Source organism: Pseudomonas corni (assembly GCF_057128765.1).
The window spans coordinates 73,482-130,804 of record NZ_JBSKHW010000011.1; the positions used below are offsets into that span (position 1 = coordinate 73,482).

Consider the following 57,323-nt stretch of genomic DNA (forward strand, 5'->3'; position numbering starts at 1 on the left):
TTCTGCCCGGAGGGCGTAGGAGCCTTGCTTGCAGGCGATCTGGCGCGCAGCGGCAGCAAACCCTGTGAATGCGGTAAGCCTGACACAACGGGGCCGCCTGGTTTCGTGACTGCTCTGTAGGAGCGAATTCATTCGCGAGACGTTGATGCATGCGACGCATCTATGGCGTCAGGTGGATTTCTCGCGAACAAGTTCGCTCTTGCAGTTCGACCGCAGTGGGCGGGCTTCTTACATCGAACAATCAGATTTCACAAACGGCCCGGCTATTCGGGTCCAGCCTTTGCCGGGGCTGGTCTGGGCGCAGAAGGTTTTGTCCTTGCCTTGCCAGATCCAGTAATGCGCTGGCGCGGCCATGGCCGATGCCGCGCAGGCGCAAAGAAGGAGGGTGAGGGCTATGCGCGAAGACATGTCGTTTTTCCGTTCACTAAATGGTGTGTGTCGAGCTTGCTGCAAGGATCGCTCCGGTTGTGCAGTTTTTTTGGCGTCCGTCCTGGCGTTTCCCCAACAAAGCGGCGGTCTGCCGTCGCGGTGGATCCTGCCCGCCTGAATTCGCAGCCTCCCGCCCCCGGAACCATTGGAAAATCAGGGCTTTGTATCACTTCTGAAAAACTGGATCGATTATTGCTATGTCCTGTTTAGAACAGCTACAGGCGGCAAGCGTCTGTCGGAGGAGGAAGACTGTGGACAAGTTGCTTTACGTCGCCATGAGCGGTGCATCCGAAAACGCCATCGCGCAAAAGGCCCACGCCAACAACCTGGCGAACGTCTCGACTAACGGCTTTCAGCGTGACCTCGAACAGGCACGCTCCATGCCGGTATACGGCGAAGTCATGCCCTCGCGCGCCTATGCCATGAGCGAGCGCCCCGGCACCGATTTCAGCGCTGGCACCATGATCGATACCGGTCGTGATCTGGACGTCGCCGTCAAGGGCGATGGCTGGATGGCCGTGCAGACCCCAGACGGTGGCGAAGCGTACACCCGCACTTCCAGCATGAACATCGACGCGCTCGGCGTGTTGCGTGATGGCAATGGATTGCCGGTCATGGGCAACAGCGGGCCGATTGCCGTGCCGCCACAGCAACAGATCGAAATCGGCGCCGACGGCACAATCAGCGTTCGCTCCCTGGGTGAAAGTCCTCAGGTAATGGCTGAAATCGACCGCATCAAGCTGGTCCGCCCTGACATGGCAAACATGGAAAAGGGCCCCGATGGCCTGATGCACACCAAGGATGGCAAGGCTGCGACGGTGGACGCGAACGTGCAGGTCGAGTCCGGGTTCCTCCAATCGAGCAACGTCAATGCGGTCGCGGAAATGACTTCAGTGCTGGCGCTTTCTCGTCAATTTGAATTGCACATCAAGATGATGAAGACCGCTGAGCAAGATGACGAGTCGATGGCTCGCGTCTTGCAAATGGGCTAATGACTGACAGCTTGCGCCGATAAACAGGCGCTCGAGGAGATTTAGAATGCTTCCGGCACTTTATGTGGCTAAAACCGGCCTGGCCGCTCAGGACACCAACCTGACGACCATTTCGAACAACCTGGCTAACGTTTCGACCACGGGTTTCAAAAGTGATCGGGCGGAGTTCCAGGACCTGCTCTATCAGATCAAGCGTCAGCCAGGCGCCCAGTCCACTCAGGACAGCGAGCTGCCAACCGGCCTGCAATTGGGTACCGGTGTACGCATCGTCGGCACGCAGAAAAACTTCACCGCTGGCAGCCTGCAAGTGACCAACCAGCCGCTGGATATGGCGGTCAACGGTCGTGGCTTTTTCCAGATTCGTCAGCCCGACGGGACTCTGGCCTACACCCGTGACGGTACGTTTCACCTGGACAGCAACGGCCAGATCGTGACCTCCAATGGTTACGCGCTGGAGCCGGCCATTGTCGTGCCGCAGGATTCCCAGACTTTCACCGTCGGCGAAGACGGCACCGTGTCGATCACTACCTCGACTAATGCCGCCACGCCGCAAGTGATCGGCAACGTACAGACCGCTGACTTCATCAACCCGGCGGGCCTGCAATCCCAAGGCGGCAACCTGTATCTGGAAACCGCTTCCAGCGGCGCGCCGCAAGTGGGTACTCCTGGCCTGAACGGGCTCGGCGTGGTCAAGCAGAACACCCTGGAAAACTCCAACGTCAGCACTGTTGAAGAGCTGGTGAACATGATCACCACTCAGCGTGCCTACGAGATGAACTCCAAAGTGATCTCGACCGCCGACTCGATGCTGCAGTACGTGACGCAGAACCTGTAACCCCCGATGCACCCTGACCCAATTGTCGAAACTGATGGGGCGCCTGATTCGCGCCTGCTCCACCGCGAGGTTTTAAGTGTCATGAAACGGCTTCCTGTTCTGCGGCTTTGTGTGTTGGTAGCGTCAGTCTCCGGACTGTCGGTATTGGCTGGCTGCGTTGCGCCAACGGCCAAGCCCAATGACCCTTATTACGCGCCGGTGTTGCCGCGCACGCCGTTGCCTTCGGCGGCCAACAACGGCTCCATCTATCAAGCGGGCTTCGAGCAGAACCTGTACGGCGACCGCAAGGCTTATCGGGTCGGCGACATCATCACCATCACCCTTTCCGAGCGCATGGCAGCGAGCAAAGCCGCCAGCTCCGGGATCAGCAAGACCAGCAAAACCAGCGTCGGCCTGACCTCGCTGTTTGGCGCAGGCGTAAGCACCAATAACCCGGTGGGCGGGGGAAGTCTGAGCCTGGACGCCGGCTATGGCGGCGACCGCGCGACCAAGGGCTCCGGCACCGCAGCGCAGAGCAACACCCTGACCGGTTCGGTGACCGTGACCGTGGCCGATGTGCTGCCCAACGGCATTTTGTCGGTGCGCGGCGAGAAGTGGATGACGCTCAACACCGGTGACGAGCTGGTGCGCATTGCAGGCCTGATTCGCGCCGATGACATCGCCACCGACAACACCGTTTCGTCCACCCGTGTGGCCGACGCGCGCATTACTTATTCCGGTACAGGCGCGTTTGCCGATTCCAGCCAGCCAGGGTGGTTCGACCGATTCTTCCTCAGCCCGTTGTTCCCTTTCTGATCGCGGGATGGCCATGACCAATTTCAAGCAACTGATAGCGGCAGCCTTGCTGATGACCTCAGCCTTCGGCGCTCACGCTGAACGTCTGAAAGACATCGCCAGCATCTCGGGCGTGCGGACCAACCAATTGATCGGCTACGGCCTGGTGGTGGGGCTCAACGGTACGGGCGACCAGACCACCCAGACCCCGTTCACCCTGCAGACCTTCAACAACATGCTTTCGCAGTTCGGCATCAAGGTGCCTGCGGGCTCGGGCACCGTGCAGTTGAAGAACGTCGCGGCGGTGGCGGTGTACGCTGATTTGCCAGCGTTCTCCAAGCCCGGTCAGCAGATCGACATCACGGTTTCGTCCATCGGTAACTCCAAGAGCCTGCGCGGCGGGGCGTTGCTGATGACGCCGATGAAAGGTATCGACGGCAACGTCTACGCCGTGGCTCAGGGCAACCTGGTGGTTGGTGGTTTTGACGCGGAAGGGCGTGACGGTTCGAAGATCACGGTCAACGTGCCGTCATCGGGTCGTATCCCCGGCGGTGCTTCGGTGGAGCGTTCTGTACCGAGCGGTTTCAATCAGGGCAACTCGCTGACGCTGAACCTCAACCGTTCGGATTTCACCACCGCCAAACGCGTAGTCGACAAGATCAACGACATGCTCGGCCCTGGCGTTGCTCAGGCACTGGACGGCGGCTCTGTGCGCGTGACTGCGCCACTGGACCCAAGCCAGCGCGTCGACTACCTGTCGGTACTGGAAAACCTTGAAATCGACCCGGGCCAGACCTCGGCCAAAGTCATCATCAACTCACGTACCGGCACCATCGTCATCGGCCAGAACGTGAAAGTGTCGCCTGCCGCCGTGACTCACGGCAGCCTGACCGTGACCATCACTGAAGACCCGATTGTCAGCCAGCCGGGCGCGTTTTCCAACGGCCAGACCGCTGTGGTTCCGCGTTCGAAAATCAACGCTCAGCAAGAGTTGCACCCGATGTTCAAGTTCGGCCCAGGCACCACGCTGGACGAGATTGTGCGTGCAGTTAACCAGGTCGGCGCAGCACCGGGTGACTTGATGGCGATTCTTGAAGCCTTGAAGCAGGCCGGCGCGTTGCAAGCCGACCTGATTGTGATTTAAGGACGACTGATGAACATTCCGAGCGGCGTGTCTGGCGGTACCACGGCCTCCGGTGATTCGGGGGCGTATACCGACCTCAATCGCCTGACTGCTCTGAAGACCGGCGACCGCGACAGCGATGCCAACCTGAAAAAGGTCGCTCAGGAATTCGAGTCGCTGTTTGTCAGCCAAATGCTCAAGGCCATGCGCTCGGCCAACGAAGTCCTGGCCAAAGACAACCCGATGAACACCGCCGCCACGCGGCAGTATCAGGACATGTACGACCAGCAGTTGTCTGTCAGCATGTCCCGCGAAGGCGGCGGTATCGGCCTGCAGGACGTGCTGATGCGTCAGCTGTCGAAAAACAAGACCGGCGTCGTGCCCGCTGCTTCCGCTATCGACGAGGCAAAGAAGGCCGCCGCCGCCAAAACCGACGGCGCTGTCGCGCAGACCGGCCTGGCCACAAAAATTGCCCAGCGTCCGTTGTGGGCAACGCGCTCTGTGGCGACTGCTGCCACGACGTCTGCCGATGGCGTCTCGCCGCACAACGACGTGGCCGCACTCAACTCCCGTCGTCTGGCTCTGCCGAGCAAACTGGCCGACCGGATCATGGCCGGTATCGTGCCAAATACCGCAGCCGGCGCTCAGGATGCAGCCGCCAGCGCCACGACCCTGAAAAACCGCATCGCGATTTCCAATGCCGTCACCGCGTCAAAAAGCGCTGGCAGCCAAGGCAACGGCGACTGGACCCTGGGCCCGGAATATTCAGCTCCAGCCCATCCTTACATGCGCAACATGGCGCAACCGCCACTGGCGCCAGGCAAGAGTGCTTTCACCAGCCACGACCAGTTCGTCGCGACCATGCTGCCGCTGGCCAAGGAAGCCGCCGCGCGTATCGGCGTCGACCCGAGCGTGCTGGTGGCGCAGGCGGCGCTGGAAACCGGCTGGGGCAAATCGATCATGCGTCAACAAGATGGCAGCAGCAGCTACAACCTGTTCGGCATCAAGGCGCAGGGCGGTTGGAAGGGGCCTGAAGCGCGGGCGATCACCAGCGAGTTTCGCGACGGGCAGATGGTCAAGGAAACGGCGGACTTCCGTTCCTACGACTCGTACGCCAGCAGCTTCCATGACCTGGTGAGCTTCCTGCAGAACAACAACCGCTATCAAGCGACGCTCAAATCGGCCGATAACCCTGAACAGTTTGTGAAAGAGCTGCAGAAGGCCGGCTATGCGACTGATCCGGAATACGCCAGCAAGATTTCACAGATAGCGAAACAGATGAAGAGTGACCAGACCTACGCAGCCGTATCGGGCTCTTCCACGACTTTATAAGGCTTAACCATGTCACTGATCTCAATTGGACTTTCAGGTCTGTACGCCAGCAGCGCGGCGATGACCACGATTGGTAACAACACGGCCAACGTTGATACCCAGGGTTATTCGCGCCAGCAGGTGATGACTGTCGCCAGTGCACAGCAAAATACCGGAGTCGGCTTTGTCGGCACCGGCACCACGCTGTCCGACGTGCGCCGGGTCTACAACAGTTACCTTGATAGCCAATTGCAGACCAGTACAGCGCTCAGCTCAGATGCCACTGCCTACCTGGGGCAGGCCAGCAAACTGGACTCGATGCTGTCGGACAGCTCGACCGGTGTCAGCACCGTGCTCACCAACTTTTTCACCAGCCTGCAGGCCGTTGGCAAAGACGGGACTTCCGTGGCGGCACGCACGACGTTTCTGAAATCGGCGCAGTCGTTGTCTGCCCAGTTCAACTCGATCTCGGCGCAGATGCAGAGTCAGAACTCAAGCATCAACAGCCAGCTCACGTCGCTCACCGGTCAGGTCAATTCCCTGGCGTCGACCATTGCTAACCTCAACGGCCAGATCACCACGGCCCGTGGTGGTGGCAGTGAGCCGAACTCGTTACTTGATGCGCGTAACGAAGCGGTGCGTCAGCTCAACGATCTGGTCGGCGCAAAGGTGGTGGAAACCAATGGCGCCTACGATGTCTCGATCGGTTCCGGTCAGCCGCTGGTTGTCGGTAACACGGCCAACAGCATCTCGGCCGCGCCCAGCGACAGCGACCCTAGTCAATATGCGATCAAGATCAACTCGGCGCAGGGCAGTTCAGACATCACTACGGTGGTCACCGGCGGTTCCGTCGGTGGCCTGCTGCGTTATCGCAGTGAAGTATTGCAACCTGCGGTCAACGAACTGGGGCGCCTGGCGCTGGTGGTTTCTGATCAGGTCAACAGTCAGCTCAATCAGGGCATCGACAGCAACGGCGATTTTGGCGCCAACCTGTTCAACAGCATCAACGACCCGGCACTGACCAGCCAGCGCAGCATAGGCGCTGCGGGTAACAGCGCTGGCTCCGGCAATCTGGATGTGACCATTGCCAACACCGGCGCCCTGACCACTAACGACTACAAAGTGACGTTCACCAGCGACACCGGTTACAGCGTCAAACGCTTGCCGGATGGCAAGGACATGGGCGCCTTCGATCTGGGAACAACGCCTCCTCCGGTGATCGACGGGTTTTCCCTGAAGCTCGACGGCAACGCAGTGGCCGCTGGCGATAGTTTCAAGGTATCGCCGACCCGGACCGGTGCCTCGGGCATCACCACGGTCATGACTGACACCAAGACCATCGCCGCCGCCTCACCGTTGACCGGCAGCGTTGGCACCAAAGAAGGCACCGGCCAGTTCGGCCAGCCGACGCTGACCACGGTTTCGAATATCTACAACACCACGGCCACGGCTGATTTGCGCACGGCGCTTAATAGCTCGATGCCGGTCAGGTTGGTGATGGGCGACGTCACCAATGGCGCGCAGAGTTACAAGCTGGTCGATGCCTCGGGTAAGGCCGTCAATGATGCGTCGGGCAACGCGATCACCGGCAATATCGTGCCGGGTCAAAGCAACGATCTGAGTTTTGAAGTGGGCTACACCGACTCCACGGGTGCAGCGCAGTCCTACAAGTTCGGCATGACCCTGTCCGGTTCGCCAGCTTCGGCCGATACCTACAACATCGACCTGACCGGCGCAGGATCTTCGGACAACCGCAATGCCAACGCCGCGCTGGCTCTGCAGACCAAACAAACCGTAGACACCGCTGCCGCCAACGGCACGGGCATGAGCCTGAGCGACTCCAACAAGAACCTGATTCAAACCGTTGGTGCCCAGGCCGCCCAGGCCAAGAACGACACCACCGCCACCACCGCCGTGCTGACCCAGGCCAAGGCCGCTCGCGACAGTGTGTCCGGCGTATCGATGGACGAAGAAGCCGCCAACCTGGTCAAGTATCAGCAGTACTACACGGCCTCGTCGCAGATCATCAAAGCGGCTCAAGCCATTTTCAGCACGCTGATCAACAGTCTTTAAGGAGTCGTAATCCATGCGTATTTCAACTGCTCAGTTTTACGAAACCAGTGCGTCCAATTACCAGCGCACGTACGCCAACGTCGTCAAGACCGGCGATGAAGTGTCCAGTCAGGTCAAACTCAACACTGCCGGCGATGATCCAATCGGCGCAGCCCGTGTCCTTGAGCTTCAACAGCAAGGCTCGATGCTGCTGCAGTACAAATCCAATATCGAGAACATCAACACCAACGTCGTCCAGACCGAGACCGCACTGACCGCCATCACCTCGGCTATTCAGCGCGCTCAGGAGTTGGTGCTGGGTGCTGGCAATGCGACGTTCACTGACAAGGACCGCCAGGCTAACGCCCAAGAGCTGCAACAGTTGCAGGATCAGGTACTCGGCCTGATGAACAGCCAGGACGCCGACGGCAATTACATCTTCTCGGGCTCGAAATCCACGACGCCGCCTTACGCGATCAATCCCGATGGCAGCTACAGCTATCAGGGCGATCAGAGCCTGAATCAGCTCGATATCGGCAACGGTATTTCCATGGCCAGCAACACCACGGGTTGGGATGCATTCGAGAAAGCGATCAACACCACGCGCACGTCAACGACGCTGACCTCGCCTGCGGTCAATGACAACGTCATTTCCCTGTCCGGCGGTACGGTGAAGTCCGACGCGACCTACAACGCTAAGTTCTCCAGCGGCGAGCCTTACAGCATTACTTTCCAGAGCAGCACGCAGTACAAGATCCTTGATGCCAGCGGCAACGATGTCACGGCTGAAGCGAGCGGCGCTGGCAAATTTAACTCCACCAATGCTGCGACCCAGGCGATCAACTTCCGCGGGCTGGAGCTGAGCCTCAACGTCAACCTGACCGATGCCCAATACGGGGATGCGGGTCAGGCTGATACTGCGGTCGCAGGCCACACATTTACGCTTGGCGTAACCCCCAGCTCGATCAGTACCGCGCGCATGCCCGGGAACACGTCGACCAGTGTCATCACCAGCTCATCGGTGACCGACCAGACCAAATTCAACGAAAACTTTCCGGCAGGCGGCGCGATCCTCAAGTTCACCAGCGCCACTGATTTCGATCTGTACGCGGCGCCCTATGACGCGGCGACCAGTAAACCCGTGTCGAGCGGTACAGTGTCGGGCAGTACCGCAACGGCAGCGGGCGTGACCTTCAACCTCAGCGGCGCACCGGCTGCGGGTGACCAGTTCACGGCCAATTCGTCGACGCAGCAGAGCCAGAACATCCTCAACACCCTGTCTTCGGTCATCACTGCGTTGAACACGCCGGTGACCGATGACGTTGCCAAGCAGAAGCTTCAGGCGGTTTTGACTTCTGCCGTCGGCAACCTCGCCAGCGCGTCGGACGTGATTGGCACCGCGATCGGTGACGGGGGCGCTCGAACCACAACAGCTATCTCTCAAGGGACTACGAATCAGGTGCTGATCGACAACGGCACCACGGAAGCGGGCACCATCACCGCTTCTGATCCGGTCGATGCCATCGCTAGGCTGACGCTGCAAAAAACCATGCTCCAGGCCTCCCAGCTGGTGTTCACCCAGCTGTCTGCGTTGAACCTGTTCAGCAAGTTGTAAGTGCCTGATTGGCAGGCTGCATCAGGGGCGTCCTGACGCAGCCATTTAAACGTCAATCGTTTTTGGTGTTCTGGACTCCGGTGCGGGACGTACCGAACGCCAGTGAGTCTGCTCGTGAATTCAACGCCTCTGGTCAGCATCGTTATTCCTGTTTCCGGCCCGCGCTTTCTGCAGGCGGCTCTCGAAAGTGCATTACTGCAAACCTATCCCAATATTGAAGTCATCGTCTGTGACGACTCACCCACAGAAGAAGCCGGCGATATCGTCCGGGCCTGCGCGCAGCAATCCGCTATTTCCTTACGTTACCTGTTCAATCCCAAGCCCGCAGGGTTCACGGCAAGCCTGGTCAACTGTCTGGCCCAAACCCGTGGCGATTTCATCAAAGTGCTGTGCGACGACGATCTGATCTTTGCCGGTTGCGTCGCGTCTCAGGCTGCGGTTCTACGCGACTGTCCAGAAGTCACAGTGGTAATCGGGCAACGTCGTTTCTATGACGCCCACGATGTGCAGTTGCCCGATCGTCTCGAAAATACTGCGTTAGCACCGGTGAGTGCGCACCTGCGGGGAGATGATGTTCTATCCGCCTTGCGAACCTGTTCCGTGAATGTACTGGGCGGGCTGAGTGGCGCGCTGATGCGCAGAGTGCAGGTGGTTGACGCGCTGAAAGCTTTGGCCCACGACAGTGTTGGTTATCTGGCATTGCTTGATCTGGCGCTCTATGTCCAATTGCTCAAGCAAGGCGACTTGGCCGTGCTCAATCAAGTGCTGAGTGTTGAGCGATTGCACCCTCAACGCTTGAGTGCGCAGCCACGGGTAAAACAACTGGCTGCCCAGGAGCGCCAACGTTTATCCCAGGCTTTGAAGGGTGGGCGGGGAGAGCAGTCTCAGGCTCCAGGCTGGGTCCGTTATCGTCCACTGGATGAACAAATGCCCTTGCCGGTCTGGAAGGAATTCAACCTGGGTCGCATGTTGAGCAGCCAGCTTGCTGCACAACAATTCTCTGTCGGCGTCACAAGCGAGAGTTTTGCTCAGGTCTACGAGCAGTGGCTGGCCTGTCGGCACATAACAGATTTGGATCGCGTCTCACTGCCCCAAACGCTGGCTCAGTGGCCATCGCGGCCAACCATTCTAGTGGTCGTTGTTGATGAGCGTGCTCAGCCTGATCTGCTGAAAATCACCCTTGAGAGTCTAGCCAAGCAGCTTTATGCGCCTCGGTTGACGGTAGTCCTGGGGCAAGGCGCCCATCTTCCGGCGGCCGACGATACCCTCGTTCATCTGGCCATCGAGCCTGATTGGCTCAGTCAGCTGAATCAGGTGATTGCGCAGAGTAACGAGTTCGACTGGTTCTATCTGCTGCGCGCAGGTGATCGTCTGACCGAGTCGGCCCTGTTGCTCCTCGCTGATCGCATCAGTCATTGCGAAGACGTGCGGTGCATTTACAGCGACGAGGGCGCGTTGCATGGCGGGCAGTCCGCTGAGCCTATTTTCAAGCCGGACTTCAATCTGGACCTGATGCGCAGCTATCCCTACGTGGGCAGGGCGCTGGCGTTCGAGCGTGCAGGTTTTGTGCTTGCCGAGGGCCTGGATGCAGGGTTTGGCGAGCTGGCTCCGCACGATCTGCTCTGGCGTATCGTGGAGAGTGATGGCTTCTCGGCGATAGAACACGTGAGCGAAGTATTGCTGGAATCAACCTTGAGCTATGGGCAGTGGCTTACCCTGGACTCGGTCGTCGAGCAGAACGCCAGGGTGCTGGCGGCGCATCTGGACCGGATGGGCGTAGATCACCGGCTTGTTGCAGCGCCAGGGCAACTGATCAACGAAATCGAATACCGGCATGACGCTCAGCCACTGGTGTCCATACTGGTGACTCACAAGGACCAGATAGCGGCGTTGCAGCGCTGCATGGACAGCGTGCTGGAAAAAACTGTCTATCCCCATTATGAGTTGGTGATTGTCGATCAAGGCAGCGTCGATCCAACAGCCATTAGTTGGCTGCAGGGCATGCAGGCGCTGGGTTTTGACAAGATCCGGATTTGCCACTGCCCGGATGAGTACAGCGCCGCCGCATCCGCGCGCAATTATGCCGCCAGCCAGGCGCGTGGTGAGTATGTGCTGATGCTCAGTCCCTTTGCAGTGATCACCCAAAGCGATTGGCTCGACGTGCTTGTCAGCCAGGCCATGAGGCCTGAAGTCGGAGTGGTTGGCGCAAAGATCTTTGAACCGCAGGGGACAATCGTTCATGCGGGTTTGATTTTGGGCCTTAACGGGCCGGTCGGCAGCCTCTTTGCCGGTGCTCCGATGCATAGCAGCGGGTACATGGGGCGCCTGCACAGTGTTCAAAACCCAAGTGCGATGGGGCCCGACTGCCTGATGGTCCGGCGACGGATCTTTGAAGAAATCGACGGTCTGGATCAGAACTTCATCGACGCTGAATTAGCGGCCGCCGACCTCTGCCTGCGTGTACGTAATCACGGCTACATGATTGTCTGGACCCCTCGGGCCGTGCTGGCATTGGGCGAGGCATCCGGTCAGTCCGCAGAGTCCCAGCTCAAGGCGCCGGTCAGTGCTGATATACGCCTGTTCTATCAGCGCTGGCTGAGCGTGATTGCCAATGACCCGGCCTATAACGTCAATCTGCAGTTGAAAGGCGCCTCCTTTGCGCTGGACCCAGGTACAACCAGACCCTGGAGGCCAATCGTCGATCCGCGCTTGCCTCGGGTATTGGCAGTACCGGTGAACACGACAGGGGCCGGGCACTATCGCGTGGCCCAACCGTTCAAGGCGCTGGAGTCCGCAGCCCTGGCGGTCGGGCATCTTGAATACGGTTCGCTTTCGTTGACCGACATTGCGCGTGCAGCGCCAGATGTCATCGTCATTCAGGGGTGCTACACCCGCAACGCCGTCCTTGAACTGGAGTCAATGGTGTCGTGTATCAAGGCGCGGTTTGTTTATGAAATCGACGACTACGTGCCCTCGCTTCCTGCGCTCAACATGCATGGCAAGGAATTGCCGGCCGATGTGGAGGAGCTGGTGCGAAAGGGTGCGTCGCTGTGCGACACAATGGTGGTGTCCACATCGCCGCTCGCCGAGGCGCTGAGCTCCATGCACTCCGACATTCGTGTGGTGCCGAACATGCTGGCGCCGCACTTGTGGCGCGACGTGAAGAGCCGTCGTGGCACGTCGAAAAAACCGCGCGTGGGCTGGGGTGGTGGAACCAGTCACACAGGCGATTTGCTGGTGCTGGCTCAAGTGATTCCAGCGTTGGCCAGCGAGGTGGACTGGATATTCTTCGGCATGTGCCCGGAGGATCTTTTGCCATACGTCCACGAGTTTCACCCACCAGTGAGCATGCAAGCCTATCCTGCGAAACTGGCGAGCCTGAATCTGGACCTGGCGTTGGCTCCGCTGGAGTTTCATGTATTCAACGACTGCAAGAGTAATTTGCGTTTGCTGGAGTACGGCGCCTGCGCATACCCGGTGATCTGCACCGATACCAAGGCCTACGAGGGCGATCTACCCTGTACCCGGGTAATCGGTAATTCGCCCGAGGAGTGGTTGCAGGCCATCCGGATGCATCTGGATGATCCCCAAACGAGTTATCGAATGGGCGATGCGCTGCGCGATGCGGTCATGGGACGGTATCTCCTGGAAGGCGACCATCTCAAACAATGGGTTCATGGCTGGCTGGACGCGTAAACGTGAGACAGTCATTGCTGCGCACAATGTTGCTGCTCAAGTGGCAGTAAAGAAAAAAGGGGTAGCGGTATGTTCGACGGCAAATCAGTTTTCATCTCAGGCGCTACCGGCTCGTTCGGGCGGATGTTCATTCGCCACTTGCTTGAGCGTTATCAGCCCAAGCGCGTGGTGGTGTTCTCCCGCGACGAGCTTAAGCAGTACGAGATGCAGCAGGAATTCAATGCGCCGTGCATGCGCTATTTTCTGGGTGATGTGCGCGACGCCGAGCGCTTGCATCAGGGCATGCGCGGGATCGATTACGTCGTGCATGCTGCGGCCCTCAAACATGTGCCGGCTGCTGAGTACAACCCCACGGAATTCATTCGCACCAACGTCAACGGCGCAGAGAACATCATTGCTGCAGCGCTTGCCAACGGCGTGAAAAAAGTCATCGCCCTGTCCACCGACAAAGCCGCGAGCCCCATCAACCTGTACGGCGCCACCAAGCTGCTGTCGGACAAGTTGTTCGTGGCAGCCAACAACATTGCCGGCGAAGAGCAGACCCGTTTCGCTGTGGTGCGTTACGGCAATGTGGCGGGCTCGCGTGGCTCGATCGTGCCGTTCTTCAACAAGCTGATCGCCAGCGGGGCCAAGGAGTTGCCGATCACTGATGCGCGCATGACGCGCTTCTGGATCACCCTGGATCACGGCGTGGATTTCGTGATGCAGAGCTTTGCCCGTATGCACGGCGGTGAAGTGTTCGTGCCCAAGATTCCCTCGGTGCGCATTGTCGATCTGGCGCAGGCCATGGCCGCTGGACTGCCGCACAAGCTGGTGGGTATTCGCCCCGGCGAAAAACTGCATGAGCTGATGGTGCCGCAGGACGATGCACGCATGACCCTGGAATTCGACGATCACTACACCATCGTGCCTTCGATCCGCTTCAATAACGTCGACGCTGATTTCAGTCTCGACGCCACCGGCGCCAAAGGTCGTGCAGTGGCAGATGATTTTGAATACCGCTCCGACACCAACCCGGATTTCCTCTCCGTCCGCCAGATAGGCGAACTGCACGCTGATATCACGCCATGATTCCCTATGGCCGTCAGAGCCTGGATCAGGCTGACATTGATGCGGTGGTTCGGGTGCTGGAATCCGACTGGCTGACCCAGGGCCCGACCATCGAGCGTTTCGAAACGGCCATGGCTGCACGCTGCGAAGCGGGCTTTGGCGTGGCGGTGTGCAACGCCACGGCGGCGCTGCACATCGCCTGTCTGGCGCTGGACCTGGGCCTGGGTGACGCACTCTGGACCAGCCCCAACACCTTTTTGGCATCGGCCAATTGCGCACGTTATTGCGGCGCCAATGTGGACTTTGTCGACATCGATCCAAACACCTGGAATCTGGACGTGGTCGCGCTCAGGCACAAGCTCGAACGCGCCGAGCAGACCGGGACATTGCCCAAAGTGTTGGTGGCGGTGGCGTTCTCGGGGCAAAGCTGCGACATGCGCGCCATTGCCGGTTTGGCCGAACGCTATGGCTTTGCGGTCATTGAAGACGCATCCCATGCGGTGGGCGCCTCCTATGCCGGGCGACCGGTGGGCTGCGGCGCGTTCGCCGCGATGACAGTATTCAGTTTCCATCCGGTAAAAATCATCACCAGCGGCGAGGGTGGCCTGGTGCTGACCAATCGCCCTGAGCTGGCCGAGCGTTTGCGCTCGTTGCGCAGCCACGGCATGACCCGCGATCCGGCGCAGATGAGGCAGGCAAGCCATGGCCCTTGGTACTACGAGCAGGTTGAGCTGGGTTTCAATTACCGAATCACCGACATCCAGGCCGCGTTGGGCCTTTCGCAGCTGGACAAGCTTGATGGCTTTTTGGCCCGCCGTCGTGAACTGGCTGCGAGGTATCACGCGCTGCTGGCGGACCTGCCACTGACGTTGCCGACGGCACAGGCTGACGCCCACTCGGCGTGGCATTTGTATGTGGTGCGCGTGCAGACCGAGCGTGTGAGCTTGAGTCATCGTCAGGTGTTTGAAGCCTTGCGCGCGGCCGGAATCGGCGTAAACGTGCATTACATTCCGGTTCATCTTCAGCCCTATTACCGCGCTCTGGGCTTTAAGGCGGGGGATTTTCCCGAGGCTGAGGCGTATTACGGCCAGGCGATAAGCCTGCCGATGTACCCGGCAATGACCGATCAGCAGCAGGATGAAGTGATTGAACAGTTGAAGCGGCTGTTGTTGTCCGATGCAGCAGAGGAGGCGTGATGCGTGAACTGACTGAGCAAGAGCAATTCTGGCAGGGCGACTTCGGTGACGACTACGCCGAGCGCAATCAGGGCAACGCGCTGGTTGCGGCCAACGTCGCGATGTTCGCCAAGGCGCTGGCCCGCGTGCAACCACTCAAGAGCCTGTTGGAGCTGGGTACCAACACCGGTAACAACTTGCTGGCGCTCAGTGGTTTGCTGCCGGGCTGTGAATTGCACGGCGTGGAGATCAACGCCAAGGCCCATGCGCAGGCACTGGCCTTGGGAGTTGCCCAGATCTGGCAGGGCTCGTTGTTCGATTTTCCGCGCCAACGCACGTTCGACCTGACCCTGAGCAAAGGGGTTCTGATTCATCTGGCGCCCGAGCTGTTGGCGGAGGCCTACGCGCAGCTGTATCACCTGAGCAACCGCTATATCCTGATTGCCGAGTATTACAACCCGTCCCCGGTCGAGGTGCTGTATCGCGGCAACACCGGCAAGCTGTTCAAGCGTGATTTCGCCGGTGAAATGCTTGAGCGCTACAGCGATTTGCAGCTGCTCGATTACGGTTTTGTCTATCGCCGTGACCCGCAATTCCCGGTCGACGACATCACCTGGTTCCTGCTGGAAAAACGCCCGTGAACGCTGTAGCGATCATTCCCGCGCGCGGCGGCAGTCAGCGCATCGCCCGCAAGAATCTAAAGCTGTTCAACGGCCTGCCGATCGTCGTCTGGTCGATCCGCGCAGCGCTGGCCAGCGGGCTGTTCGACCGCGTGGTGGTCAGCACTGATGATGACGAGATTGCCCAGGTTGCCCGCGAGCATGGCGCGCAGGTGCCCTTCATGCGCCCGGTCGAACTGGCGGATGCGTTTACCGGGACTGCCGCGGTTATCGAGCACGCCATCGGTGCGCTGGATCAGTCGTTCGATTTGGTTTGCTGCATATATGCCACGGCGCCTCTTCTCCAAACGCGGTTTTTGCGTCAGGGATTCGAGGCGCTGAACGCTGCGCCGCAGGCCTCTTATGCGTTCTCGGTGTGCAGCTTTGGCTTCCCGGTGCAGCGCGCTTTGCTGATCAATGACGCAGGCACGCTGGCCCCTATGCACCCCGAATACCGCAACGTGCGTTCCCAGGATTTGCCAGCGGCGTATCAGGACGCCGGGCAGTTCTATTGGGGCCGTAGCGAGGCCTGGTTGCGCGGTGATGTGATTTTTTCTGCGCTGAGTCTGCCGGTGATCGTGCCTCGGCATCTGGTGCAAGACATCGACACCGAAGAGGACTGGCTGCGTGCTGAGTATATGTACGCCGCCCTCAAGGCGGGTGGGGAGCTGCAGCCGTGAGGGTCTTGATACGCGCCGACGCCTCGATCTCCATCGGCAGCGGGCACATCGCGCGCTGCATGACCCTGGCCGAGGTGTTGCGCAAGGACGGCGCCGAGGTGGTCTTCGCGTGTCGGCAATTGCCGGGGCATTTGCTGCAGCGGCTTGAAGATCAGGGCTTCGTCGCCCACTCGTTACCGGGGATTTATCAACAAGCCTCGGTTCAGGATCACGAACCTGCCGTCGACATTGAAGCGCCATTGGCGTGGCAAGCGGACATTGACGCGTTGGCGGCTGTGCTGGGCGCACAGGCCCGGTTCGACTGGCTGATCGTCGACCATTACGGCCTCGATGCGCGCTGGGAAAGCGCCGCACGACAATTTGCCGATCACCTCCTGGCGATTGACGATCTGGCAAATAGGCCGCACGCCGTGGACCTGCTTCTGGACCAAAACTTCTCCGCGCAGGCGGTCGATCAGGCCTATGCGCCGTGGATCGGTGCCGAGTGCAAGGCAATGCTCGGACCGCGCTTTGCCTTGTTGCGCGAACAGTTTCACTGCGCGCCGATCGAGATTCGCCCGCAGGTCAAACGAGTTGTGGTCAATTTCGGCGGATTCGACGCCGCGCGGCAGGTTCACAACGCCATGCTTGCGCTCGTCGGCTTCCCTGAGCTTGAAGTCGACTTCGTGGCTGGCCTGCACAATCCGGATTGGGACGCGATGAGCAGGCTTGTCGCCGACCGACCTCACTGGCGCCTGCATGCATTGGTGAGTGATTTTTTCGGATTGCTGCAACAGGCGGACCTGTTCATTGGCGCCGGTGGCGGCACCACATGGGAACGCGCGGCGCTGGGTGTGCCGACGATCTGTATCTCGGTGGCCAACAATCAGGCGCTCAACGCGCAATTGCTGGCCCAGGCCGGGGGGCATCTTTACCTGGGGCCCCATCCATCATTGGATCGTCAACAGCTGACCGACGCCATTGCGGTGATGTGCGCCAACCGCGCGCTGCGACACAGTTTCGCCGTGCGCTCGCGCGCGTTGGTCGATGGGCTGGGGGCAAAGCGGGTCGCTGCCGCGTTACTGGCCCCCGTGCTGGCATTGCGTTTGGCCACAGCGCAGGACGTGCGCCTGTTATTCGAAGGCCGTAATGCCGACTCGGTGCGACGTAGGGCTTTCAACAGTGAGCCGATCGATTGGGACAGCCATGTGCGTTGGTTCGAGCGAAGCCTGGCCGATGATCAGCGTCTGCTGTTGATTGCACACACCGCCCAAGGGCCGATTGGCGTGCTGCGTTACGACCTGCGGGGTGAGCACGCTGAGGTGTCTGTTTATCTGATGCAGGGCCAGGCAGGACTTGGTTGGGGCAGGGCGTTATTAGGCAGTGGCGATCGGTTCGTGCGAGGGCACTGGCCGAACGTGCGCATTATCGAAGCGCGAGTCATGGCCGATAACGAAGTGTCTCTCCGGCTCTTTCAAAAGGCCGGTTACGTACAGGCCGAATGTTATTTTCAGCGAGTGATCAGAGATGAGTAGTTTCAAGATTGGTTCACGCTCGGTAGGCGAGAACTCGCCGCCGTTCGTTATTGCCGAGATGAGTGGCAACCACAACCAGTCGCTGGATCAGGCGTTGCGCATCGTCGATGCTGCCGCCGAAGCCGGTGCTCATGCGCTTAAACTGCAAACCTATACCGCTGACACCATGACGCTGGATATCGCCGAGGGCGAGTTTTTCATCCAGGACGCGGACAGTCTTTGGGCGGGCTCATCTCTGTATTCGTTGTATGAGAAAGCCCACACGCCTTGGGAGTGGCATGCACCTATTTTTGAGCGTGCCAAGTCGCTGGGCATGCTGGCGTTCTCCACGCCGTTCGATGAAACCGCAGTGGATTTCCTCGAAAGTCTCGACGTACCGGCGTACAAGATCGCCAGCTTCGAGAACACCGATATTCCGTTGATCCGCCGGGTGGCTGCCACGGGCAAGCCCATGATCATATCCACCGGCATGGCCAGCATCGCCGAGCTGGACGACAGCGTGCGCGCTGCCCGTGAAGCCGGCTGCCAGGATCTGGTGCTGCTTAAGTGCACCAGCACCTATCCGGCTTCGCCCCTCAATAGCCACATCCGCACCATCGCCCACTTGCGCGATCTGTTTGGCTGCCAGGTCGGCCTGTCCGATCACACCATGGGCGTGGGTGTGTCTGTCGCAGCCGTGGCGATGGGCGCCACGATCATCGAAAAACACTTCACCCTCGACAGGGCTGACGGTGGAGTTGATTCAAGCTTTTCCCTTGAGCCGGCCGAACTCGCAAGCCTTGTGATCGAGACCGAGCGTGCCTGGCAAGCAATGGGTCGTGTGCAGTATGGCGCCACTCAAGCCGAACAAAAGTCACTGGTGTTTCGCCGCTCGCTGTACGTGGTCAGGGACATTGCAGAGGGCGAGATGCTCACTGTCCATAACGTGCGCGCTATCCGCCCAGGGTTGGGCCTGGCGCCCAAACACATTGATGCGGTGCTGGGTCGCACGGCGCGGCAGGCGATCAGGCGCGGGACGGCGTTGAGTTGGGATGCCGTGCTTTAAGTGCTAGTCCAGAAGGGCAGAGGCAAGCACTGCTGATCTGGACGTCAGCACAGGGATTGATTTGAGCTCAAAGAAACAGAGTCCGGTGCCGTCGGAGTAGTACACGGCGTCTTGCTTTTGCAGCGCCAGATCGGTGCCGGGCACGGAAAAACGGTCAGTTGCCGGTTCATAATTACGCGCAGTCGTCCTGCCGCCCGGCGGGATGATGACGAAGCCCACCGTAGGGTTCAGCGGGTTACTGACGTTTTTAATCGCGATTTGCTCGATGAGCCTGCCGCCGAGCGCTTCAACCGTCTGCGCCATGTGTTTTATGTACCCGAGCCGGTCCATGCGTTGCTTGCCTTCATCACTGTTGAGCTCATAACACGGCTCGAAGAGGATGAGGGTGTGCGCCGTCACCCTGAAGAGCTCCGACAGCAACGGGGTCAGTGCTCCACCGTTCGGTTCTAGGGCGTGGCTTGAGATCGTCACGCTGATGGATTTGTCTTGAAGGGGGATTTCCGAGATGTCCGCCACGAACGGTACGAGCGCGTCGTAGCCAGCGCCCATCATTTCCCGTGCGAAGCCCAGTCCTTTGTAAATCCTCGACCAGCTGATGTCGAAGGCAAAAATATGCGTGGGCTTGAGGGCCAATTGCGCGGTGAGCAGACTCAGCGTGGTGATTTCGCCGGTACCGACGTCGAGCAGCGAATAGCCTTCTTGTACGTGACGATCAATGACCTCGGCCATTTCCGCTACGTAGGCCAACAGTTGCGTCTGGTTGTTGCGGGCATGGTCGATGTAGGTGCCGGCTTGCAAGTCGTAGGCGATTTCGATGATTTGCGGGTTATTGGCGTCCAGGCCCTTTTGGTCGCGCAGCACCTGCGTGACATTCCGGCCTTCGGCGTATGCCTTGCGTGCTGCCAAGAGGTCGAAATATTTAACGTCGGTGTCGTTCATTGTGCGTCCCTGAAACCGGTTAATTACGTGCTGGTATCGTGTCACTTCGTCACACTGCCCAGCAAGCCGGATACCGTGGCGCCAGCGACTCAGCACTTCACACCAGCGTGACATCTTCATGTCAATTGCCTGTCGTGAGCGCAATCGAGCCTTGCGCAGCGTCTACCGCTCAGCTAAAAGCTTGTAAAACTTTTGGTGACCTATGAGTCATAACGCGCATCTTCACTGTATCGTGCAGTTGGGTGAAGCGGGCATAAGCTTGATTTCAGAGACATTCTGCAAGCCCCGCCCCATAGGTGTTGCCTTTTTTGCGACCACAAGCCCCAGATTTTCAATGCCGCACCCTTGAGTTTGCGGTGATGTCCAGCAAGTTTTTTATTGGGAAGCCATGATGATTGGCATCAAAAGCATAGCGAGTTATGTGCCTGCAGCCGGCGTTGACAATTACGCGCAGGGCGCCAAATTCGGGAAGGATGACGAGTTCATCCTCGGCAAGATCGGTTCTGCTTTTCTGCCACGCAAGGACGACGCTCAAGAAACTTCCGACCTGTGCGTCGAAGCCGTCAACGCGTTGTTCGCCAACAATCCTGATCTCAAGCGCGAGTCCATCGATGCGCTGATCGTCGTCACGCAGAACGGCGACGAAGAAGGCCTGCCACACACTGCGGCCATCGTGCAGGACAAGCTCGGACTGCCGACCCACGTGGCAGCATTCGACATTTCGCTGGGTTGCTCGGGCTACGTCTACGGCATCTATGCGCTCAAAGGCTTCATGGAAGCTGCAGGCCTGAAGAATGGCCTGTTGGTCACCGCCGATCCGTATTCCAAGATCGTCGACCCCGAAGACCGCAACACAACTATGCTCTTCGGCGATGCCGCCACCGCGACCTGGATGGGCGAAGACGCTCCATGGCAGCTGGGCAAGGCCAAGTTCGGCACCGACGGCTCAGGCGCGCCGTTCCTGAAAACCAGCAACGGCGTGTTCTTCATGAATGGCCGTCAGGTATTCAACTTCGCCCTGCTCAAAGTCCCGGCCCATTTGCATGAGCTGCTGGATGAATCGGGCTTGCAATCGTCCGACATCGACGCGTTCTGCATCCACCAGGGCAGCGCCGCCATCGTCGACGCCGTGGCGCGCCGCTTTGAAGGCGAGCCCGAGAAGTTTTTGAAGGACATGCTTGAGACCGGCAACACCGTGTCGTCGAGCATCCCGCTGCTGCTGGAAAAACACGTCATCGCTTCCAAGTGGAAGCGTATTGCGATCAGCGGGTTTGGTGTGGGGTTGTCCTGGGGCTCGGCGATCATCTATCGTCCTTGACCTGACGAGCCAACCTGAACGGCGACCTGATCATCAGGTCGCCGTTTTGCATTTGGTGCCGATCCCACTCCATGGATAGCGGTGATGAGTGAAATCTTTGAGCGCAACTGCGCTGTCCTTGAACAACGCTGGCCGCAGTTGCTGCAGCGCCTGCTCGGCGAGGACGTCGAGTCAGTTGCCGTTGAGCTGGTGGAGGGTCGCACGCCAACCCTGAGCGTGTCCGGCATCCAACTGACCAGTCGCCATGACCGGCTCAAGGAAGCACAGCTTCAGGCAGGCAGCCTGCCTGCCAACGCCGCGCAAGTGCATGTCTACGGTATCGGCTTGGGCGACCTGCCGCGTGTGCTGTTGGCTTCAACGTCCCTTCAACGGCTGCATGTTCATATTCTCAACAGCGCCTTGTTCGCAGTCGTGCTCAATTTGCTGGAGCAAGAAGACTGGCTGTCCGATCCAAGGGTTACGCTTGGGTATGCCGGCGACGAGCCTGAAATCAGACTGCCGTTTTTCGCATTGCCCGCCGAGCTGGTGTTGGCGGACGATTCCAGTGCGCGGATCAGGGATCGGTTGGTCAGCGAAGTGCATCTTGGTTTCAGCAATCTGGGGTTCGATCCACAGGCCGAGGATAACCAGCGGCATCTTCAGCAGGGTCTGGCGCTGCTGCAAAGCGATACGGACGTGCGCGAGCTGTTTGGCACTCAGGTCGGTCGGGAGGTGTTCATCATCGCCACCGGACCCAGCCTGCAGCAACACCTGCCGCGGTTGCTCGCGACCCGGGATGCACCCGAGCGACCGCTCTTGATCTGTGTCGACACGGCGCTCGTTCCCCTGCGCCAACACGGCATCGACCCTGATGTTGTGGTCAGCATCGATCATCACATCACCGCCCGGCATCTTGTGCCCGAGAACACCGCACACATCACGCTGGTGTACCTGCCCCGACTGGATGAAAAAGTCATCAGCGCCTGGCAGGGGCCTCGGTATGTAGGTTACTCGAGCAGCCCGATGTATGAGCAGATTCGCCAGCAAATCCCCCGGGCAATCCTCTTTGGAGGCGGCAGTGTGATTCACCCGGCGATTGATCTAGCGGTGCAGATGGGCGCTGCCCGCATCACCCTGTTTGGCGCCGACTTCGCCTTCCCTGGCGATAGAACTCACACGGGCTGGCACGAAGGCGACCTAGGGCCTTCAGCGAACATCTCTCGGCATTGGGTCGTGGACGGGCGTGGCGAAAAAGTGAAAACCCAACTCAACTTCCGCGGCTACCTGATCGAGCTTGAGCGCTACATCACCCGTCATCCCGAGGTGAGTTTCTTCAACACCAGCCGCGACGGCGCGCTGATTGTAGGCACCACCTTCGACCCGGACTGGACTGCACCATGACCAACCCTGCCAGCATCATCACCGAGGCATGCCGTTGCGCCGACCTTTTCCGCCTGGGTCGCGATATCGAAGCCGCTCTCGTTATGGTCGAACTCATCGATACAGCCATGCCGCTCTTCGCCACGCGCCCAACCGCCGAGCAACACGCCTGCAGCCAGGTGCTCGGCGCAATTCTTGACTGTCAGGAACGCCAGGACTGGATTGGTTTGGCGGATTGGCTGGAAGTTGAGTTTGTGGGGATGTTGGAGAACTGACTTTCAATTAATTCACCAATCAACGAAACTTCCTACAGTGCGCTGTTATTAATTTATATGTCTGGCTCAAGCTAATACGGCTTGAGCCTTTTTTTTGAATTTATTTAACTTTTATAGATATTCAATAAAAGCGTGAAGTTATCGTGGTTCTTATCCGGCATCTGTCGTGATGGCACAGTTTGCAAGTGCCGAACATGGTTAAAGCCTCTTTGTGATTCGTCGATAACGAAGTTGTAGGTTTTCTAGGCGACATGGATGTCACCTGTTTCGGAAAGCCAGCCGTTTCCAATACGAGGGATCTTAAAATGGCTTTAACCGTTAATACCAATATTGCGTCGTTGACCGTTCAGAAGAATTTGAACCGAGCCAGTGACGCGCTTGCCGTATCCATGACACGTCTTTCCTCGGGCCTGCGAATCAACAGCTCGAAGGATGACGCAGCGGGCCTCCAGATAGCCACCTTGATGAGCAGCCAGATTAGAGGGCAGACAGTTGCGATTCGAAATGCAAGTAATGGAATATCATTCGCTCAAGCCGCCGAAGGTGCGCTCAATGAGACAACAAGCATCTTGCAACGAATGCGTGAGCTATCGCTTCAGGCGCGGGATGACAATAATGGCACCGCCCAGCGAACTGCACTCAATGCAGAGTTTGCAAAGATGAGCGATGAGCTCACTCGAATTGCTGAGAGCACAAAACTCAACGGGAGAACCCTGATTGACGGAAACGCCGGCCAAATGGAGCTTCAGATTGGCAGTGATACTAGCGCGGCTGATCATATAACTTTGGACTTGAGCAACAAGTTTGACGCCGTCAGCCTGGGCGTTGCTTCTGCGACGGTATCTATAAGCGGTGTCGATAACGCAACCGCCCATACAAACGCCGACGCGGCGATTGCTGCAATCGATCTGGCCGTTGCAAAGGTGACTGCCACCCGAGCGGATCTAGGGGCCGCGCAGAACCGTCTAACAAGCACCATTTCCAATCTCCAAAACCTGAACGAGAATGCGGGCGCCGCGCTGGGTCGAATTCAAGACGTCGACTTCGCCGCTGAGACCGCCGAGCTCACCAAGCAGCAAACCCTGCAACAGGCCTCCACCGCCGTCCTGGCGCAGGCCAATCAGTTGCCAGCGGCGGTGCTCAAGCTGTTGCAATAACGCTTCATCGCTCTTTAACAACTTCATCCGTTTCTTCGCTGCATGATGAATCCAGACATCCTCCCGAGGGTGTCTGGTTTAAAACTCTTTGTTCGACAGGGGTTTATCGTTGTGATTAAAGCTTGGCGGCATTGCGCCGAAACCATAGGTATCCCCCGTCAAAAGCAGGGGTGGCGCTCTGGTGGCAAATAAATTTGAAATTGTCCTCAAGCTCCTTGCAGATACGACGATAACTATTACGAAGGTTCTCTAGGCCAACCCGGCAGTTGCCAGGGCCGGAAAGCCGCAGTACCCAAATCATTGAGGAATTCATCATGTCTTTAGGCGTAAACACCAACGTTGCATCTCTCTCCGTTCAAAAGAACCTGGGTCGTGCGTCTGACGCCCTCGCAACTTCGATGCAGCGCCTGTCTTCCGGCCTGAAAATCAACAGCGCTAAAGACGACGCCGCTGGCCTGCAGATCGCCACTCGCGAAACTTCGCAAATCCGTGGTCAGACCGTAGCAATCAAGAACGCCAACGACGGCATCTCGATGGCTCAGACCGCTGAAGGCGCGCTGCAAGAATCCACCAACATTCTGCAACGTATGCGTGAACTGGCTGTTCAGTCGCGAAACGATACTAACGGCACGGCTGACCGTGACGCGCTGAACGCTGAATTCAGCCAAATGTCCGACGAATTGAGCCGTATCTCGGGCTCTACCAACCTCAACGGCAAGAAATTGCTCGACGGCACTGCAGGTTCGATGGTTCTGCAAGTTGGTTCGGGCACCACTGCTGACGACAAAATCACCCTCGACCTGAGCAAAGGCTTCGCGGCTTCGGATCTGGGCGTTGCCAGCGGTACAGTCAACATCAACACCGATGGCACCGGCACTGACGCTTCGATCACTGCGATCGACACCGCCCTGCAAACCATCAACACCACTCGTGCAGCACTGGGTGCTTCGCAAAACCGTCTGACCAGCACCATCTCCAACCTGCAAAACGTTAACGAAAACGCCACCGCTGCACTGGGTCGTATTCAAGACACCGACTTCGCAGCTGAGACCGCTAACCTGACCAAACAGCAAACTCTGCAACAAGCTTCCACCGCTGTTCTGGCACAGGCCAACCAACTGCCATCCGCTGTACTGAAACTGCTTCAGTAATATCGGATACAGGTTTGAGCGGGGGCGCGTGCTTTGCATGCTCCTCCGCTTTTTTACTTTGTAGAGGTCAACAGACATGGATATGAGCGTAAAGCTGAGCTTGTCTTACCCCGCGGTTCAACCTGCTTCTGCTGGCGTTGATACCCTGGCTGCGGTGCCTCCCGTCGTTCGAGCACCCACCGAGGCTAAATCGGCGGACTCGAATGCCAACGCAGGTAAAAACCCGGATTCCGAAAACTCGGACGCCTTGAAAACCGCCGTCCAGGAAATCCAGAAGTTCGTACAGTCAGCGCGGCGCAACCTGGAATTCTCGATCGATGAGGCTTCCGGCAAAGTGGTAGTCAAGGTCATCGCCAGTGAAACGGGTGAGGTAGTTCGGCAGTTACCTTCAGCCGAAGCCCTGAAAATTGCAGACAGTCTGCATAACGCGCACAGTTTGTTATTCGACGCAAAAGTTTGAATGGCATGAATCATGTACGCCGTTCTTTTGAGCTTTGACGCAGTCAAAAGACCGACTTAACTGAAAGGAGATTCAGATGGCTAGTCCAATTACCCCTTCAACCGGTCTGGGTTCCGGTCTCGCGATCGGCGAAATCGTGAGTGCTCTCGTCACCGCTGACACTCTGGCCAAAACGACCCAGATCAGCACGCAGACCAAACTCGTCACTACCAGGCTATCGGGTATCGGCACGCTGCAAAGCGCGATGGATGCGTTTCAGGCTTCGATGAAAAAGCTTGGAGACACTACTTCTCCCGCGTTTGCAGGGTATGCGGCGACTTCGTCCAAGCCAGAAGCTCTGACGGTCACCTCTGATAACTCAGCGGTCCCGGGTACCTACAACATTGCAGTGACCAACATCGCAACCAGTTCGAAGGTTGCTTCCGCGGCGTTCAAGGACGGTGCAACTAGTGCCATTCTGAGTGGGGAGTTCTCCATCACTCAAAATGATATTACGACCAAGTTCACTGTGCCTGAGGGCTCCACCCTCCAGTCACTCGCAAAGCAAATCAACGCGCAAAGCACCACCACCAATATCAGTGCCAACATCATTACCGACAGCAACGGCTCACGTCTGGTGCTGGGCTCTACGGCTACGGGCGCAGGCACCGAGATCACTGCCGGCGGTATTACCGGGCTGACCATCGGTGGCGGCAAGCTCGATACCACTGATTCTGCAAGCTCCGGTTATCTGGGCGCGATTCCGAAGGACGCCGTGTTCAGCATCGACGGCATGGAGATCACGAGCCCGACCAACTCGGTCAAGGGTGCGCTGGGTGGCGTCTCCATGACGCTGCTGGCAGATAACTCCACTTCGACGATTACCGTTGCGACGAACAAGGATGGCTTGAAGACATCATTGCAAGCGTTCGTCGATTCTTACAACGCGGTGGTAAAGGCCATTGCAACCGTCACCAAAGCCACCGTGAGTGATACACCCGACCCTACGACCGGTGCCACTGTTACACCGGCGGCATTGACCGGCGACTCGATGCCGCGTTCGATTCTGTCAGCGATGCGCAAAGAACTGGTGACAGCAGGGCCTGGTACCGAGCTGTCGGTGCTGTCGCAACTGGGCATCAATACGGGGCAGTCGGACGGCACGTTGACGCTGGATGCGACCAAGTTTGACAAGGCCATGAGCACCGGCAATCTGGGCGGCGAAGTGCAGCAATTGTTCAGCGGCACTGACAGCATCAACGGCCTGCTGTCGCGCATGACCGCCGCGCTCACTCCGTACACCGAGACTGGTGGCATTCTTGATACGCGGACCTCGAGTCTGAACAAGCAGAGCAGTGATCTAATCAATCAAAAGACGGCCCTGGATATACGCACGACTAGCCTGACCGCCACGCTGACCGCTAAATACAACGCGATGGACTTGCTGGTAGGGCAATTAAAGGCTTCAGCCAGCAGCATCACTTCGTTCTTCGACTCGCTCAACGCGCAGCAGTCCAGCTGATATTTGGCTGTGAAATCAAAGACCCGGCCGATGCCGGGTTTTTGGCATCTGGACTAAAGTTTGTCGGCGCAGCGTCGATAACAAAGTTATACGAATTTCAAGTTGTGTGAGGAAAGAACATGAACCGGATGGCAGCCCTTCGGCAGTATCAGAAGGTCAATTCCCACGCCCAGACATCCGAGGCCACGCCTCATCGGCTGGTGCAGATGTTGATGGAAACCGGCCTTGCCCGGATCGCTCAGGCCAAAGGTGCAATCGATCGCAAGGACATTCCTGCCAAGGGCATGTTGATCGGCAAGGCGATTGAGATCATCGGCGGTCTGCGTGAAGGCCTGGATATGGAAAAGCAAGCCAAGGCCCTGGCCTCGGTCGACAATCTTTATCTGTACATGACCCAACGTCTGGCGCAAGCCAATATCAAATCCGACCCAATCATTCTCGATGAGGTCAGCGGTCTGCTGCTCACCGTCAAAGAAGGCTGGGATGCAATCGCGCCTTAACGTCAACCTGCATCACCGGGAGAACAAAATGAATGCCGCACTCCAGCGAATCGAACAAACCCGTGAAGCGTTGAGCCATGCTTTGGCCGAGCGAGACTGGGAGGCAATCGGCAAGCTCGATCTGGCCTGCCGCGCTTGTGTCGACGAGGTGATCGGCGAACCCGTAGAGCACCGCCCCGCGCTGCGCAGCAATCTGGAAGAACTTCTTGGCGTGTACAAGCAATTGATAGATATTGCGACGGGAGAGCGTCAAGCAATTGCCGATGAAATGTCTCAGATGCAGCGAGCGAAAAACGCTGCAAAGGTTTACCATCTGTTCGGTTGACGCTGTGTTGAAATATTGTGCGCCATAAATTTGACTGTGAACGGTTTTTTGACTTAACTAGTGATGTTCACTAATTTCTGGGTTTCTGTAGAGCCATCTGGCCATAGAATGCCAAGCTTGCCCGCTTGATGGGCATCGAGTTGACTAGGGAAGTTGCTATTGCATGTGGCGTGAAATCAAGATTCTGCTAATCGATGACGATAGCCAGCGCCGCCGTGACATGGCGGTCATTCTGAACTTTCTCGGTGATGAGAACCTGTCCTGCTCCAGCACTGACTGGCAACAGGTGGTCGGCTCTCTGACATCGACTCGAGAAGTACTCTGCGTCATGGTCGGCTCGGTTGCCGGGCCGGGCAGTCTGCAGGGCTTGCTCAAGACGATCGCCGCCTGGGACGAGTTCCTTCCCGTACTGCTCATGGGTGAACACTCATCGGCCGAACTGCCCGACGACTTGCGTCGCCGTGTGCTCTCTACCGTCGAGATGCCGCCCAGCTACAGCAAACTCCTTGATTCGCTGCACCGCGCTCAGGTCTATCGTGAAATGTACGATCAGGCCCGCGAGCGGGGACGCCAGCGCGAACCCAATCTATTTCGCAGCCTCGTCGGCACCAGCCGCGCCATCCAGCATGTTCGCCAGATGATGCAGCAAGTGGCCGACACCGACGCCAGTGTATTGATCCTCGGCGAGTCGGGCACGGGCAAGGAAGTGGTCGCGCGTAACCTGCATTACCATTCCAAACGACGTGACGGGCCATTTGTGCCGGTCAACTGCGGCGCTATCCCGGCCGAACTGCTCGAAAGCGAGTTGTTCGGGCACGAGAAGGGCGCGTTCACTGGCGCAATCACCAGCCGTGCCGGGCGTTTCGAATTGGCTAACGGCGGTACGTTGTTCCTCGATGAAATCGGTGACATGCCGCTGCCGATGCAGGTCAAGCTGCTGCGCGTGTTGCAGGAGCGCACGTTCGAGCGCGTGGGCAGTAACAAGACCCAAAGCGTCGACGTGCGCATCATTGCTGCCACTCACAAGAATCTCGAAGAAATGATCATCGCGGGCACGTTCCGTGAAGACCTCTATTACCGTCTCAACGTCTTCCCCATCGAAATGGCGCCGTTGCGTGAGCGCGTTGAAGACATTCCGTTGCTGATGAACGAACTCATCTCACGGATGGAGCACGAAAAGCGCGGTTCGATCCGTTTCAACTCGGCCTCGATCATGTCCCTGTGCCGTCATGCCTGGCCGGGCAACGTGCGCGAGCTGGCCAATCTGGTCGAACGCATGGCGATCATGCACCCGTATGGCGTGATCGGCGTTATCGAGCTGCCGAAGAAATTTCGTTACGTGGATGACGAAGACGAGCAACTGGTCGACAGCCTGCGCACTGATCTCGAAGAGCGCGTGGCGATCAACGGCCATACACCGAACTTCGCCTCAACCGCCATGCTGCCGCCCGAGGGCCTGGACCTGAAAGACTACCTGGGTGGTCTTGAACAGGGTCTGATTCAGCAGGCGCTGGACGACGCCAACGGCATTGTTGCTCGCGCCGCTGAACGTCTGCGTATCCGCCGCACCACCTTGGTTGAGAAGATGCGCAAGTACGGCATGAGCCGTCGAGATGGCGAAGATCAGCTCGACGACTGACATCAGATTGACGCGTCAAAAATAAGCCTCTGAATTTTCAGGGGTTTTTTTTCGGCACGGGGATTGCTATGTCTCTTGTAACCCACCGTTTCACTGACGGTCCGTCACGCGAGAGATGATTTATGCCTCAGGCCGCCCAGAAGTCTTCCCAGCCCGCTTCAACCCCAGGCTCGGAATTTGGTTTAGCAGTGCAGCCGTCCCTTGAGCTGGAAAGTCGCCAGGGTCTTGAGCAGGCGTTTTCGCTGTTCAACCAGATGTCGACCCAGCTCAACGATTCCTACAGCTTGCTGGAAGCGCGAGTCACTGAGCTTAAAGGCGAACTGGCGGTGGTCAGTGCCCAGCGTATGCAGGAGCTGGCGGAAAAGGAGCGCTTGGCCAATCGTCTGCAGCACTTGCTTGAGGTACTGCCCGGCGGCGTGATCGTGATCGACGGCACCGGCATGGTCCGCGAAGCCAATCCGGCAGCCTGCGACCTGCTGGGCCAGCCGCTGATCGGTATGCTTTGGCGCCAGGTGATTACTCGCTGTTTCGCCCCGCGTGAAGACGACGGCCATGAAGTGTCGCTCAAGGATGGCCGTCGCCTGTCCATTTCGACGCGCTCGCTGGATGCCGAGCCCGGCCAGTTGCTGCTGCTTAATGACTTGACCGAAACCCGTCAGTTGCAGGGACAGTTGGCGCGTCACGAACGACTGTCTTCGCTGGGGCGCATGGTGGCGTCGCTGGCTCATCAGATCCGCACGCCGTTGTCTGCCGCGATGATTTACGCCAGTCACCTGGCCGAACAAGTCCTCCCCGCAGAAACCCAACAGCGCTTTGCCGGACGCTTGAAAGAGCGCCTGCACGAGCTGGAGCATCAGGTGCGCGACATGCTGGTGTTCGCCCGTGGCGAATTGCCGCTGAACGACCGCGTTACGCCTGCTGCTTTGTTTCAAGCGCTGCAAGCGGCCGCGCAAACCCATGTGCAGGACGTGACCGTGCGCTGGCAATGTGACCACGCCGACGGCGACCTGCTGTGCAACCGCGACACGCTGGTGGGCGCGATGCTCAATTTGATCGAAAACGCCATCCAGGCCAGCCCGGCAAATCCGCGGATCAAGGTGCATGCCTACAGCCGTGGCGATACCTTGCGCCTGTGCATCAGCGACAACGGTAGCGGCATTGATGCCCAGGCGTTGGCGCGCATTGGCGAGCCGTTCTTCACCACTAAAACCACCGGCACCGGTCTGGGGCTGGCGGTGGTCACTGCGGTGACGCGCGCCCATCAAGGTCAGGTGAAATTCTTGTCGCGACCGGGTCGTGGCACGTGCGCTGTGGTGTCGCTGCCGTTGATTCCGGCGGCCCGGGCTGCGAGTGATCGGTCATGACGCTCAATGTTTTGCTGGTCGAAGACGACCGATCGCTGCGTGAAGCGCTTGGCGAGACGCTGCTGTTGGCCGGGTACGAATATCAAGCCGTCGGCTCGGCCGAAGACGCCCTGATCGCGGCGAGCAAGCACGCTTTCAGTCTGGTGGTCAGCGACGTCAATATGCCGGGCATGGACGGGCACCAATTACTCAGTCAACTGCGCAGCCGATACCCTCAATTGCCGGTGCTGCTGATGACCGCCCACGGCGCTGTCGAGCGCGCGGTCGACGCGATGCGCCAGGGCGCGGCGGATTATCTGGTCAAACCGTTTGAGCCCAAGGCGTTGTTGGCATTGGTGGCGCGTCACGCGCTGGGCCGACTAGGTCCGGCGGATGGCGAAGGCCCGATTGCGGTCGAGCCGGCCAGTGTTCAACTGCTTAGCCTGGCAAGCCGCGTGGCGAAGAGTGATTCCACGGTATTGATATCTGGCGAGTCCGGCACGGGCAAGGAAGTGCTGGCGCGGTTCATTCATCAGCAGTCGCCCCGTGCCGACAAGCCGTTCATTGCCATTAACTGCGCGGCGATTCCGGACAACATGCTGGAAGCCACCTTGTTCGGCCATGAAAAGGGCTCGTTCACTGGCGCGATTGCAGCGCAACCGGGCAAGTTCGAGCAGGCCGATGGCGGCACTATTTTGCTGGATGAGATTTCCGAAATGCCCATGGGCTTGCAGGCCAAGTTGCTGCGGGTCCTGCAGGAGCGTGAAGTGGAACGGGTCGGGGCGCGCAAGCCTATCGTTCTGGATATCCGAGTGCTGGCGACTACCAACCGCGATCTGGCAGGGGAAGTGGCGGCGGGGCGCTTTCGTGAGGATTTGTTTTATCGGCTGTCGGTCTTCCCGCTGGCGTGGCAGTCATTGCGTCAGCGCCCGGCCGACATCCTGCCCTTGGCCGAGCGCCTGATGGCTAAGCACGTCAATAAAATGAAGCACGCGCCGGTTCGCTTTTCCGCTCAGGCGCAGGCGTGTCTGGTGGCGTATGCCTGGCCCGGCAATGTGCGTGAACTGGACAATGCCATTCAGCGCGCGTTGATCCTGCAACAGGGCGGCGTGATTCAGGCTGAGGATTTCTGTCTGGCGGGTCCGATTGCTTTGGCGCCGGTGGTCAATGCAGTGGCGCCCCAAATTTTGACGTCTCCAGTCTCCAGCGCCAGCGAAACGGCGCCAATGGATATGGGAGCCGGGGAAGCGGGCGCGTTGGGCGAAGATCTGCGCCGTCGCGAATTCCAGATGATCATCGACACCCTGCGTGCCGAGCGCGGCCGACGCAAGGATGCCGCCGAACGCCTGGGTATCAGTCCGCGTACATTGCGCTACAAGCTGGCGCAGATGCGTGATGCGGGGATGGATGTCGAGGGCTACCTCTTCGCTAGTTGACGCCGCAAACGCCGTGAACGCCCTGTAGGAGCGAACTTGTTCGCGAGAATACTGCGGCGGCAGACCCTAAATCGCCTCGCCAACAAGTTGGCTCCTACAGAATTCAGGCGCCACCCATGCTGTGCCTTGCGCCCTTTTTGTAGGAGCGCGCTTGCCCGCGAAAGCGTTTTCGCAGTCGGCAAGATGAACCTGACCCACTCTATCGCGGGCAAGCGCGCTCCTACAGTCGTCAGGCGCCACCCATGCTGCGCCTTGCGCCCTTTTTGTAGGAACGCGCTTGCCCGCGAAGGCGTTTTCGCAGTCGGCAAGATGAACCTGACCCACCTCTATCGCGGGCAAGCGCGCTCCTACAGGTGGTCTTGTTTGTAACCCTTCTAATACTTTCCTGTAGATGTGGCTATGTGCCGCTACTGGGCTGGCACCCTTGTTGCTATGACATGGATAACCGCTGAATCAGTGTCAAAAATTTGCGGGTCCTTTGAGAGAGATGTCCATGAGCCAAGGTGTCGAATTTAATCGCTTGATGTTGGACATGCGTTCCATGCAGATGGACGCTATGGCCATGCCCAAGGTTGCGCAAGCACCGGAAGTCGGCGCGAGCACCAGCAGTTTTGCCGACATGCTTGGCATGGCCGTTAATAAGGTCAACGACACCCAACAAGCCTCAAACCAATTGTCGAGCGCATTCGAGATAGGCAAAAGCGGCGTAGATCTCACCGACGTGATGATCTCTTCGCAAAAGGCCAGCGTTTCTTTCCAGGCGCTGACACAGGTACGCAACAAGCTGGTTCAGGCGTACCAAGACATCATGCAAATGCCGGTTTGAGGACTAATTAAGTCATGGCTGAAGCCGCTGTCGATAACGTGCCTGCAAAAGCGGGCGCGACAGGAAGCAAGCCACCCGTGTTCGGGCTGGCCTTCCTGCAAAATCTTTCCGAGATGACCATGCTGCGTCAGGTCGGCCTCATGGTCGGGCTGGCTGCGAGCGTGGCGATTGGTTTTGCCGTGGTGCTTTGGTCGCAACAACCTGATTACCGGCCCCTCTACGGCAGCCTGTCGGGGATGGACACCAAGCAGATCATGGACACCCTGGCGCAGGCCGATATCCCGTACACCGTTGAGCCGAACTCCGGTGCACTGCTGGTCAAGGCCGATGATCTGTCCCGTGCCCGCATCAAACTGGCCGGTGCCGGTATCGCGCAGAACGACGGCAACGTCGGTTTTGAAATTCTCGACAAGGACCAGGGCTTGGGCACCAGCCAGTTCATGGAAGCCACGCGTTATCGCCGTGGTCTGGAAGGCGAACTGGCGCGCACGATCTCAAGCCTGAACAACGTCAAGGGCGCTCGCGTTCACCTGGCGATTCCGAAAAGCTCGGTGTTCGTGCGTGACGAGCGCAAGCCAAGTGCATCGATTCTGGTCGAGCTGTACGCCGGTCGTACCCTTGAGCCGAGCCAGGTGCTGGCCATCGTCAATCTGGTGGCGACCAGCGTTCCTGAATTGAGCAAATCGCAGATCACCGTCGTCGATCAGAAAGGCACCCTGCTGTCGGACATGGGCGAGAACTCCGAGCTGAGCATGGCCGGCAAGCAGTTCGATTACACCCGCCGCATGGAAGGCATGCTGACTCAGCGCGTGCAGAACATCCTGCAGCCGGTGCTGGGCAATGATCGCTACAAAGCAGAAGTCTCGGCAGACGTGGATTTCAGCGCCGTCGAATCCACCGCGGAAAGCTTCAACCCTGACCAGCCTGCACTGCGCAGCGAGCAGTCGGTCAATGAACAACGCACCAGCAGCAGCGGCCCTCAGGGCGTGCCGGGTGCATTGAGCAACCAGCCGCCAGGTCCGGCCACCGCGCCGCAAACCGCAGGTGCCGCAGCCGGTGCCGCCGGCGCGATCGCCCCAGGCCAACCGCTGCTGGATGCCAACGGTCAGCAAATCATGGACCCGGCGACCGGTCAGCCAATGCTTGCGCCGTACCCGGCCGACAAGCGCGTGCAGTCCACCAAGAACTTCGAGCTGGACCGCTCCATCAGTCACACCAAGCAGCAACAGGGCCGGATCAATCGCCTGTCGGTGGCTGTGGTTGTGGACGATCAGGTCAAGCTCAACCCGGCCAAGGGCGAAACCACGACCGTGCCGTGGACTACCGATCAACTGGCGCGCTTCACCCGCCTGGTGCAAGACGCCGTGGGCTTCGATGCCAGCCGTGGCGACAGCGTCAGCGTGATCAACGTGCCGTTCTCCACCGAGCGTGGCGAAGTGATCCCGGACATCGCCTTCTACTCGCAGCCGTGGTTCTGGGACATCGTCAAGCAAGCCATGGGCGTGATCTTCATCCTGGTGCTGGTGTTCGGTGTGCTGCGTCCGGTGCTCAACAACATCACCAATCCGAAAAGCAAATTGGCCGATGGCAGCGATGTGGAATTGGGCGGCATGGTGGGCCTAGATGGCGAACTGGCCAACGACCGCGTGAGTCTGGGTGGCCCGCAGAGCATTCTGTTGCCTAGCCCAAGCGAGGGTTATGACGCGCAACTCAATGCAATCAAAAGTCTGGTGGCAGAAGACCCGGGCCGTGTGGCTCAGGTCGTAAAAGAGTGGATCAACGCTGATGAGTGAGAATCGTATGGCTGCGGTCAAGCTGTCCCGGGTCGACAAGGCTGCGATTTTGCTGCTCACCCTCGGTGAAACGGACGCCGCCCAGGTGCTGCGGCACATGGGCCCCAAAGAGGTTCAACGTGTTGGCGTGGCGATGGCGCAGATGCGCAACGTGCACCGCGAACAGGTCGAGCAGGTGATGAGCGAGTTCGTCGAGGTCGTGGGCGACCAGACCAACGTCGGCGTGGGCTCTGACACCTACATCCGCAAAATGCTGACCCAGGCCCTGGGCGAAGACAAAGCCAACGGCCTGATCGACCGCATTCTGCTGGGCGGCAACACCAGCGGCCTGGACAGCCTGAAATGGATGGAGCCACGCGCCGTGGCAGACGTCATCCGTTTTGAGCACCCACAGATTCAAGCGATCGTGGTGGCCTATCTGGATGCCGATCAGGCCGGTGAAGTGCTCGGTCATTTCGACCACAAAGTGCGTCTGGACATCATTCTGCGCGTGTCTTCGTTGAACACCGTTCAACCGGCCGCGTTGAAAGAACTCAATCAGATTCTGGAAAAACAGTTCTCGGGCAACGCCAATACTTCCCGTACCAACCTGGGTGGTATCAAGCGCGCGGCGGACATCATGAACTTCCTCGACAGTTCGATGGAAGGCCAGCTCATGGACTCCATCCGCGAAGTGGACGAAGATCTGTCGACGCAGATCGAAGACCTCATGTTCGTCTTCAACAATCTGTCGGATGTCGACGATCGAGGCATTCAGGCCTTGCTGCGCGAAGTGTCTTCGGACGTGCTGGTACTGGCGCTCAAAGGATCGGACGAAGCGATCAAGGAAAAGATTTTCAAGAACATGTCCAAGCGTGCCGCCGAATTGCTGCGCGACGACCTGGAGGCCAAAGGCCCGGTTCGCGTCAGCGATGTGGAAACCGCCCAGAAAGAAATCCTCACCATCGCGCGCCGTATGGCCGAAGCCGGGGAAATCGTTCTCGGCGGCAAGGGTGGCGAGGAAATGATCTAAAGATTGAAGGTGCCGTAGATGTTCAGCTCCGATAAAGAAGCACCCAGTGAGCTCATCCGCGCCAAGGATGTGAGCCGTCTCGATGTCTGGTCGTTGCCCAGTTTCGATCCCCATGTGGAAACCCCCGAGCCTGAGCCGGTCGTTGAGCCCGAGCCGCTCGAAAGCGAAGAAGTGCCGCTCGAAGAAGTCCAGCCCATGACGCTCGAAGAGTTGGAAAGCATCCGCCAGGATGCTTACAACGAAGGCTTTGTGATTGGTGAGAAAGACGGGTTCCACAGCGCCCAGCTCAAGGTTCGTCAGGAAGCCGACGCGGCACTCGCGGCCCAATTGAGCAGCATGGAACAGCTCATGAGTCATTTGCTTGAGCCCATTGCCGACCAAGACGCGATGATCGAGAAAGCGATGATCGAACTCGTGGAGCACGTTGCCCGCCAAGTGATTCAGCGCGAGCTGGCGACCGACTCCAGTCAGATCGGCAGCGTGTTGCGTGAGGCCCTGAAGCTGTTGCCGATGGGCGCCAATAACGTACGCATTCTGCTCAACCCCAAGGATTTCGCGCAGATCAAAACCCTGCGTGAGCGCCACGAAGAAACCTGGCGCATTCTCGAAGACGAGACGCTGTTGCCCGGCGGCTGTCGCGTTGAAAGCGAGCACAGCCGGATCGATGCAACGGTGGAAAGCCGCATCAGCCTGGCCATCGGCAAAATGTTCGATCAGTTGCACGAGCAGGCGCTGCACCCCGCACCGCCCGACGTCACGGTGGAACTGGAAGCAGCCATTCAAAGCGCGGAAAAAACCATCTACCCGCTGGGCGCCTCAGATGCGTCTTGAGCGCACCAGCTTTGGCAAGCGCCTGAGCACTTACACCGAAGCCATTTCCCTGCCGTTGCAAGCCACCGTTGAAGGTCGGCTGTTGCGTATGGTCGGCCTGACCCTCGAAGCCGAGGGGCTGCGCGCCGCCATGGGCAGCCGCTGCGTAGTGATCAACGACGACAGCCATCAGCCGGTGGAAGTCGAAGCTGAAGTCATGGGCTTTTCCGGCAGCAAAGTATTTCTGATGCCGGTGGGCAGTGTGGCCGGGATTGCACCGGGCGCGCGCGTGGTGCCGTTGCCTGACACCGGTCGATTGCCCATGGGCATGACCATGCTCGGGCGAGTGCTCGATGGCGCCGGTCGTCCACTGGACGGCAAAGGCGGCATGAAAGCCGAGGACTGGGTGCCGCTGGACGGTCCCACGATCAACCCGCTCAAACGCAACCCGATCAGCCAGCCACTGGACGTCGGTATTCGCTCCATCAACGGCCTGTTGACGGTCGGACGCGGTCAGCGTCTGGGTCTGTTCGCCGGTACGGGGGTGGGCAAGAGTGTGCTGTTAGGCATGATGACGCGCTTCACCGAGGCCGACATTATCGTCGTCGGGCTGATTGGCGAGCGGGGTCGTGAGGTCAAGGAGTTCATCGAGCACAGCTTGGGCGAAGAAGGCCTCAAGCGCTCGGTGGTGGTGGCTTCGCCTGCAGACGACGCGCCGCTGATGCGGCTGCGTGCGGCCATGTACTGCACGCGGATCGCCGAATATTTCCGCGACAAAGGCAAGAATGTCCTGTTGCTGATGGATTCACTCACGCGTTTCGCCCAGGCCCAGCGGGAGATTGCCCTGGCCATTGGCGAACCGCCAGCGACCAAGGGTTATCCGCCGTCGGTGTTCGCCAAGCTGCCCAAACTGGTGGAGCGCGCCGGTAATGCCGAGGCGGGGGGTGGATCGATCACGGCGTTCTATACCGTATTGTCCGAAGGCGACGATCAGCAGGACCCGATTGCCGACTCGGCCCGAGGCGTGCTCGATGGCCACATCGTGTTGTCCCGGCGTCTGGCCGAAGAGGGGCATTACCCGGCGATCGACATTGAAGCCTCCATCAGCCGGGTCATGCCGTCGGTGGTGGACCCGGCACATATGAGCCAGGCGCAGCATTTCAAACAGCTGTGGTCGCGCTATCAGCAGGCGCGGGATTTGATCAGCGTCGGGGCCTATGTGGCGGGCGGTGATCGTGAGACCGACATGGCCATTGCCCTGCAACCACAACTGGTGAAATACCTGCGCCAGGGGCTCAACGAGAACCAGAGCATGCAGGCCAGCGGCGAGCAGTTGGCCGGTATTTTCAATCCAGCGGCGAGCGGCTGATAAGCCATGGCACAGAGTCGTGCAGGGCGTCTGGCACCCGTGGTCGATATGGCCGAAAGCGCCGAGCGTGCGGCGGCCCAACGTCTGGGACATTTTCAGGGTCAGGTGCGGCTGGCGGAAGCCAAGCTCGGCGAGCTGGAGAAATTTCGTCTGGATTATCAGCAACAGTGGATTGATAAGGGCGCCCACGGCGTGTCGGGTCAATGGCTGATGAACTATCAGCGCTTTTTGAATCAGCTGGAAACGGCGGTCAGTCAGCAACGCCAGAGTCTGACCTGGCACCAGCAGAATCTGGAAAAAGCCCGCGGCGTCTGGCAGAAGGCCTACGCTCGGGTCGAGGGCTTGCGCAAACTGGTCCAGCGCTATATCGACGAAGCCCGTGCGCTGGAAGACAAGCGCGAACAGAAATTGCTGGATGAACTGTCACAGCGTTTGCCACGCAATGAGCAGTATTAACCTCGGGCCTGTGAGAGCGGACCTGTCCGCGAAAGCGATGTACCTGCCGATGAAAATGGGTGGAATCTACTGGCCTCTTCGCGGACAGGTCCGCTCCCACGGATGTTGTGCGAGCCTTATCGCTTACAACATCAAAGCTTCTATTGCCGCACATTCAAACCCCTGCTACACCTGTAAGCGTCTGATGCTGACTCATTAAAAAGGATTCGCTTTATGTCCGTAACCGCCGAACGCTCCGAAGACGGGCAGCAGTTGACCATCAAGATTCGGGGGCGTTTCGATTTTGCTGCCCATCAGGGATTTCGCAGCGCCTATGAAGAATCCACAGGCATCAGCCGCTTCATCGTCGATCTTCAGGGCGCCAGTTACCTGGACAGCTCGGCACTGGGCATGCTGCTGCTGTTGCGCGACCACGCCGGGGGCGAGCGCGCCGATGTACGCCTGATTAATTGCAACGATGACGTCCTCAAAATCCTCGCCATTTCCAACTTCAACAAACTATTCAAAATAGGCTGATCGGTGAATCCTGCTCCCGAGCGGCTGTGCATTCTCATTGCCGATGACAACGCCACCGACCGCTTGCTGCTCTCGGCGATCGTCAGTCGTCAGGGTCACACCGTACTCAGCGCCAGCAATGGCGCCGAAGCGGTCGAGCTGTTTGAAGCGCAGCGTCCGCAACTGGTGCTGATGGACGCCATGATGCCGGTCATGGATGGCTTCGAAGCGGCGCGCCAGATCAAGCAAATGGCCGGCGAGTCACTGGTCCCGATCATCTTTCTGACCTCGCTCACCGAGGGTGAGGCGTTAGCCCGGTGCCTGGATGCTGGCGGTGACGATTTCATCGCCAAGCCCTACAACCAGGTGGTGCTCGCCGCCAAGATCAATGCCATGAATCGCCTGCGGCTGCTGCAGGAAACCGTACTGCGTCAGCGCGACCTGATCGCCCGGCATCATGAATACCTGCTAAACGAGCAGCGTGTCGCCAAGGCCGTGTTTGACCAAGTGGCGCATTCCGGCTGCCTGGGCGCACCCAATATTCGCTATCTGCAATCACCGTACGCGTTGTTCAACGGCGACTTGTTGCTTGCGGCCTGGACGCCCACCGGCAACATGCATGTGCTGCTGGGCGATTTCACCGGCCACGGCCTACCGGCTGCGGTGGGCGCCATGCCGCTGGCAGAAGTCTTTTACGGCATGACCGCCAAGGGCTACGGCTTGCCGGAAACCCTTCGCGAGATGAACGCCAAGCTCAAGCGCATCCTGCCAGTGGACATGTTTTGCTGCGCCGTGCTGCTCAGCGTCAATTTCAATCAGCAGCTGGTCGAAGTGTGGAACGGCGGCCTGCCCGATGGCTATCTGTTGCACGGCGATGGCCGACCGCACACGCCGCTGGTGTCCGACCATTTGCCGTTGGGCGTGTTGAGTGCCGCGAGTTTTGACGACAACACCCACGTTCATCCTTTTGCCCATGGCGATCGGATCTTCCTGTTGTCCGACGGCGTGGTCGACAGCAGCGATAACGAGGGTCAATTGTTTGGTTCGGAGCGCCTGCAGCAGGTGTTCGTTGCCAATCGTCAGCCCGAGCGGCTGATTGAAGAAGTGCAGTGGGCCGTGACACGTTTTCGTGGCAAGGCCCGCGACGATGTCAGCATGGTGGAAGTGGCGTTCATCGAGCCCGAATTGATCGGGCCGCAGTCGGTGATTTATTCGGACAGCGGCGCGTCTAGCCCGCTGGACTGGTCGGCCAGCTTCGAGTTTCGCGCCTCCACGCTCAAACGCTTCTACCCGCTGCCTTATGTGTTGCAGTTGCTACAGGAAGTCCACGGCCTGCGCATGCAAAGCAGTGCGCTGTATATCGTCTTGTCCGAGCTGTACAGCAACGCGCTGGAGCATGGCGTGCTGGGGCTGGATTCGTCACTCAAGCGCGACGCCGAAGGTTTTGCTCTGTACTACCGGCAACGGGGTGAACGGCTCGACGAGTTGGAGTGCGGTTTCATTCGTGTGCATTTGCAGGTGGTGCCGGAAGGCAGTGGAGGGCGCCTGACCGTTCGGGTGGAGGACAGCGGCGTTGGATTTGACCCCGAACACGTGTTATCCCGCCCACCTGCGGTGGATGAATTGTCCGGTCGTGGCTTGTCGCTGGTGCAGCGCTTGAGCAACCAATGCAGGTGGTCGTCGGACGGACGTACTGCGTGTGTGGAGTTTGCCTGGGAGGGTCTGGCATAATCCTGCGATTCTTGATCAAGGAGTGAACAAGTGGCGGATATTCATCTGGACGACAGCGTCCTCAGCACACTGCGCGACGTCATGGAAGATGAATACCCGACGTTGCTGGAAGTCTTCCTCAAGGACTCCGATGAGCGCATTCACGCGCTGCATCAATGGGTCACCCCCCGCGATGGGGGCCCCGATTCGCTTCAACCCATTCTGTCCGACCCGCTGGATCTCAAAACTCTGGGCATGACGGCCCATAGCTTCAAAGGCAGCAGCAGTAACATGGGCGCCGTGCAGTTGGCCGACTTGTGTCGCCAGCTCGAAGAACTTGCCCGCAGCGCTGAACCCATCCGCCCACTGTCCCTTCTCCAATTGACTCAGCAGATCGACCACGAATACCAGTTGGTGCGTCGCCTTTTTGATGCCGAGCTGCAGCTGTTTCCTGTTCGCCATTAATCCGCTGAGCAGGTCGCCACAGACGTTGATAAAGATGGCCCGGCAATTGCTATGTCTCATGGCAATCGTGCTTTTGCGGAGATCATCATGGCTCTTGCCACCAACCCATTACTTCAGGCCCTGACGGCGGCTAAAGCCCAGAAAGCCAGTGCCAGTCAGTCGGCAAAGGCTCCGGACCCCGTCAAGAGCAACGCTTCCAGCTTTTCAGACGTCTACGCCAAGCAGGCTAGCGTCAAGGCTGCAAACGTCGATAACAGCCCGGCCAAACCTTCCGCCGCCAAATCTTCGGCAGCCGAGCACAAGTCTGCCGCCAGCGAAACGTCTGCCGCCCACGACAAAACAGTGGCCGATAGCGGCAATGCCTTGCCTGACAAAGCCGTCGACGGTGACGCCGAAAAGAACAACAGCCACGCTGATAAAGACGACGATACCGACAGCCCTACAGAGCAGACCGTGGCCGATGGCTCGGTGAGCGATCCAACGCAGGTTGACACGGTCGTGCCGCCGCCCGCAGAGCCAGTCGCGGCGGCTACCGAAGCGCCCCTTGCGCCGGTTGACCCTGCCTTGCTCGCAGGTACGTTTGCGCAGGCTGTCCCGACGGCGGTGGTCGACGCGCCCGCTGAGGATCCGACGTTTGACCCTCATGCCGACCCGCTGGCAGGTCTGACCGCGGTGCAGGTTGCGCTGGACAACAAGGCCCAGCAGAGCGCTCAAAACAGTAAGACCGCTGGCGACGCTGGCAAGACTGGCAAGGGTGACGCGGCCAATGCCGATCCTGCCCAGGCGCTTGCCGGGAATCTGGCGGCACTCGGTGATCCGCAGGTAGATAAGGACGGTACGCCAAGTGGTGACAACAAAGCTTTCAGCGGGTTGATTGCTGATGGTCTGAAGGACGTGAAGGGCGCGGCGGGCGACACGCGGATTGATAACTTTGCCGAACGTCTGGCAGCGCTGTCTCAAGCAGCCCAGGTCAAGTCCACCGCAACGCCGACCGCGCCGTTGCTCAACCAGCCGTTGGCGATGAATCAAAGCGGCTGGACCGAGGGCGTAGTCAACCGCGTGATGTATCTCTCAAGCATGAACCTCAAGCAGGCAGATATTCAGTTGGAGCCCGCTGAGTTGGGTCGTCTGGACATCCGCGTCAATATGGCGGCGGACCAGCAGACCCAAGTCACTTTCATGAGCGCCCACGTCGGCGTGCGGGATGCGCTGGAAAGCCAGATGGCCCGGCTGCGTGATTCGTTCACTCAGCAGGGCATGGGCCAAGTGGATGTCAACGTTTCAGACCAGTCCCGCGGCTGGCAGCAACAGGCGCAACAGCAGCAGTCCGGTGACAACGCCCGAGGCAGCAACGGCCGCGGTCGCACGGGCGGCGTGGACGGGATTGCCGATGGCTCGCCTGCTGAGTCAGCGGCCATTGCAGCCAGCCAGCCGTTGACCGTGATTGGCTCCAGCGCGGTCGACTATTACGCCTGACTTAGTCAGGCGCTGAAAGCTATAACCTGCAAGTGTAGGAGCGCGCTTGCCCGCGAATAATCTTTCAGGCGATCAAGAAATATCGGTCGCCTTGACCTCATCGCGGGCAAGCGCGCTCCTACAGGTCGTGCAAACCGTTAGATTGCAGCTTTTACCGTAAATGTAGGAGCGCGCTTGCCCGCGAAAAATCTGTCGGGCGATCGAAAGTTATTGGTCACCCTGGCCTCATCGCGGGCAAGCGCGCTCCTACAAGTCGTGCAAACCGTTAGATTGCAGCTTTTACCGTAAATGTAGGAGCGCGCTTGCCCGCGAATAATCTTTCCGGCGATCACGAAATATCGGTCGCCTTGGCCTCATCGCGGGCAAGCGCGCTCCTACAGGCGGCAGTCGCTAAATCCCTCACGGCCCACGCCGCTTTTTCACTTGCAGCTTGTAGCTCACAGCTTGCAGCTGCCTTTCTGGCACAACCCTTGCTGTCCCTCTGTCACGCAACATCGAACCCCTCGAATAGTGACGGATTATTGGCATGGCAAAGAGTGACGACGCAGCAGGTGTAAACCCCGCGAAAAAAGGCAAGCTCAAGCTTATTCTTATCGTGGTTGCGGGCTTGCTGCTGGCGATCGGTCTTTCCGTGGGGGCGACCTGGTTCATCATGCACAAAGCCCAAAGCAAGCCTGATGAGGCTGCTGTGGCCGCCGCCGCTGCGAACACCAAGAAAGAAGCGATCTTTGAACCGCTCACCCCGGCCTTCGTGGTGAACTACAACGTCAACGGCCGTCAGCGCTACATGCAAGTGAGCATTACCATGCTCGCGCGCGACCATGCCGACCTTGAAGCACTCAAGGTTCATATGCCGGTCATCCGCAATAATCTGGTGATGATGTTCTCGGGCCAACCCTTCGATACCATTGCGACGCCGGTGGGCATGGAAATGCTGCGCCAGAAGGCCACCGCCAGCGTCCAGGAAGTGGCGCAGAAAGAACTCGGCAAGACTGTGATCGATCAGCTGCTTTTCACTAACTTCGTACTGCAGTAGGACCACGACATGGCCGTGCAAGACCTGCTGTCCCAGGATGAGATCGACGCGCTGTTGCACGGCGTGGACGATGGTCTGGTGCAGACCGAAAGTATCTCCGAGCCTGGCAGCGTCAAAAGTTACGACCTGACCAGCCAGGACCGGATCGTCCGTGGGCGCATGCCGACCCTGGAAATGATCAACGAACGTTTCGCCCGCTACACCCGCATCAGCATGTTCAACCTGCTGCGCCGCTCGGCGGATGTGGCGGTGGGCGGCGTGCAGGTGATGAAATTTGGCGAGTACGTGCATTCTTTGTACGTGCCGACCAGTCTCAATCTGGTGAAGATCAAACCGCTGCGCGGCACCGCGCTGTTCATCCTCGACGCCAAACTGGTGTTCAAGCTGGTGGACAACTTCTTCGGTGGAGACGGCCGTCACGCCAAGATCGAGGGCCGCGAGTTCACCCCCACCGAGTTGCGCGTGGTGCGCATCGTGCTGGATCAGGCGTTTATCGATCTGAAGGAAGCCTGGCAGGCGATCATGGAAGTCAACTTCGAGTACATCAACTCGGAAGTGAACCCGGCCATGGCCAACATCGTCGGCCCGAGCGAAGCCATTGTGGTGTCCACGTTCCACATCGAACTCGATGGCGGTGGCGGCGACCTGCACGTGACCATGCCGTATTCGATGATCGAGCCGGTGCGTGAAATGCTCGACGCCGGTTTCCAGTCCGACATCGACGATCAAGACGAACGCTGGGTCAACGCCCTCAAGCAAGACGTGCTTGATGTGTCAGTCCCGCTCAATGCCACTGTCGCTCGTCGTCAGCTCAAATTGCGCGACATCCTGCACATGCAGCCGGGCGATGTGATCCCGGTGGATTTGCCGGAAGACATGGTCATGCGCGCCAATGGCGTGCCAACCTTCAAGGTCAAGCTGGGTTCGCACAAGGGCAATCTGGCCCTGCAAGTGATCGAACCGATAGAACGACGCTGAGCTGCCAGGCTATATGGGGCAGCGGCAGCGACAGAATGTAGCGTGTAAATGAATCAATGTTCACCGAGGGTTCCATGGCTGATGATAAAGATATGACTTCCGCAGAAGACCAGGCCCTGGCCGATGAGTGGGCCGCAGCGTTGGGCGAATCCAGTGATGCCAGTCAGGATGACATCGACGCACTGTTGGCAGCCGATGCCGGGCGCCCGTCCTCCAACCGTCTGCCGATGGAAGAGTTCGGCGGTATGCCGAAAAACAACGGCCCGGTGACGCTGGACGGCCCGAACCTGGACGTGATCCTGGACATTCCAGTGTCCATTTCCATGGAAGTGGGCAGCACCGACATCAACATCCGCAACCTGCTGCAGCTCAACCAGGGCTCGGTGATCGAGCTGGATCGACTGGCTGGCGAACCGCTGGACGTGCTGGTCAACGGCACGCTGATCGCTCACGGTGAAGTGGTTGTGGTCAACGAAAAGTTCGGCATCCGCCTGACCGACGTGATCAGCCCAAGCGAACGCATCAAGAAGCTGCGCTGAATGAGCCGTTTCAAGAAGGCTTTATGGGCGTTGCCGATGCTGGCGTTGTCGTTCGGTGTGATAGCCGCTGAGCCAGTTGCGCCCGCAGCACCGGCCGCTGCGCCTGCCACCCCGGCACTCACAGCGGCAAACAGCGCCATGAGCAGCGGCATTGGTGGACAGTTGTTGCAGCTGCTGCTGGGATTGGGTTTGGTGGTCGGTCTGATTTTCGTGCTGGCCTGGCTGATGCGCCGGGTGCAACGCGCAGGGCCAGCGGGCAATCAGGTCATCGAATTGCTCGGCTCGCGGGCACTCGGTCCACGGGACCGTCTGGTGCTGGTGCAAGTCGGCAATGAACAGATTCTGCTCGGCGTCACGCCTGGGCGCATCACCCCACTGCATGTAATGAACGAGCCGGTTCACGTGCCCGAAACCCAATCCACAACGCCGGAGTTTGCCCGGCGCCTGATGGAGGCGCTTGGCAACAAGGGCGTGAGCGGTAAGGACGTGAGCAACAAGGGAACAGGCAACAAGCCGTGAATAATCGGGTTCAGAAGGATAAGCACTGATGCGCATTGTTTTGACGCTGCTACTGGTGTTGGCAGCGCCGCTGGCGTTCGGCGCCGACCCATTGTCGATTCCGGCAATAACACTGGGCACCGGCGCCAACGGCCAGCAGGAATATTCAGTCAGCCTGCAAATTCTGCTGATCATGACCGCGCTGAGTTTCATCCCGGCGTTCGTCATGCTGATGACCAGCTTCACGCGGATCATCATTGTCTTCTCGATCCTGCGTCAGGCCCTTGGCCTGCAACAGACGCCGTCCAACCAGATCCTCACGGGGATGGCGTTGTTTCTGACGATGTTTATCATGGCGCCCGTGTTTGATCGGGTGAATCAGGACGCGTTGCAGCCCTATCTTGCCGAGAAAATGACTGCGCAAGATGCCGTGGCCAAGGCCGAAGTGCCGATCAAGGACTTCATGCTGGCGCAAACGCGTTCCAGCGACTTGGATCTGTTCATGCGCCTGTCCAAGCGCACCGACATTGCCACGCCGGATCAGGCACCGTTGACAATTCTGGTGCCCGCGTTTGTCACCTCCGAACTCAAGACCGCTTTCCAGATCGGCTTCATGATCTTCATCCCGTTCCTGATCATCGATCTGGTGGTTGCCAGCGTATTGATGGCGATGGGGATGATGATGCTGTCGCCACTGATCATTTCGTTGCCGTTCAAGATCATGCTGTTCGTTCTGGTGGACGGCTGGGCACTGATTATCGGTACGCTGGCCGGCAGTTTCGGCGGCGTATGAACCCGTTTAACGAGGAGGGCGCGGCATGACCCCGGAAGTAGCAGTCGATCTGTTTCGTGATGCGTTGTGGCTGACCACTACCATGGTGGCGATTCTGGTGGTGCCAAGCCTTATTGTCGGCCTGTTGGTTTCGATGTTTCAGGCGGCGACGCAGATCAACGAACAAACCCTGAGCTTTCTACCGCGTCTGCTGGTGATGCTGATCACGTTGATCGTGGTGATGCCGTGGTTGATCCGGACCTTCATGGAGTACATCACCAATTTGTACACCAGCATTCCCCAAGTGATCGGCTGACCTGCAATGGAGCCCGTGCTGGCGCTGACCGACACGCAGATCAGCACGTGGGTCGCGACGTTCATGCTGCCGATGTTCCGCATCGCCGCCTTGCTGATGACAATGCCAGCCATCGGGACCACCCTGGTGCCGACGCGGGTGCGGCTGTATCTGGCGCTGGCGATTACCGTGGTGGTGGCCCCGGCATTGCCGCCCATGCCGGCAGTGAATGCGCTTGATCTGAGCGCGCTGCTGTTGATTGCGCAGCAAATCATCATCGGCGCCGCCCTGGGCCTGTCGTTGCAGTTGTTTTTCCAGGCATTCGTGATTGCCGGACAAATCGTCGGTATTCAGATGGGCATGGGCTTCGCGTCGATGATCGACCCGGTCAACGGCGTGTCGGTGGCGGTCATCGGACAATTCTTCACCATGTTGGTGACGCTGCTGTTCTTCGCCATGAATGGCCATCTGGTGGTGATCGAAACCCTGATCGAAAGCTTTACGACGCTGCCGGTGGGTGAGGGGATGTTGCCCGCCAATCTCTGGCAGTTGGTGTTGCGTTTAGGCTGGGTGATAGGGGCCGCGCTGGTGCTTGTGTTGCCAGCGATCACCGCACTGCTGGTGGTCAACATCGCGATGGGCGTAATGACGCGCGCGGCGCCGCAGCTGAACATTTTCTCGATTGGTTTCCCGCTGACACTGGTGCTGGGGATGGGGATTTTGTGGATAACCCTCGGCGATATTCTCAACCAGTACCAACCGCTGGCGGTCGACGCCTTGCAGTTGCTACGCGAAATGGTCAGGGCGCGCTGATATGGCCGAAAACGAGAATGGTCAGGACAAAACAGAAGACCCCACGGACAAACGCAAGAAGGACTCCAGGGAAAAGGGCGAGATCGCCCGATCCAAGGAGCTCAATACCGTTGCGATCATGATCGTCGGTGCTGGCGGTCTGTTGGCGTTCGGCGGCTCCATGGCCGAAATGATGATGCAGTTGATGCGCGACAACTTCACCATTTCCCGCGAAGCCATTATGGACGAGCGCTCCATGAGCCTGATGCTGATGGCGTCGGGCAAGGCGGCTGTATTGTCGCTTCAACCGCTGTTGATCGCGCTGATGCTGGCCTCGATTATCGGCCCGATTTCATTGGGGGGCTGGCTGTTTGCAGCAGGCTCAATGGCACCCAAGTTCAGCCGCATGAACCCGGCGGCAGGCCTCAAGCGCATGTTCTCGGCCAAGGCGCTGATCGAACTGCTCAAGTCCCTGGCCAAGTTTCTGATCGTCCTCGCCGTGGCGATCGTGGTGTTGATGAAGGATAAGGACGATCTGGTGTCGATCGCCCACGAACCCATCGAGATGGCGGTGATTCACAGCTTGCAGATTGTGGGGTGGAGCACGCTGTGGATGGCGTTCGGGCTCATCATCATCGCGGCGGTGGATGCGCCGGTGCAATTGTGGGAGGCGCACAAAAAACTGTTGATGACCAAGCAGGAAGTGCGCGACGAGCACAAGGACAACGAGGGGCGGCCTGAAGTCAAACAGCGGATTCGCCAGTTGCAGCGCGACATGTCGCAGCGACGAATGATGTCGGCCATCCCCGACGCGGACGTGATCATCACCAACCCGACCCACTATGCCGTTGCGCTCAAATACGACGCGGAAAAGGGCGGGGCGCCAGTATTGCTGGCCAAGGGCAGCGACTTCCTGGCGTTGAAAATCCGTGAGATCGGCGGTCAGCACGGCATCCTGCTGCTGGAGTCTCCGGCGCTGGCGCGTTCGATCTATTACAGCACCGAACTGGACCAGGAAATCCCTGCCGGGCTGTACCTGGCCGTGGCGCAAGTACTGGCCTACGTGTACCAGATCCGCCAGTACCATGCAGGCCGTGGCAAGCGTCCGGGTCCGCTTGGGGACAATTTGCCGATTCCGCCGGATTTAAGGCGTGATGATTGACGTGTGTGGGGCCAGGTTCGGCGAGTTCTCTCCTCCGTAAGAGCGCGCTTGCCCGCGATAGATCTTTCAGGCGTTAGAGATATATCGCGCAGGCTGGCCTCATCGCGGGCAAGCGCGCTCCTACAGATGGGGCAAATAAGCAGGTTGTTGACCGGATGTCGCCGTAGTAGTCCCGATGTTTTTTGAGTAGCGCGATGTCGCTAAGAAAACCCTCGATAACCTCCAGATATATTCGATAAAAAATATAGGAGGCGACCACATGGATGATCGATGCTGCGAATACAAACACAGACAGCCATCTGGTTTCGATATATGGCATCAGGGTCTCCACTCATAAAAAATCTCGCCTACATGCGGCGTTATGACTGACTTGCGTCTGGCTTGCGTCGGCGAGCGCTAGCATTTCTGTTGGGGCGAGGCTTGTTCGAGAAGCTACGAGGGGGGTGTATCAGGCGGGCGGCATCCCATCTTCGCTACCCGGCGTCCCAATCGTGGCCTCGCATACGATCTGCACCCAAGTCGCGATCGAAGGTGTCTGGGCTATCGCGCGTGAAGATCAAAGGTGCTCTGCTGTACAGGTTCAGAACCGGAGAGCGGCCAGCGGAAATCAAAATTCCCCGGTAGAAAAATACAGGCCGAGTAGAACCAAGAGACTCGAAATTCCTGTAATTAGCACCCAACAAGCCAAGGATTTCGGCAGCTCGTTAATCTCCTTTAAATCAACCAGTCCGCGTCTGCTCCAGTGCTTGGAAAAAGCCAAGGCCATGAGAACCACGCTCAAGCGGTACATTCGTGCGGGCATGCTATCGCTTCCCCATTGTCGTTTTGCGTCCACAACGATTTTCGTTCGTGGTAGGCGTGCCTCTATTTCGTCGAGCTTGAATTTTGCGACGTAAAAAAGCGCTATTCCATTCAGCACCGTCGTAGCGCCGAGTATCAGGGAAGTCAAACCTTGGGTATCTATCCTCATTTCAGGCTCTCGTATAATTTCATCCCATCCTTTTCACCATGTGTACTTCCGGCTGTGCCTCCAAACCATGCTCCTCCGGCGCCTCCTACAATTGCGCATACCAGAGCGCCCCAGCCAGCTGTCGGAATACCCATTGCGAAGCACAACGATCCAACACCAGCACTTCCAATCACTCCGCCCGCTGCAGCTGCCGTCATTCCTTCAGCTAACTTCACACTTTCCACAAACTTAGCCCTCGTACACTGCTCCTCCCGCCCCAAAGAACACGCTTCCTGAATTTCCAATGCGCCCGAACCCACATCCAGCGCGACGCCAACATAAGTGCCTTTACTTAATACGTTGGCCATCTTCGATACACTCCTGACCGTATTTGCATAGCCCGCAACTTCTCCGGAATGCAGATAACTTTTACTGGAAATACCAAGCATGTTTTTTATCCCGCGATCATTCTTCAGGCCTGAACCAAAGCGACCCACCCCTTGCAGTTGGGTGTCCAGTTTTGAAAACAGTGGCCGACGCTGGGCAATGAACTGATCTTTCGGCAGCGCGCCGGATCGCCAGCGCTGATGCAGCGACTCGATGTCTTTGAGCGTGTTTTTGATTCCATCCAGATGCTTGCTCCAGGCTCCCGTGCCACTCCCTATGCCAATTGAGCCGTAGGTCATTAGGTTTTGCAGCAGATCAAAGTTTTGCGCCATGACTTCGTTGGCTGTTCGCCCGTTGGAGAGGATGCAGTGGCGCACATCGCCAGCGTAGGACATCAGGTGCCGCTCTTCCCAGGTCTGCGATCGCGTGGTGGCGTCGCCGACGATGACCAATTCGCCGGGCAGCACCAGTTGTCTGCGCAAATGCTGGTTGATCTGATCAAATTTCTGTCGAGCAGTGGCATCGGTCACGAGGCTGTCCCGGAGGGTTTCATAGCCTTGTAGTTTCGGATTGATGACAGTGTAGGGTTTGGACATGGACGCGACTTCCCTGATCGTTTCGATGAAGCCGAACCATAGGTTTACGTGAGAAGGGGTGTCATTAAACAAAGGGTTTAAAAGGATGAGTGCGTGAGATTTTCGGAAGCGGATTACAGGCCGGGAGCTGCTAGTCCTACAAACCCTGATCGTTCCTACGCTCCGCTTGGTAACGCTTGACCGACGCTTCGCGTCGAGCGACGTGGAGCGTCCGGGGCTACATTCCCACGGAAGCGTGAGGAACGAGCAGTGTTGCGTCGCAATCCCTGCCTTTGCCTTTGCCTTTGCCTTTGCCTTTGCCTTTGCCTTTGCCTTTGATCTCCATCCACGCCAGTCCAGACACCACCAATCGCGACTTGGGTGCAGGCCGAACGCAGGCGACGCGCAGTGGGCTGGCGGGCAGGGACGCCCGCCAAGCGCCGTCAGGGCATGGATGCCCGTTCGGCGCGGGCCCACGGAGCGTCGCCGGAGTGAGGGAACCCGACGGAGTCGGGCCAAACCGGGAGCAAATGGTTTTGGTTACTTTTCCCGAAAGAAAAGTGACCCGCCGTAAGGGCGGAACCATAACAACATCACACGCAAATAATGGATATACACACAATCCCGGTACACCCGACCCATCGTAATCGCAGCCTCCCGCTGGTCGTCAGCTCCTACAGAGGACCGCGTACCCCCAACCCCGCATTCGCAACTGTCGCAACCTCCGATTGCTCCCACAGGGGATCGCGTTCATCCAGCCCACTCGGCTATTTCCGGCTCGCCCCAAGACTTGGACCCCTTCTTGCAATATCTGCGTTAAGCCGCCCCAAGGCGTCAAAAGTTTGATTTAGCGCGCAGGTACAGAATCGGTGGATCGTTCTCAATTACTCAGCAGTGCCCGCAGCAACCTCTCCGGTCTAGGCCGGGGTCAGTTGGGCGTGCCGTTGTTGCTGTTGGTCATGCTGGCAATGATGATGTTGCCGATGCCGCCGTTCCTGCTGGACGTGTTCTTCACGTTCAACATCGCCTTGTCCATCGTCGTGCTGCTGGTCTGCGTGTACGCGCTGCGGCCGTTGGATTTCTCGGTGTTCCCGACCATCCTGCTGGTGGCGACGCTGTTGCGCCTGGCGCTGAACGTCGCGTCCACCCGCGTGGTCATGCTCCACGGTCAGGACGGCCATGCCGCCGCCGGTAAGGTGATTCAGGCCTTCGGTGAGGTAGTGATCGGCGGCAACTATGTGGTCGGTATCGTGGTGTTCGCGATCCTGATGATCATCAACTTCGTGGTAGTGACCAAGGGTGCCGGTCGTATCTCCGAAGTGAGCGCGCGTTTCACCCTCGATGCCATGCCCGGTAAACAGATGGCGATCGACGCCGACCTCAACGCCGGTCTGATCGATCAACCACAAGCCAAGGCCCGCCGTCTGGAAGTCGCTCAGGAAGCCGAGTTCTACGGTTCCATGGACGGTGCCAGCAAGTTCGTGCGCGGTGACGCCATTGCCGGTCTGTTGATCCTGTTCATCAACCTCATCGGCGGCATGCTCGTCGGTATCTTCCAGCACAACATGACCTTCGCCGACGCCGGCAAGGTCTACGCGCTGTTGACCATCGGTGACGGTTTGGTGGCGCAATTGCCATCACTGCTGCTGTCCACTGCCGCCGCGATCATGGTGACCCGAGCTTCCGGTTCGGAAGAAATGGGCAAGCTGATCAACCGCCAGATGTTCAGCACGCCCAAGGCGCTGGGTGTGTCGGCGGGCATCATGATTGTCATGGGCCTGGTGCCGGGCATGCCGCACTTCTCGTTCATCAGCCTTGGGCTGGTGGCGGCGGGTGGCGCATACCTGCTGTGGAAGAAGCAGGATCAGGTCAAGGTCATGGCTCTGCAGGAGGTCAAGCGCCAACAGGACCTGCTGCCGTCGCCAACCCGTTCGCAGGAATCCAAAGAGCTGGGCTGGGACGATGTCACGCCCATCGACATGATCGGCCTGGAAGTCGGTTATCGCCTGATTCCGCTAGTGGATCGTAATCAGGGTGGTCAACTGCTGGCGCGGATCAAGGGCGTGCGCAAGAAGCTCTCCCAGGAACTGGGCTTTCTGATGCCGACCGTACACATTCGCGACAACCTGGATCTGGCGCCCAGCGCCTATCGCCTGACGCTGATGGGCGTGACCCTGGCCGAAGCGGAGATCTATCCGGATCGCGAACTGGCGATCAATCCCGGTCAGGTGTTTGGCAGTCTCAACGGCATCAACGCCAAAGACCCGGCGTTTGGTCTGGAAGCGGTGTGGATCGAAGTCAGCCAGCGCGCCCAGGCGCAGTCGCTGGGATACACCGTGGTAGACGCCAGCACGGTAGTTGCCACGCACTTGAACCAGATTCTCTACAAGCACTCTCATGAGCTGATCGGGCACGAGGAAGTCCAGCAATTGATGCAATTGCTGGCCAAAGGCTCTCCCAAGCTGGCCGAAGAGTTGGTGCCCGGCATTCTGTCGCTCTCGGCGCTGCTCAAAGTATTGCAGGCGCTATTGGCCGAACAGGTGCCGGTGCGCGATATCCGCAGCATTGCCGAAGCCATCGCCAACAACGCTGCGCGGAGTCAAGATACCGCCGCATTGGTGGCGGCCGTACGGGTCGGTTTGTCCCGCGCAATCGTGCAAAGCATTGTAGGCATTGAGCCGGAGCTGCCTGTTATCACGCTCGAGCCAAGGTTGGAACAGATATTGCTAAATAGTCTGCAGAAGGCAGGGCAAGGTCAGGAAGAAGGCGTTCTGCTCGAACCGAGCATGGCTGAGAAGCTGCAACGCTCGTTGATCGAAGCAGCACAGCGTCAGGAGATGCAGGGCCAGCCGGTTATTTTGTTGGTTGCAGGTCCAGTTCGCGCCATGTTGTCGCGGTTTGGACGTCTGGCTGTACCGAACCTGCATGTGTTGGCGTATCAGGAAATTCCTGACAACAAGCAAGTCACCATCGTAGCGACTGTCGGGCCTAACGGCTGAGGTAGTGAGTCATGCAAGTTAAGCGTTTTTTCGCCGCCGACATGAGACAAGCCATGAAACTGGTTCGAGATGAATTGGGCGCCGAAGCGGCCATCATCGGTAACCGGCGGATCGCTGGCGGCGTGGAACTGACTGCCGCGCTCGACTACAAGCTGTCGGCGCTGGCGCCGCGTGTCCCCAACATTGAGCTCGAAGACGAACTGCGCAAGACGCAATCGCGCATCGTCTCCGCCCAGGCTGAACTTAGCACCCGAACCGAATCGGACACCTCGTCCAACCGCCAGCTGTTCACCGGCCTGCCGTCGAGCGATGACCAGAAGCACATCGAGCCGACGCTGGACGAACCGTTCCGCCCGTCGGTCCATGCAGCCGTCGCGGCGGACCGTGCCGAACGCGCAGCGCTGGCCGAACCTGCGATGGGCCAGCGGGCCTACGATTCGATGCGCTCGGAATTGAATGGCCTGCGCGAGCTGCTGGAAGTTCAGCTTGGCTCCCTGGCGTGGAACCAGCTGCAAGGCAGTCGTCCGTCCCAGGCCAATTTGTGGCGCCGCCTGCAACGCGTCGGCCTGTCGGGTCCGTTGTCTCGCGACTTGCTGGCGATGGTGCCGAATACCGATGATCAACAACACGCCTGGCGCATGCTGCTGGCCCATCTGGCGCGTATGATCGCAACGCCGGATGTCGAGCCGCTCGAAGAGGGCGGTGTGATTGCCATGGTCGGCCCTGCCGGCATGGGCAAAACCACTACGCTGGCCAAGCTTGCAGCGCGCTACGTACTCAAATACGGCGCGCAGAATATTGCGCTGGTGAGCATGGACAGTTTCCGGATCGGTGCTCAGGAACAACTGAAAACCCTGGGACGCATTTTGAATGTACCGGTGACCCACGTCGATCCGGGGCAATCCCTGGCTCAGGCGCTGGAACCGTTACTGCGCAAGCGCGTGGTGCTGATCGATACCGCAGGCCTTCAAGCCAGCGATCCGGCCCTGCGTATGCAGCTTGAAAGTCTGGCAGGGCGCGGCATCAAGTCGCGCAACTATCTGGTACTGGCGACAACCAGCCAGAAGCAGGTCCTGTCAGCGGCTTATCACAGTTACAAACGTTGCGGTCTGGCCGGGTGCATCCTGACCAAGCTGGACGAAACAGCCAGCCTCGGTGAGGTGTTGAGTCTGGCGATCAGTCACGAGCTGCCTGTGGCCTATCTTACCGATGGTCCACGGATACCGGATGATCTGCATTTGCCGCGTCGGCACCAGTTGGTGAGTCGAGCGGTCAGCGTGCAGATGCAGGAAGAGCCTAGCGAGGAAGCGATGGCTGATATGTTTGCGGATCTTTACCACAACCCAGGCAAGCGTGTGGGTTAGGTGAAGAATATGACACGGGAATATACCCACTTCGATGGTCTGCCAGGCATTGTTCAAACAACAAACGTGCAGCCCGACATGTGGCTTAGGTCTAAGCAAGACAAGGTAAACAATTAACATGGGCAGCATGCATCCCGTACAGGTTATCGCAGTGACCGGTGGCAAAGGTGGCGTAGGCAAGACGAACGTGTCAGTGAACCTTTCACTGGCGCTGGCCGAGCTTGGACGCCGCGTCATGTTGCTGGACGCCGATCTGGGTCTGGCCAACGTCGACGTGCTGCTGGGACTTACCCCGAAACGCACCCTGGCCGACGTCATCGAAGGTCGATGCGAGCTGCGTGACGTCCTGCTGCAAGGCCCGGGCGGCATTCGCATCGTGCCGGCAGCGTCCGGCACTCAGAGCATGGTTCATCTGACGCCCGCGCAGCATGCCGGTCTGATTCAGGCCTTCAGCGACATCGGCGACAACCTCGACGTGCTGGTGATCGACACCGCCGCCGGGATCGGTGAGTCAGTGGTGAGCTTCGTGCGCGCCGCTCAGGAAGTGTTGCTGGTGGTCTGCGACGAGCCGACTTCCATCACCGACGCCTACGCGCTGATCAAGCTGCTCAATCGCGATTACGGCATGAACCGTTTTCGGGTCCTGGCCAACATGGCCCAGAGCCCGCAGGAAGGGCGCAATCTTTTCGCCAAACTGACCAAGGTCACCGATCGTTTCCTGGACGTTGCCCTGCAGTACGTCGGCGCCGTGCCGTATGACGAATGCGTGCGCAAGGCCGTGCAGAAACAACGTGCGGTGTACGAGGCGTTTCCGCGTTCCAAATGCTCGCTGGCCTTCAAGGCCATCGCGCAGAAAGTGGACACCTGGCCGCTCCCGGCAAACCCGCGCGGACATCTGGAATTTTTCGTCGAACGTCTGGTGCATCACACCAGCGCAGGGCCCGTGTCATGACAGCAAGTGGGTATCGCATGTACAGCAAATCATCCCGTGATTCCCAATACGAGCTGATCGAGCGCTATGCGCCTCTGGTCAAGCGAATTGCCTACCACTTGCTGGCGCGTCTGCCAGCGAGCGTGCAGGTCGAGGATTTGATCCAGGCCGGCATGATTGGCTTGCTCGAAGTGTCGACCAAGTACGACTCCACCAAAGGCGCAAGTTTCGAGACCTACGCCGGGATTCGCATCCGTGGCGCGATGCTCGACGAGGTGCGCAAGGGTGATTGGGCGCCGCGTTCGGTGCATCGCAACACGCGCATGGTCAGTGACGCGATTCGCTCAATTGAAGCAAAAACCGGCCGTGACGCTAAAGATCACGAGGTTGCGGCCGAACTCCAATTGAGTCTCGATGATTACTACGGGATTTTGAACGATACCTTGGGCAGCCGACTGTTCAGTTTCGACGACCTGCTACAGGACGGCGAACATGAAGGGCTGCATGAGGACGGCGCAAGCCAGTCGCTCGAGCCGTCGCGTGACCTGGAAGATGAACGTTTCCAGAGCGCGTTGGCAGAGGCCATTGCCAATCTGCCAGAGCGTGAACGCCTGGTGTTGGCGCTGTACTACGACGAAGAGCTGAACCTCAAGGAAATCGGTGAGGTCCTGGGTGTCAGCGAATCGCGGGTCAGTCAGTTACACAGCCAGTGCGCAGCTCGTTTGCGAGGGCGTTTGGGAGAATGGCGAGCGCGTTGACAGGCAGCGCTGCGGACCCTGTTGGGGCTCGTGTTACCTGTAAAGCCGGCTGTGCAGAGCGTTCGTGGGAAACAAGAGAGACAAGGCTTGCGCCGGTCAGCGCAGACGCACCTCGCGTGCGTCGCGCCGTGGTTCATGCCTGTTGATTTGCCAAGCCCGTCGTCGTTTCGTGCAGCCCGGTCAGCGAGCTGTACCGGTTTTGATTGAACGCGCGTCCAGGTGCTGGACGCGTTAAAGACTGCTTGGAGGTCGAATTGGACAAGAACATGAAAATCCTCATCGTTGATGACTTCTCAACGATGCGGCGGATCATAAAAAACCTGTTGCGTGACCTTGGGTTCACCAACACGGCCGAAGCAGATGACGGCACAACCGCATTGCCGATGCTGCAAAGTGGCTCTTTTGACTTTCTGGTAACGGACTGGAACATGCCTGGCATGTCCGGCATCGACCTGTTGCGTCAAGTGCGTGCCGACGAGCGCCTGCGCAGCTTGCCGGTGTTGATGGTCACCGCTGAAGCCAA

53 protein-coding genes (1 of these 53 only partly in view) are annotated in these 57,323 nt (G+C 58.8%); 49 read left to right on the top strand and 4 right to left on the bottom strand.

The genetic code is table 11. From position 1 onward, the window contains the following. Positions 1-228: 228 nt before the first annotated feature. Positions 229-408 (bottom strand): hypothetical protein, encoded by a 180-nt coding sequence (locus ACWKV9_RS17555; RefSeq protein WP_483837402.1) that lies wholly within the window; start codon positions 406-408, stop codon positions 229-231. A 272-nt stretch (positions 409-680) separates the two neighbouring features. On the opposite strand from ACWKV9_RS17555, the gene flgF reads away from it, so the two are divergent. The 14 genes from flgF to pseI all read left to right on the top strand — a co-directional run bounded on the left by flgF (position 681) and on the right by pseI (position 18,950). Continuing rightward, entirely contained in the window at positions 681-1,421 is a 741-nt protein-coding gene (flgF, locus tag ACWKV9_RS17560; protein ID WP_483837403.1) for a flagellar basal body rod protein FlgF, read from the top strand. Positions 1,422-1,467: 46 nt separating this feature from the next. Further along, positions 1,468-2,256: a flagellar basal-body rod protein FlgG gene (flgG, locus tag ACWKV9_RS17565; RefSeq protein ID WP_483837404.1), complete on the top strand. Its 789-nt coding sequence runs from the start codon at positions 1,468-1,470 to the stop codon at positions 2,254-2,256. A gap of 81 nt (positions 2,257-2,337) precedes the next feature. Further along, positions 2,338-3,051, top strand: a complete 714-nt coding sequence (flgH, locus tag ACWKV9_RS17570) for a flagellar basal body L-ring protein FlgH (RefSeq protein WP_483837405.1) — start codon at positions 2,338-2,340, stop codon at positions 3,049-3,051. 13 nt (positions 3,052-3,064) lie between these two features. After that, positions 3,065-4,174 carry a flagellar basal body P-ring protein FlgI gene (flgI, locus tag ACWKV9_RS17575; RefSeq protein WP_483837406.1) on the top strand — a complete coding sequence of 370 codons (1,110 nt, stop codon included), beginning with the start codon at positions 3,065-3,067 and terminating at the stop codon, positions 4,172-4,174. 9 nt (positions 4,175-4,183) lie between these two features. Further along, on the top strand, positions 4,184-5,485 hold the full coding sequence (flgJ, locus tag ACWKV9_RS17580) for a flagellar assembly peptidoglycan hydrolase FlgJ (RefSeq protein ID WP_483837407.1): 1,302 nt from the start codon (positions 4,184-4,186) through the stop codon (positions 5,483-5,485). A 9-nt stretch (positions 5,486-5,494) separates the two neighbouring features. Next, positions 5,495-7,537: a flagellar hook-associated protein FlgK gene (flgK, locus tag ACWKV9_RS17585; protein ID WP_483837408.1), complete on the top strand. Its 2,043-nt coding sequence runs from the start codon at positions 5,495-5,497 to the stop codon at positions 7,535-7,537. Positions 7,538-7,550: 13 nt separating this feature from the next. Next, positions 7,551-9,131, top strand: a complete 1,581-nt coding sequence (locus tag ACWKV9_RS17590; RefSeq protein WP_483837409.1) for a flagellar hook-associated protein 3 — start codon at positions 7,551-7,553, stop codon at positions 9,129-9,131. Between the two features lie 114 nt (positions 9,132-9,245). After that, entirely contained in the window at positions 9,246-12,827 is a 3,582-nt protein-coding gene (locus ACWKV9_RS17595) for a glycosyltransferase (protein ID WP_483837410.1), read from the top strand. Positions 12,828-12,896: 69 nt separating this feature from the next. After that, entirely contained in the window at positions 12,897-13,898 is a 1,002-nt protein-coding gene (gene pseB / locus ACWKV9_RS17600) for a UDP-N-acetylglucosamine 4,6-dehydratase (inverting) (protein WP_483837411.1), read from the top strand. Continuing rightward, the gene (pseC, locus tag ACWKV9_RS17605; protein WP_483837412.1) at positions 13,895-15,073 is read left to right on the top strand and encodes a UDP-4-amino-4,6-dideoxy-N-acetyl-beta-L-altrosamine transaminase; all 1,179 of its coding nucleotides are present in this window, start codon (positions 13,895-13,897) and stop codon (positions 15,071-15,073) included. Before pseB ends, pseC begins: the two co-directional genes overlap by 4 nt. Continuing rightward, on the top strand, positions 15,073-15,693 hold the full coding sequence (locus ACWKV9_RS17610) for a pseudaminic acid biosynthesis-associated methylase (RefSeq protein WP_483837413.1): 621 nt from the start codon (positions 15,073-15,075) through the stop codon (positions 15,691-15,693). The genes pseC and ACWKV9_RS17610 overlap by 1 nt, the downstream gene beginning before the upstream one ends. Beyond that, positions 15,690-16,391, top strand: a complete 702-nt coding sequence (gene pseF, locus ACWKV9_RS17615) for a pseudaminic acid cytidylyltransferase (protein ID WP_483837414.1) — start codon at positions 15,690-15,692, stop codon at positions 16,389-16,391. The genes ACWKV9_RS17610 and pseF overlap by 4 nt, the downstream gene beginning before the upstream one ends. Then, a complete protein-coding gene (gene pseG, locus ACWKV9_RS17620; RefSeq protein ID WP_483837415.1) occupies positions 16,388-17,905 on the top strand; it encodes a UDP-2,4-diacetamido-2,4,6-trideoxy-beta-L-altropyranose hydrolase in 1,518 nt (505 codons plus the stop codon). Before pseF ends, pseG begins: the two co-directional genes overlap by 4 nt. After that, positions 17,898-18,950 carry a pseudaminic acid synthase gene (gene pseI, locus ACWKV9_RS17625; protein ID WP_483837416.1) on the top strand — a complete coding sequence of 351 codons (1,053 nt, stop codon included), beginning with the start codon at positions 17,898-17,900 and terminating at the stop codon, positions 18,948-18,950. Before pseG ends, pseI begins: the two co-directional genes overlap by 8 nt. A gap of 3 nt (positions 18,951-18,953) precedes the next feature. Here pseI and ACWKV9_RS17630 read toward each other — a convergent pair whose 3' ends face one another. Continuing rightward, positions 18,954-19,889 carry a class I SAM-dependent methyltransferase gene (locus tag ACWKV9_RS17630; protein ID WP_483837417.1) on the bottom strand — a complete coding sequence of 312 codons (936 nt, stop codon included), beginning with the start codon at positions 19,887-19,889 and terminating at the stop codon, positions 18,954-18,956. Between the two features lie 391 nt (positions 19,890-20,280). On the opposite strand from ACWKV9_RS17630, the gene ACWKV9_RS17635 reads away from it, so the two are divergent. From ACWKV9_RS17635 to flhB, 30 genes are all read left to right on the top strand, one after another. Next, on the top strand, positions 20,281-21,207 hold the full coding sequence (locus tag ACWKV9_RS17635; RefSeq protein WP_483837418.1) for a ketoacyl-ACP synthase III: 927 nt from the start codon (positions 20,281-20,283) through the stop codon (positions 21,205-21,207). Between the two features lie 84 nt (positions 21,208-21,291). Continuing rightward, positions 21,292-22,587 (top strand): motility associated factor glycosyltransferase family protein, encoded by a 1,296-nt coding sequence (locus ACWKV9_RS17640; RefSeq protein WP_483837419.1) that lies wholly within the window; start codon positions 21,292-21,294, stop codon positions 22,585-22,587. Next, on the top strand, positions 22,584-22,841 hold the full coding sequence (locus ACWKV9_RS17645) for a hypothetical protein (protein ID WP_483837420.1): 258 nt from the start codon (positions 22,584-22,586) through the stop codon (positions 22,839-22,841). Before ACWKV9_RS17640 ends, ACWKV9_RS17645 begins: the two co-directional genes overlap by 4 nt. Positions 22,842-23,146: 305 nt before the next feature. Beyond that, a complete protein-coding gene (locus tag ACWKV9_RS17650) occupies positions 23,147-23,998 on the top strand; it encodes a flagellin domain-containing protein (protein ID WP_483837421.1) in 852 nt (283 codons plus the stop codon). Between the two features lie 314 nt (positions 23,999-24,312). Beyond that, the gene (locus ACWKV9_RS17655; protein WP_483837422.1) at positions 24,313-25,149 is read left to right on the top strand and encodes a flagellin domain-containing protein; all 837 of its coding nucleotides are present in this window, start codon (positions 24,313-24,315) and stop codon (positions 25,147-25,149) included. A gap of 76 nt (positions 25,150-25,225) precedes the next feature. Further along, positions 25,226-25,609 (top strand): flagellar protein FlaG, encoded by a 384-nt coding sequence (locus tag ACWKV9_RS17660; RefSeq protein WP_483837423.1) that lies wholly within the window; start codon positions 25,226-25,228, stop codon positions 25,607-25,609. 76 nt (positions 25,610-25,685) lie between these two features. Further along, entirely contained in the window at positions 25,686-27,110 is a 1,425-nt protein-coding gene (gene fliD, locus ACWKV9_RS17665; RefSeq protein WP_483837424.1) for a flagellar filament capping protein FliD, read from the top strand. Positions 27,111-27,229: 119 nt separating this feature from the next. Beyond that, the gene (gene fliS / locus ACWKV9_RS17670) at positions 27,230-27,610 is read left to right on the top strand and encodes a flagellar export chaperone FliS (protein ID WP_483837425.1); all 381 of its coding nucleotides are present in this window, start codon (positions 27,230-27,232) and stop codon (positions 27,608-27,610) included. 28 nt (positions 27,611-27,638) lie between these two features. Further along, the gene (gene fliT, locus ACWKV9_RS17675) at positions 27,639-27,935 is read left to right on the top strand and encodes a flagellar protein FliT (RefSeq protein WP_483837426.1); all 297 of its coding nucleotides are present in this window, start codon (positions 27,639-27,641) and stop codon (positions 27,933-27,935) included. Positions 27,936-28,098: 163 nt separating this feature from the next. Then, positions 28,099-29,574: a sigma-54 dependent transcriptional regulator gene (locus tag ACWKV9_RS17680; RefSeq protein ID WP_483837427.1), complete on the top strand. Its 1,476-nt coding sequence runs from the start codon at positions 28,099-28,101 to the stop codon at positions 29,572-29,574. Positions 29,575-29,696: 122 nt separating this feature from the next. Next, positions 29,697-30,938 (top strand): sensor histidine kinase, encoded by a 1,242-nt coding sequence (locus ACWKV9_RS17685; protein ID WP_483837428.1) that lies wholly within the window; start codon positions 29,697-29,699, stop codon positions 30,936-30,938. Continuing rightward, entirely contained in the window at positions 30,935-32,353 is a 1,419-nt protein-coding gene (locus tag ACWKV9_RS17690) for a sigma-54-dependent transcriptional regulator (protein ID WP_483837429.1), read from the top strand. The genes ACWKV9_RS17685 and ACWKV9_RS17690 overlap by 4 nt, the downstream gene beginning before the upstream one ends. A gap of 493 nt (positions 32,354-32,846) precedes the next feature. After that, on the top strand, positions 32,847-33,179 hold the full coding sequence (gene fliE, locus ACWKV9_RS17695; protein ID WP_483837430.1) for a flagellar hook-basal body complex protein FliE: 333 nt from the start codon (positions 32,847-32,849) through the stop codon (positions 33,177-33,179). Positions 33,180-33,193: 14 nt separating this feature from the next. After that, a complete protein-coding gene (fliF, locus tag ACWKV9_RS17700; protein WP_483837431.1) occupies positions 33,194-34,972 on the top strand; it encodes a flagellar basal-body MS-ring/collar protein FliF in 1,779 nt (592 codons plus the stop codon). Further along, the gene (fliG, locus tag ACWKV9_RS17705) at positions 34,965-35,984 is read left to right on the top strand and encodes a flagellar motor switch protein FliG (RefSeq protein ID WP_483837432.1); all 1,020 of its coding nucleotides are present in this window, start codon (positions 34,965-34,967) and stop codon (positions 35,982-35,984) included. Before fliF ends, fliG begins: the two co-directional genes overlap by 8 nt. Positions 35,985-36,002: 18 nt before the next feature. Further along, positions 36,003-36,815, top strand: a complete 813-nt coding sequence (fliH, locus tag ACWKV9_RS17710) for a flagellar assembly protein FliH (protein ID WP_483837433.1) — start codon at positions 36,003-36,005, stop codon at positions 36,813-36,815. Then, positions 36,805-38,163 carry a flagellar protein export ATPase FliI gene (gene fliI / locus ACWKV9_RS17715; protein ID WP_483837434.1) on the top strand — a complete coding sequence of 453 codons (1,359 nt, stop codon included), beginning with the start codon at positions 36,805-36,807 and terminating at the stop codon, positions 38,161-38,163. Before fliH ends, fliI begins: the two co-directional genes overlap by 11 nt. A 6-nt stretch (positions 38,164-38,169) precedes the next feature. After that, complete coding sequence (gene fliJ / locus ACWKV9_RS17720) at positions 38,170-38,619, top strand: flagellar export protein FliJ (RefSeq protein WP_483837435.1); 450 nt, start codon at positions 38,170-38,172, stop codon at positions 38,617-38,619. A 213-nt stretch (positions 38,620-38,832) separates the two neighbouring features. Further along, positions 38,833-39,135, top strand: coding sequence for an STAS domain-containing protein (locus ACWKV9_RS17725; protein WP_483837436.1), 303 nt, complete (start codon positions 38,833-38,835; stop codon positions 39,133-39,135). 3 nt (positions 39,136-39,138) lie between these two features. Then, positions 39,139-40,845, top strand: a complete 1,707-nt coding sequence (locus ACWKV9_RS17730; protein WP_483837437.1) for an ATP-binding SpoIIE family protein phosphatase — start codon at positions 39,139-39,141, stop codon at positions 40,843-40,845. 81 nt (positions 40,846-40,926) lie between these two features. Beyond that, a complete protein-coding gene (locus tag ACWKV9_RS17735) occupies positions 40,927-41,289 on the top strand; it encodes an Hpt domain-containing protein (protein WP_483837542.1) in 363 nt (120 codons plus the stop codon). Positions 41,290-41,376: 87 nt separating this feature from the next. Beyond that, positions 41,377-42,765 carry a flagellar hook-length control protein FliK gene (locus ACWKV9_RS17740; protein ID WP_483837438.1) on the top strand — a complete coding sequence of 463 codons (1,389 nt, stop codon included), beginning with the start codon at positions 41,377-41,379 and terminating at the stop codon, positions 42,763-42,765. A 526-nt stretch (positions 42,766-43,291) separates the two neighbouring features. Further along, positions 43,292-43,801 (top strand): flagellar basal body-associated protein FliL, encoded by a 510-nt coding sequence (gene fliL / locus ACWKV9_RS17745; protein ID WP_483837439.1) that lies wholly within the window; start codon positions 43,292-43,294, stop codon positions 43,799-43,801. Positions 43,802-43,810: 9 nt separating this feature from the next. Beyond that, complete coding sequence (gene fliM, locus ACWKV9_RS17750; protein ID WP_483837440.1) at positions 43,811-44,779, top strand: flagellar motor switch protein FliM; 969 nt, start codon at positions 43,811-43,813, stop codon at positions 44,777-44,779. A 74-nt stretch (positions 44,780-44,853) separates the two neighbouring features. Continuing rightward, the gene (gene fliN, locus ACWKV9_RS17755; RefSeq protein ID WP_483837441.1) at positions 44,854-45,318 is read left to right on the top strand and encodes a flagellar motor switch protein FliN; all 465 of its coding nucleotides are present in this window, start codon (positions 44,854-44,856) and stop codon (positions 45,316-45,318) included. After that, complete coding sequence (fliO, locus tag ACWKV9_RS17760) at positions 45,319-45,837, top strand: flagellar biosynthetic protein FliO (RefSeq protein WP_483837442.1); 519 nt, start codon at positions 45,319-45,321, stop codon at positions 45,835-45,837. It begins immediately after the preceding gene. 28 nt (positions 45,838-45,865) lie between these two features. Next, entirely contained in the window at positions 45,866-46,609 is a 744-nt protein-coding gene (fliP, locus tag ACWKV9_RS17765) for a flagellar type III secretion system pore protein FliP (RefSeq protein WP_483837443.1), read from the top strand. 25 nt (positions 46,610-46,634) lie between these two features. Further along, complete coding sequence (gene fliQ / locus ACWKV9_RS17770) at positions 46,635-46,904, top strand: flagellar biosynthesis protein FliQ (RefSeq protein WP_483837444.1); 270 nt, start codon at positions 46,635-46,637, stop codon at positions 46,902-46,904. A gap of 6 nt (positions 46,905-46,910) precedes the next feature. Beyond that, positions 46,911-47,696: a flagellar biosynthetic protein FliR gene (fliR, locus tag ACWKV9_RS17775; RefSeq protein WP_483837445.1), complete on the top strand. Its 786-nt coding sequence runs from the start codon at positions 46,911-46,913 to the stop codon at positions 47,694-47,696. Between the two features lies 1 nt (position 47,697). Next, positions 47,698-48,837, top strand: coding sequence for a flagellar biosynthesis protein FlhB (flhB, locus tag ACWKV9_RS17780; protein ID WP_483837446.1), 1,140 nt, complete (start codon positions 47,698-47,700; stop codon positions 48,835-48,837). Between the two features lie 607 nt (positions 48,838-49,444). Here the strand turns inward: flhB and ACWKV9_RS17785 are convergent. Further along, a complete protein-coding gene (locus ACWKV9_RS17785) occupies positions 49,445-49,807 on the bottom strand; it encodes a hypothetical protein (RefSeq protein ID WP_483837447.1) in 363 nt (120 codons plus the stop codon). After that, positions 49,804-50,769 (bottom strand): hypothetical protein, encoded by a 966-nt coding sequence (locus ACWKV9_RS17790; RefSeq protein ID WP_483837448.1) that lies wholly within the window; start codon positions 50,767-50,769, stop codon positions 49,804-49,806. Before ACWKV9_RS17790 ends, ACWKV9_RS17785 begins: the two co-directional genes overlap by 4 nt. Positions 50,770-51,617: 848 nt before the next feature. Between ACWKV9_RS17790 and flhA the strand changes: the two genes are divergently transcribed. The 5 genes from flhA to ACWKV9_RS17815 all read left to right on the top strand — a co-directional run. Then, a complete protein-coding gene (gene flhA / locus ACWKV9_RS17795; protein WP_483837449.1) occupies positions 51,618-53,747 on the top strand; it encodes a flagellar biosynthesis protein FlhA in 2,130 nt (709 codons plus the stop codon). An 11-nt stretch (positions 53,748-53,758) separates the two neighbouring features. Then, positions 53,759-55,111, top strand: coding sequence for a flagellar biosynthesis GTPase FlhF (flhF, locus tag ACWKV9_RS17800; RefSeq protein ID WP_483837450.1), 1,353 nt, complete (start codon positions 53,759-53,761; stop codon positions 55,109-55,111). Positions 55,112-55,229: 118 nt separating this feature from the next. After that, a complete protein-coding gene (gene fleN / locus ACWKV9_RS17805) occupies positions 55,230-56,063 on the top strand; it encodes a flagellar synthesis regulator FleN (protein ID WP_483837451.1) in 834 nt (277 codons plus the stop codon). Beyond that, positions 56,060-56,800, top strand: coding sequence for an RNA polymerase sigma factor FliA (gene fliA / locus ACWKV9_RS17810; protein ID WP_349798962.1), 741 nt, complete (start codon positions 56,060-56,062; stop codon positions 56,798-56,800). The genes fleN and fliA overlap by 4 nt, the downstream gene beginning before the upstream one ends. Before the next feature lie 266 nt (positions 56,801-57,066). After that, a protein-coding gene (locus ACWKV9_RS17815) for a chemotaxis response regulator CheY (protein ID WP_483837452.1) crosses the window boundary here: on the top strand, positions 57,067-57,323 show its 5' portion. It continues 118 nt past the right edge of the window; only the first 257 of its 375 coding nucleotides appear in the window; it begins with the start codon at positions 57,067-57,069; its stop codon lies beyond the right edge, outside the window.

What these genes read in the sequence shown, in the direction of transcription:
- ACWKV9_RS17630 (WP_483837417.1), bottom strand. Translation starts at nt 19,889, where the DNA reads ATGAACGACACCGACGTTAAATATTTCGACCTCTTGGCAGCACGCAAG.
- ACWKV9_RS17740 (WP_483837438.1), top strand. Translation starts at nt 41,377, where the DNA reads ATGGCTCTTGCCACCAACCCATTACTTCAGGCCCTGACGGCGGCTAAA.
- pseB (WP_483837411.1), top strand. Translation starts at nt 12,897, where the DNA reads ATGTTCGACGGCAAATCAGTTTTCATCTCAGGCGCTACCGGCTCGTTC.
- fliR (WP_483837445.1), top strand. Translation starts at nt 46,911, where the DNA reads ATGGAGCCCGTGCTGGCGCTGACCGACACGCAGATCAGCACGTGGGTC.
- ACWKV9_RS17680 (WP_483837427.1), top strand. Translation starts at nt 28,099, where the DNA reads ATGTGGCGTGAAATCAAGATTCTGCTAATCGATGACGATAGCCAGCGC.
- flgJ (WP_483837407.1), top strand. Translation starts at nt 4,184, where the DNA reads ATGAACATTCCGAGCGGCGTGTCTGGCGGTACCACGGCCTCCGGTGAT.
- ACWKV9_RS17735 (WP_483837542.1), top strand. Translation starts at nt 40,927, where the DNA reads ATGGAAGATGAATACCCGACGTTGCTGGAAGTCTTCCTCAAGGACTCC.
- flgH (WP_483837405.1), top strand. Translation starts at nt 2,338, where the DNA reads ATGAAACGGCTTCCTGTTCTGCGGCTTTGTGTGTTGGTAGCGTCAGTC.
- ACWKV9_RS17790 (WP_483837448.1), bottom strand. Translation starts at nt 50,769, where the DNA reads ATGTCCAAACCCTACACTGTCATCAATCCGAAACTACAAGGCTATGAA.
- flgI (WP_483837406.1), top strand. Translation starts at nt 3,065, where the DNA reads ATGACCAATTTCAAGCAACTGATAGCGGCAGCCTTGCTGATGACCTCA.
- fliT (WP_483837426.1), top strand. Translation starts at nt 27,639, where the DNA reads ATGAATGCCGCACTCCAGCGAATCGAACAAACCCGTGAAGCGTTGAGC.
- ACWKV9_RS17690 (WP_483837429.1), top strand. Translation starts at nt 30,935, where the DNA reads ATGACGCTCAATGTTTTGCTGGTCGAAGACGACCGATCGCTGCGTGAA.
- ACWKV9_RS17645 (WP_483837420.1), top strand. Translation starts at nt 22,584, where the DNA reads ATGACCAACCCTGCCAGCATCATCACCGAGGCATGCCGTTGCGCCGAC.
- fliP (WP_483837443.1), top strand. Translation starts at nt 45,866, where the DNA reads ATGCGCATTGTTTTGACGCTGCTACTGGTGTTGGCAGCGCCGCTGGCG.
- ACWKV9_RS17555 (WP_483837402.1), bottom strand. Translation starts at nt 408, where the DNA reads ATGTCTTCGCGCATAGCCCTCACCCTCCTTCTTTGCGCCTGCGCGGCA.
- ACWKV9_RS17660 (WP_483837423.1), top strand. Translation starts at nt 25,226, where the DNA reads ATGGATATGAGCGTAAAGCTGAGCTTGTCTTACCCCGCGGTTCAACCT.
- fliM (WP_483837440.1), top strand. Translation starts at nt 43,811, where the DNA reads ATGGCCGTGCAAGACCTGCTGTCCCAGGATGAGATCGACGCGCTGTTG.
- ACWKV9_RS17590 (WP_483837409.1), top strand. Translation starts at nt 7,551, where the DNA reads ATGCGTATTTCAACTGCTCAGTTTTACGAAACCAGTGCGTCCAATTAC.
- ACWKV9_RS17685 (WP_483837428.1), top strand. Translation starts at nt 29,697, where the DNA reads ATGCCTCAGGCCGCCCAGAAGTCTTCCCAGCCCGCTTCAACCCCAGGC.
- fliQ (WP_483837444.1), top strand. Translation starts at nt 46,635, where the DNA reads ATGACCCCGGAAGTAGCAGTCGATCTGTTTCGTGATGCGTTGTGGCTG.
- fliA (WP_349798962.1), top strand. Translation starts at nt 56,060, where the DNA reads ATGACAGCAAGTGGGTATCGCATGTACAGCAAATCATCCCGTGATTCC.
- ACWKV9_RS17610 (WP_483837413.1), top strand. Translation starts at nt 15,073, where the DNA reads ATGCGTGAACTGACTGAGCAAGAGCAATTCTGGCAGGGCGACTTCGGT.
- pseI (WP_483837416.1), top strand. Translation starts at nt 17,898, where the DNA reads ATGAGTAGTTTCAAGATTGGTTCACGCTCGGTAGGCGAGAACTCGCCG.
- fliS (WP_483837425.1), top strand. Translation starts at nt 27,230, where the DNA reads ATGAACCGGATGGCAGCCCTTCGGCAGTATCAGAAGGTCAATTCCCAC.
- ACWKV9_RS17635 (WP_483837418.1), top strand. Translation starts at nt 20,281, where the DNA reads ATGATTGGCATCAAAAGCATAGCGAGTTATGTGCCTGCAGCCGGCGTT.
- fliE (WP_483837430.1), top strand. Translation starts at nt 32,847, where the DNA reads ATGAGCCAAGGTGTCGAATTTAATCGCTTGATGTTGGACATGCGTTCC.
- fliD (WP_483837424.1), top strand. Translation starts at nt 25,686, where the DNA reads ATGGCTAGTCCAATTACCCCTTCAACCGGTCTGGGTTCCGGTCTCGCG.
- fliO (WP_483837442.1), top strand. Translation starts at nt 45,319, where the DNA reads ATGAGCCGTTTCAAGAAGGCTTTATGGGCGTTGCCGATGCTGGCGTTG.
- ACWKV9_RS17785 (WP_483837447.1), bottom strand. Translation starts at nt 49,807, where the DNA reads ATGAGGATAGATACCCAAGGTTTGACTTCCCTGATACTCGGCGCTACG.
- fliN (WP_483837441.1), top strand. Translation starts at nt 44,854, where the DNA reads ATGGCTGATGATAAAGATATGACTTCCGCAGAAGACCAGGCCCTGGCC.
- fliG (WP_483837432.1), top strand. Translation starts at nt 34,965, where the DNA reads ATGAGTGAGAATCGTATGGCTGCGGTCAAGCTGTCCCGGGTCGACAAG.
- fliH (WP_483837433.1), top strand. Translation starts at nt 36,003, where the DNA reads ATGTTCAGCTCCGATAAAGAAGCACCCAGTGAGCTCATCCGCGCCAAG.
- flgG (WP_483837404.1), top strand. Translation starts at nt 1,468, where the DNA reads ATGCTTCCGGCACTTTATGTGGCTAAAACCGGCCTGGCCGCTCAGGAC.
- flhF (WP_483837450.1), top strand. Translation starts at nt 53,759, where the DNA reads ATGCAAGTTAAGCGTTTTTTCGCCGCCGACATGAGACAAGCCATGAAA.
- ACWKV9_RS17640 (WP_483837419.1), top strand. Translation starts at nt 21,292, where the DNA reads ATGAGTGAAATCTTTGAGCGCAACTGCGCTGTCCTTGAACAACGCTGG.
- fleN (WP_483837451.1), top strand. Translation starts at nt 55,230, where the DNA reads ATGGGCAGCATGCATCCCGTACAGGTTATCGCAGTGACCGGTGGCAAA.
- fliJ (WP_483837435.1), top strand. Translation starts at nt 38,170, where the DNA reads ATGGCACAGAGTCGTGCAGGGCGTCTGGCACCCGTGGTCGATATGGCC.
- ACWKV9_RS17650 (WP_483837421.1), top strand. Translation starts at nt 23,147, where the DNA reads ATGGCTTTAACCGTTAATACCAATATTGCGTCGTTGACCGTTCAGAAG.
- flhB (WP_483837446.1), top strand. Translation starts at nt 47,698, where the DNA reads ATGGCCGAAAACGAGAATGGTCAGGACAAAACAGAAGACCCCACGGAC.
- fliI (WP_483837434.1), top strand. Translation starts at nt 36,805, where the DNA reads ATGCGTCTTGAGCGCACCAGCTTTGGCAAGCGCCTGAGCACTTACACC.
- flgK (WP_483837408.1), top strand. Translation starts at nt 5,495, where the DNA reads ATGTCACTGATCTCAATTGGACTTTCAGGTCTGTACGCCAGCAGCGCG.
- fliF (WP_483837431.1), top strand. Translation starts at nt 33,194, where the DNA reads ATGGCTGAAGCCGCTGTCGATAACGTGCCTGCAAAAGCGGGCGCGACA.
- fliL (WP_483837439.1), top strand. Translation starts at nt 43,292, where the DNA reads ATGGCAAAGAGTGACGACGCAGCAGGTGTAAACCCCGCGAAAAAAGGC.
- ACWKV9_RS17655 (WP_483837422.1), top strand. Translation starts at nt 24,313, where the DNA reads ATGTCTTTAGGCGTAAACACCAACGTTGCATCTCTCTCCGTTCAAAAG.
- pseC (WP_483837412.1), top strand. Translation starts at nt 13,895, where the DNA reads ATGATTCCCTATGGCCGTCAGAGCCTGGATCAGGCTGACATTGATGCG.
- ACWKV9_RS17725 (WP_483837436.1), top strand. Translation starts at nt 38,833, where the DNA reads ATGTCCGTAACCGCCGAACGCTCCGAAGACGGGCAGCAGTTGACCATC.